A 54,666-nucleotide genomic window follows, 5' to 3' on the forward strand; every position below is an offset into this window, starting at 1 on the left:
CGTTGCCGCCCACGGTGACGGTGACCAGGGTCGCGTTGGACGGGATGGAGTTCGCCTGGCTGATCACGTCGCCGGTCTTGGCGCCGGAGCAGGCCAGGAAGGTGAGGGAGGTGCCGCTGTGGGCGTTGGTCCACAGCTGCGGGTACGCGTTCGAGCTGCGGTAACAGCTCCCGGAACTGCCGTAGCTGCCGGCTCCGACCCCCGAGGAGTAGGAGTCGCCGACCGCGGCGTACACGGTCCCGGCGGCTTGGGCGAGGCCCGTCACACCGAGAGAAGCAAGGACGACGGCCCCCAGGGCCGTGCTCAACCGTAGAAGGGATCGCCGTAATTTACGGGTGGGAACAGCCATGGGTCACTCCTTTGTGACAGGGCCAGCCCGAATAGGACAGCAGGTGGAAGCCCCACAAGGAACCCCTAGTTACCCGTAGGTAACCCACTCGGCCCACGTCGGAAGGATGGAACGGGTGTTAGCGGTCGCTAACTTCGGGCCTTAATATGGCCAGATGCCGGCCAACTCCACGCCGCTCGTGAACGGCGAGAAGGCGAACAGACGCGAACAGATCATGTCGGCGGCCGCCGAGCTGTTCGCCCACCACGGCTTCCACGGCGTCGGCATCGACGACATCGGAGCCGCGGTCGGCATCTCCGGCCCGGCGCTCTACCGGCACTTCCGCAGCAAGGACGCGATCCTCGGCGAGATGCTGAACTCGATCAGCCGCTACCTGCTCGACGGCGGCACGAGGTGGGCGGCCCGGCCCGGCACGCCGGACGACACGCTGGCCGGCCTCGTGGCGTTCCACGTCGGCTTCGCGCTCAACCACCCGGCGTTGATCACCGTTCAGGAGCGCAACCTCGCGAACCTCACCGACGCCGACCGCAAGCAGGTGCGCGCGCTGCAGCGCCAGTACGTCGAAGTGTGGGTCCGCGCGATCCGCGAAGCCGTGCCGGAACTGGGAGAACGGCAGGCGCGGTCGGCGGCACACGCCGTGTTCGGATTGATCAACTCGACCCCGTACAACCGCCATCTCGGTGACGGCGAACTCGCCGAACTGCTTTCCCGGCTCGCACTGGGTGCGCTCCGCGCGGTGGGATGACCGTCCCGGATCAAGGTATCCCCACAACCGGCGCGGCTGGTGTTTGATGGGGCACGTGGAAGCGGACTGGAACGAGCAGGAGCTCGTCGAAAAGGCTCAGCGCGCGCTGACGGCGTTGAGCCTCGGAGACGACGCCGAAGCCCTCGTCGAGGTCGCGCCGACGGGCGCCGAGCCGCAGGCCCGCGCGGACGAGACCAAGGCACTGATGCTGCTGCTGTTCGGCGAGTGCAGCGCGATGGTCGCCACCCTCGGCGACGGCGGCAGCGCGCCCGTCAAGGTCCAAGTCTTCGACGAGGACGGCGAAGAGGTCTCGATCGACCAGGCCGACCCGCCGGTGCGGACCGCGGTGCGGACGCTGCTCGCGGAGGTACACGGCAACACCGAGGCGGCGCAGGAGCAGGTGGAGATCGCGCTGGCCAACGCGGCCCCGGACGAGGTCGACAGCCTGGTGCTGCAGGCTCTGCGCTGGACGATCCGGCTGTCGGTGGAGTGCCTGGACCGCGACCTGCCGGTGGCCCCCTGGATCTCGGAAGCGGTCTCGGACTAAGCGCGCAGGCCGTCGACGATCACCGCCACGATCCGGGGTGCCCGCTCGTCCCACTCGGCTTCCGGGATCCGGGAAAGCGCGCCGAGGAGCAGGATGACGTCGGCGGCGTCGACCCCGGCGCGGATCTCCCCCGCGGCCTTTCCCCGGTCCAGCAGCGTTTCGAGCGCTTCGTCGAGCCGGTGGTGCTGGCCGGAGTAGAGGTCCTGCCACGCCGGTACCTCGATCGCCGCCATCACGCCGCGCTTGACGCGCACGTACTCGACCAGCCGCTCCAGCCAGCGGGCCAGCGCGTCGAGCGGGGAATGCTCCGCCAGCAGGGGCGCCACCGTTTCGACGAGCTGGGTCAGTTCGGCCCGGTAGACCTCCGCCAGCAGGTGCTCGCGCGTCGGGAAGTGCCGGTAGAGCGTGCCCTGCCCGACGCCCGCGGCCTTGGCGACCCGGTGCAGCTTCAGGTCGTCGGCCGCGCCGTTGGACTCGCTCAGTTCCGCCCGCGCGACCTCGACGATCCGGTCGCGGTTGGCGACGGCGTCCGAACGGCGCTCACGACCGGCCACGGCACTCTCCTCGCTTAAGTGGACAAGTGTCCGGTACAGTCGAAGATAACCGGACAGTTGTCAGCTTAGTGGAGGCAGCACGATGAACGGACTGGACAAGGTCGTCGCGATCACCGGCGCGAGCAGCGGGATCGGCGAAGCGACCGCGCGGGAACTCGCCGGCCGCGGGGCGGCGGTGGTGCTCGGCGCCCGGCGCACCGACCGGCTGGAAGCGCTCGCGCACAAGATCCGCGACGACGGCGGCCGCGCGGAAGTGCTGGACGTCGACGTGACGCGGCGCGTCGATCTCGAGCGGCTCGTGGCCCTCGCCGTCGACCGCTTCGGGCGTCTCGACGTCCTGGTCGGCAACGCCGGCGTCGCCCGGATCGCGCCGGTGGGCGACCTCGACGTCGACAGCTGGGACGCGATGATCGACGTCAACCTCCGCGGCGTCCTGCACGGCATCGCCGCCGCGCTCCCGGTGTTCCGCGCGCAGGGCCGCGGCCACTTCGTCACGACCGTCTCGACGTCGGGACTGAAGATCGTCCCGACCCAAGCCGTCTACGCGGGGACCAAGAACGCCGTCCGGACGCTCCTGGAGGCACTGCGCCAGGAGTCCACCGACGGCGTCCTGCGCACGACGTCGATCTCACCGGGGTACGTGCGCACCGAACTCGTCGACCACGTCGAGGATCCCGCGCAACGCGAGCAGGCCCAGCAGGCGATGGCGACGCTCGGCATCAGCCCGGACGCCGTCGCGCGGGCGATCGCGTTCGCCATCGAGCAGCCCGACGACGTCGAGATCGGCGACCTCACCATCCGGCCCACCCGGCAGGGCTGAGTCAGGGGCGCAGCGAGCGGACGATCGGGGCCAGGTACAGCTCCGCGAGCCGGCGGCGCTGCCCGTCGTCGTCGACCGGGAGCACCGTGTCCGGCGTCAGCACCAGCGACACGACGATGCGGATCAGCAGCTCGGCCATCCCGTCGATGTCCTCGGCAGGCAGGCTGAGCCGCCCGGCGGCGATCTCCGCGTGGAAGTGCGCCGCGATCCGGGCGCGCGCGGCCGCGAACAGCCCGCCGGCCTGGACCGTCAGGTGCGGCAGGATCAGCTCCGGCTCCGTGCGCAGCAGGCGGTTGAGCAGCCGGTGGCCGCGCAGGTACCCCAGGGAGAAGCTCAACCCCTCGATGAGCTTCTCCTCCGGGGTGGCCTGCGCCTCGACGACGGCGTCGACCTTCGTCAAGAACCGCTTCATCTCCCGCAGGATCAGCGCGCCCAGCAGCTGGTCCTTCTTCGGGAAGTACCGGTAGATCGTCACCCGCGACAGGCCGACGCGGCGCGCGACGTCGTCGACGGTGAACCGGCGCAGCCCGAAGTCCTCGGCCTGGGTGAGCGCCGCGCCCATGATCCGTTCCGCGGTCTCGTCACCGGGGAGGTCGGCTTCGAGGGCGTGCTTCAGGAGATCGCGCATGCGCCGACTTTACATCTTGACGGAGATTGTTTCATGCGTTCTAGTGTTACACGACACAGGGAGGCACGCATGGGTGAGCGCGAAGCCACCGCCGAACGGCTGCTCCGCTCGAGCGCCCGGCTCTCCTACGACCCGGACGTCGACGTCCACTGGGACGCACCGCTGAACGAGGACCAGTTCTTCATCCCCGAGAAGCTCGTTTCGCTGTACGGCACGCCGGTGTGGGACACGCTGAGCCGCGAGCAGCGGATCGAGCTGTCGCGCCAGGAACTGGTGAACACCGTCAGCGTCGGGATCTGGTTCGAGCTCATCCTCATGCAGATGCTGCTGCGCGCGTCCTACCACCAGGACCCGACGACCCGGCACGTGCACTACGCGCTGACCGAGGTCGCCGACGAATGCCGGCACTCCACGATGTTCGCCCGGCTGATCGAGCACGTCGACGGGCGGCCGTACCGCAACAACCGCTGGCTGCAGCGGTCCGCGCAGGCGCTCCCGGCGATCCTGCACGGGCCCGCGATGTGGGTGGCGACGCTGATCGGGGAAGAGATCTTCGACGCGCTGCAGCGCGAGCACCTCGACGACGAGTCGGTGCAGCCGGTGGTGCGCGCGGTGATGCGGATCCACGTGACGGAGGAGGCCCGGCACGTCCGGTACGCGCGCGACGACCTGGTCCGTTCGCTGGCCGAAGCCCCGTGGTGGCGCAAGGAGTTCGCCAGGGTGGTGGTCGCGGTGGGCGCACTGCTGATGTCCCGGCTGCTGTCGCGCCCGCGGCAGTACCTGCGCGCCGGGATCGACCCCGGCGCCGCGGTGGCCGCCGCGCGGACGAGCCCGCACCGGCGGGAGACGCTGGCCTTCGGGGCCCGGAAGCTCGTCCGGTTCCTGAAGGAGAACGACCTGATCGGCGGCCCGAGCGCGGTGCTGTGGCGCCGTGCCGGGATGCTCTAGACGAAGGGGAAAGGCATGGCGCTCAAGGATCTGCTCGCCGCCGGCACCGGCCGGCTCGCCGACCGCATCACCACCGCGGGCGACGAAGCGGGCGACCGCGCGGACGACGTCGCCTGGCGGGTGGCGAAGCTGTCGGACCGTGCCGCGGAACGGCTCGGCGACTACGCGGCCCAGACGTCGCGGCGGGTCGCGAACACGCTGGTGCGCTGGGGAGAGCGCGTGGCTAGCCCAGAAGCGCCTTCGCCAAGGACGCGATCTGGCCGGACTCGATGAGGAACGAGTCGTGGCCGTACGGTGAGGAAACCACCGACGGCTCCGCGGTTCCCGGGATCCCGGCGGCGATTTCCGCCGACTGGTAGAGCGGGTAGAGCCGGTCGCTGTCGACGCCGCCGATCACCGCGCGAGCCGTCACCCGGCCCAGCGCCGCCGCCACGCCGCCACGGTCGCGGCCGACGTCGTGGGTGTTCATCGACTCCGTCAGCACCAGGTAGCTGTTCGCGTCGAAGCGGCGCACCAGCTTGTCGGCGTGGTGGTCCAAATAGGACTCGACGGCGAACCGCCCGCCGCGCAACGGGTCCTCGTCGCCCTGGTACGACCGGCCGAAGCGCTGGGCCAGTTCCGGTTCGCTGCGGTAGGTGACGTGCGCGATCCGCCGGGCGATGCCGAGGCCGGCCGCGGGACCCGAAGGCGCCGAGTAGTAGTCGCCGCCGTGGAAGAACGGGTCGCTGCGGATCGCGTGCAGCTGCGGGGCCGCCCACGAGATCTGCTCGGCCGACGCCCGCGCGGTGGAGGCCAGCACCAGCACCGAAGCCACGCGCGCGGGCAGCGAAACCGCCCACTCCAGCGCGCGCATCCCGCCCATGGAGCCGCCGACGACGGCCGCCCAGCGGTCGATGCCGAGGTGGTCGGCCAGCACCGCCTCGGAAGCGACCTGGTCCCGCACGGTCACGACCGGGAACCGGCTGCCCCACGGCTGCCCGTCCGGCGCGGGTGACGACGGGCCGGTCGATCCCTGGCAGCCGCCCAGCACGTTCGGGACCACGACGAAGTATTCGTCGGTGTCCAAGGCCTTGCCGGGCCCGATGAGCGCGTCCCACCAGCCCGCGTTGGGGTGACCGGGTTCGAGGGGACCGGCCGCGTGGCTGTCGCCGGTCAGCGCGTGCTCGACGAGGATCGCGTTGGACCCGCTGGAGTTCAGCGTCCCCCACGTCTCGTATGCGAGCGTGAACGACGGCAGCACGCCACCGGCCTCGAGCGCGAGCGCGCCGGGACCGGTGACGAACTGACGGCGGCCCGGCGGATCACCGATCCGCCAGGCCCCGGTGACGGGACCACCCGTCACAGTTCCGCCTTGGCCGCCCGGAATCCGGCCTCCAGGTCGGCCTTGAGGTCTTCGAGCCCCTCCAGCCCGACGGCGAGCCGGACCAGGCCGGGCGTGACACCGCTGGAGAGCTGCTCCGCCGGGCTCAGCTGGCTGTGGGTGGTCGACGCCGGGTGCACGATCAGGCTGCGGACGTCGCCGATGTTCACCAGCTGGCTGTGCAGTTCGGTGCCGTCGACGAACTTGCGGCCCGCCTCGACGCCGCCGCGCAGGTCGAACGACAGGACCGCGCCCGCGCCGCGCGGCAGGTACTTCTGCGCCGCGGAGTAGAACGGGCTGGACGGCAGGCCGGCGTAGTACACCTTTTCGACCTCGTCGCGCTGCTCCAGCCATTCGGCCAGCGCCTGCGCGTTCGAGACGTGCCGCTCGAGGCGCAGCGACAGCGTCTCGATGCCCTGCAGGATCAGGAAGCTGTTCAACGGCGAGATCGCCGCGCCGGTGTCGCGCAGGATCTGGACGCGCGCCTTGGCCGCGTACGCCCCCGGGCCGAGCGCCTCCCAGTACTTGAGGCCGTGGTAGCTCGGGTCGGGCTCGGTGAAGCCCGGGAACTTCGCCGGGTCCTTGCCGAAGTCGAACGTGCCGCCGTCGACCAGGACGCCGGCCACCGTGGTGCCGTGCCCGCCGAGGTACTTCGTCGCGGAGTGCACGACGACGTCGGCGCCGTGCTCGATCGGGCGCACCAGGTACGGCGTCGGCACCGTGTTGTCGACGACGAGCGGGACCCCGGCCTCGTGCGCGACGTCGGCGACGCCCCGGATGTCGAGGACGTTGCTGCCCGGGTTGGCCAGCGTCTCGGCGAAGAACAGCTTCGTGTTCGGCCGGACGGCGGCGCGCCACTGCTCCAGGTCGTCCTGGTCGTCGATGAAGGTGACCTCGACGCCGAGCTTCGGCAGCGTGTAGTGGAAGAGGTTGTAGGTGCCGCCGTAGAGCGACGGGCTCGAAACGAAGTGGTCGCCCGCGCCCGCGAGGTTGAGGATCGCCGCCGTGGTCGCGGCCGAGCCGGACGCGAACGCCAGCGCCGCGACGCCGCCCTCGAGCGCCGCGAGCCGCTGCTCCAGGACGTCCTGGGTCGGGTTCATGATCCGCGTGTAGATGTTGCCGGGCTCGGCGAGGCTGAACAGGTCGGCGCCGTGCTGGCTGTCGCGGAAGACGTACGACGTCGTCTGGTAGATCGGGGTCGCCCGCGCACCCGTCGCCGGGTCCGGCGCGGCGCCCGCGTGGATCTGCTTGGTCTCGAAGGACCACGCCGAGGTGTCGTCCGCGCTCATCGGTTTCTCCTTGCGGCTCAAGGGCTTCATGGGGCTGCCAGGCCGAAGCTACTTGGGCCGAACGGAGCACCCAACCGTTCCCACGTCCTGGGAGTACCACGGACTTGGCAAACTAATCTCTCTCTAGCTAAGATACTTTTGCAGAGAGATTCACGGACATGGAGGTAGTCATGACGGAGCGGGTGCAGGTGCTGGTCGTGGGGGCCGGGCTCGGCGGGCTGTCGGCGTCGTTGTTCCTCGCGCAGGCCGGAGTGGACGTGCTGACCGTCGAACGGCACGCCGGGACGTCGGTCCACTCGCGGGCCGCCGGGCAGAACTGGCGCACGATGGAGCTGTTCCACTGGGCGGGCATCGACCGCGAAGTGCTGGCGGTGAGCCCGCGCGCGTCGCAGGGGCTGCGGATCACCGTCGCGACCAGCCTGGCCGGCCGCGTGCTGCACCGGCTCGCCGAGGACGGCAGCGAGTTCGACGTCTCGGCCTCGACCACGCTGCCCGCCGGCATGGCCGGGCAGGACGTCGTCGAGCCGATCCTGCTGGCGCACGCGGAGAAGGCGGGCGCGCGGGTCCGCTTCCGCACCGAACTCGTCGAGCCGGCGCCGGACGACGACGGCGTCACCGCCACGCTGCGGCACCGCGATTCGGGCGAGGAGACGACGGTGCGCGCGGACTACGTCGTCGCGGCCGACGGCGGCCGCAGCGGCGTCCGGGCCCGGCTCGGCATCGGCACCACCGGGATGGACGCGCTGAGCCACTGCCTCGGCGTGGTGTTCGACGCCGACCTCCGCGACCGCGTCCAAGCCGGCGTGACCGACCTGTTCTACCTGCAGCACCCCGAGTTCACCGCCGGGCTGGTCAACACCGACGTGCCGGACCGGTACGTCTTCGCGCCGGACTACTTCCCGGAGAAGGGCGAGAGCCCGGCGGACTTCACCCCCGAGCGGCTGGTCGCGATGATCCGCAGCGCCACCGACCTGCCGGACCTCGACCCGGAGATCGTCTGGACCGGGTCGTGGGAGGTCGCCGCGCGGCTGGCCGACCGGTTCCGCGAAGGGCGGGTCTTCCTGGTCGGCGACGCGGCGAAGGTGACGCCGCCGACCGGCGGGATGGGCGGCAACACGGCGGTGGGCGACGCCGCGGACATCGCGTGGAAGCTCGCCGCGGTGCTGCGCGGCGAAGCGGGTCCGGGGCTGCTCGACACCTACGAAGCCGAGCGCAGGCCGATCGCGCGGATGGTCGTCGACACCTCGCTGCACAACATGAAGCAGCGCATGCACCCCGGCCTCGACGTCTCCGGGATCACGCCGGCGGAGGACCCGCTGGGCATCGTGCTCGGCTTCCGCTACCGCTCGACGGCCGTCCTTTCCGAGGAGCCCGACGACGGCGCGCGGGTCGAGGCCGCGCTCGCCCCGACCGGGCGGCCCGGGTTCCGGGCGCCCGGCCTGGCGTCCACTTTGGACCTGCTGGGCCGGTCGTGGGTGCTGCTCTGCGCGGGTGACGGTTCGGCGTGGCGCCCGGCCGCGGCGGCCGCCGGCATCGATTGCCACGTCGTCGAGGACGACCTGTTCGCTGCGCGCTACGGCCTTTCGGCAGGCGGCGCTTCCCTCGTCCGCCCGGACGGCATCGTGGCGTGGCGCGCCCCGGACCCCGTCGACGACCCGGCGAGCGAGCTGCGGCGTGTGCTGACGGCGGTTCTCTCGCGTTAGTCGCGCTGCTGCAGCGCGAAGCGGTTCCCTTCGGAGTCGGTGAACATCGACCACCAGCCCCACGGCTGCTTCTCCGGCTTCGCGGGGAATTCCACGCCTTTCGCCGAAAGCTCCTCGTACGTCGCCTGGACGTCGTCGGCGTAGAAGAAGAAGTTCGACGTCGGGAGCTGGTCACCATCCTGGCGGCGATGGCTGTCGGGTTCCTCGCCGAGCACGAGGATCGTCCCGTCCGGGGCGGTCACCTCGACCCAGCGGCGGCCCTGGTCGTCGTAGGGCACGTCGGTCGTCACCGCGAAACCGGCCACTTCGGACCAGAACCGCTTCGCGCGCGCCTGGTCTTCGACCCCGACGACGACTTTGCCGACACCTCGAATGGGCATGACCTCACCTCTCTATATCCACCGTGGATATAACCACGGCGGAGTGTAAGCTCACCCCGTGGCCGACGGCAACCCGCTCACCCCCGCGGCTTTCCAGGTGCTCCTCGCCCTCGCGAACGGAGCGGGCGGGCGCGCGCACGGCTACGGGATCATGGGGTTCGTCGCCGAGGTCACCGGCGGCGCCGTCCAGCTCGGCCCCGGCACGCTCTACCGCACGCTGACCCGGCTGGCCGCCGACGGCCTCGCCGAAGAGCTCCCGGGCGAGGACTCCCGCCGCCGCTACTACCGGATCACCCCGGCCGGCCGCGCGGCCGCCGCCCGGGAGGCCGCGATGCTGGGCCGGCTGGTCGCCGCGGCCGGTGACGCGGGACTGCTGGGCCGCGAGGAGTCGGCGTGAGCCGCCCGCTCGGCTTGGTGCCGCACCTGTTCGTGCGCGACGTCGACAAAGCGCTTTCCTTCTACCGCAAGGCGTTCGGCGCGGTCGAACTGTTCCGCACGGTACTGCCGGACGGCACGGTGCTGTTCGTCGAGCTGGCCGTCGGCGACGCGCGGCTGCTGGTCAGCCAGGAGATCGCGGCGCTCGACGCCCTGGCGCCGTCGACGATCGGCGGCACCCCGATGCTGCTCACCCTGGAGACCGGCGACCCGGACGACCTCGCCCGCCGCGCGGTCTTCGCCGGCGCGACCGTCGAAGCACCGGTGACCGAAATGTTCTTCGGCGAGCGCTACGGCCGGGTCGTCGACCCCGACGGGCACCGGTGGGCCCTGACCACCAAACGCGAGCAGTACACACCCGAAGACATCGACGCCCGCAAGCCGCACGACGTCTGACGTCCCTCACCCCGCCGCCGGCCGGCGGGCGACGGCCGCGAAGTGCTCGTGCAGCTCCCGCACGTGCTGGGCCCAGAACAGCTGGCGCCCGCCACGGGTGCGCGGCACCGCCAGCCCCTTCCGGCTCGCGAGCCGGTAGAAGCCCGGGCCGGCGTCGTCGGCGCCGAGGTTGCGGACGAGCGCGCCGAGCAGCCGGCCGCCCGCCTCCGCGTACGCCGCCTCGGAGATGCGGTCGAGCAGGTAGGCCATGCTCGCGCGGCCGGCGCCGGTCGTGAAGTCGAATCCGGCGACGCCGGTGGCGCGCACGAGCGCGGCCGCGAATTCGCCGTACGAAGTGGTCCGGTCCGCCACCGCTCTGGCGATCAGGATCGCGCGCCCGGCCGCGATCATCTTTTTCCATTCTGCCACGTCACGTCCGTACAAGCCGATCACCTCGCGCTTTCAAAACCGGTCGCTGCGAACAAGCGCGAGAGAATGCCACAAGATCGACCAGCGCTGCCACCGGGGTATGTTCTTGCCCCGTAAGGAGATTCACTCCCGAGCGGACAGTTCTTTTCGGTCTCCCGGCGGCCGTGACAGGAATTTTCGACTATTGCGAAAATCGGGGGAACCCTCTGGGAACGCGACCACGGGTGCCATAGAGTCGGCCACTCCTCGAGCCCGAAGAAGATCCTTCGGGCCGCCATTTCCGGAAACAGCCAGGAGTGCGGTGAGCGAAACGCGATCCCGGCCTTCGTTCGACTTCCTCGCGTGGGCGTTGAGCGCTTGCCGGGCCGAGGGGACCACCGGCTCGCTCTACCTCGCGGGCCGCCCCGGCGGCGTGGTCCACCTGCGCGGCGGAGCCGTGGTGGCGGTCAGCAGCCCGGGCGCGCCGGGGACGGACGCGCTGCTGCTGCGCTCGGGCCGGATCCGCGAGGAGGACTGGTCCGCGGTGCTGAGCGCCGGCGGCGCCGTCCCGCTCGGCGACCTCCTCGCCGACGCCGGGATCGGTGCCGCCGAACTGCGGCTGATCGCCACCATGGCCGCCCAGGACGGCGCGTTCGCTGTCGTCGCGGGCACGATCGACGAGTACGCCGTCGACCCCCGGCCGCTCGACGTGCCCGTGCCGGTCAGCCCGGGCCTCGACCTCGACCGGCTGCTGACCGAAACCCGGCGGCGGATCGACGCGCTGGCGGCGCTGCCCACCCCGGTCTCCCCGTACCGGGAACGCCTGGTGCCGGTGCCCGCCGCGCCCGCGCCCAGCCGGGCCCGGCGCGACATCGTCGCCTGCGCCAACGGCCGCCGCTGCGCCAGGGACATCGCGTTCCTCTTGGGGCGCAACGTCTTCCCGGTGACGGTCGAGGTGTCCCGGCTGGTCGGCGACGGGCTGCTCGCCATCGCCGACGGCGTGCCGGCCGGCACCGGCGGTCCGCGGCGCGCGCTGCGCCCGCGGGAACCCGGCCCGGCGGTCGCCGCCCCGGAACCGGACCCCGAACCGGTGCTGCCGCGGCGCGATCCCGGGGCCAGCGGCGCCGGGGACGACCGGCGGCCGTCCGGCTGGCAGGTGCTGCCCCGGCTGCTCAACCGCATCCGCGCCGGGCCGCCGGGCACCGCGCCCGACCGGAACACCGACGAACCCGAGGACCGGAAAGGAACCGCACGTGGACCGTGACGCGCTGGTCACCGAGCTCAACGCGCTCCGACAGCGGGTGAGCGGAGTCACCGACACCCTCGTGGCCGGGGTGGACGGCCTGCTCATCGTGGCCGACACCGAAGACCGGATCGACCCCGAAAGCGTCTCCGCGCTCGCCGCCGCCCACCTCGGGCTGGCGCACACGACCGCCGCCGCGATCGGCCAAGGCGCGTTCCGCCAAGCCGTCGTCCGCAGCAGCGGCGGCTACCTGGCCGTCTACTCCGTCGACCGTCTCGCGCTGATGGTCGTCCTCGGCGACGAAGGCCTCGACATCGGCCGCCTGCACCACGCTTCGCTGCCCACGATCGAGCGCATCGGCTCGATCCTCACCGCCTGCTGAACCCGAAAACCGGAAGAAGGAGAACGGACATGCTGGGCAATGGCCAGACCATGTCGGACCAGATGACCGTCTTGGTCAAGCGGATGCGGCAGGAGGTGCCCGACTGCCTGGCTTCCGGCGTCGTCGACCTGGCCACCGGCATGCTGCTGTCGGTCGAGACCACCGACGCCCACCCGCCGGAGGTGCTGGACCTGCTGGCCGGGGCGACCCTCGACCTGTTCCAGGGCCGCACGGTCGTGATGATCGAAGACATCTTCAAGGAACGCCGCGGGATCGCCGGCAACGAGCACTACTTCCAGGAAATCCTGGTCAACAGCGCCAACCTGACGCACCTGTTCCTGCGGGACAACCGGAACGCCGACGTGGTCGCCGTCGTCGTCTGCCCGCGCTCGGCGAACATCGGGATGCTCATCGCCGGTGCGCGCCGCGTGGTCAAGAGCGTGGAGCTCTGACCCCCTGAACGCCTGCCGGGGCGGTGCGTCCGCCCGCCACCGCCCCGGTAGGCCCTGGCTCAGCGCCGGGCGAGCACCCAGTGGAAGCGGGCCGGCCCTTCGGGTTCCTGGATCGTCACCGGTTCGTCCAGTTCGAGCGTGAAACCCGCCGCTTCGAGCAGGCGCCGGTTCACCGCCGGCGCGTGACTGCTGAAGAACATCGGTGTGCCCAGCCAGTCGGCTTCGACGCCGTTCGCTTCGCTGCAGCCGAGTGCGGCCAGGAACCAGCCGCCGGGGCGCAGCCAGCCGGCGATCCGCGCGAAGAGCGCGCCCTGTTCCTCGCGGGGCACGTGCAGCACGGAGTAGAACGCCGTGACCGCGTCGAAGCTGCCGTCCGGAAAGGACACCGCGGCCATGTCGCCCTGCTCGAACCGGGCACCGGGGACGTTGCGCCGCGCCAGCTCCAGTTGCGTCGCGGAGAGGTCGACGCCGACGACGTCGTGGCGCTCGGCCAGCGCCGCCGTGCACGGGACACCGGCCCCGCACCCGAGGTCGAGGACGCGGGCGCCGCCGGGGAGCCGTCCGGTCAGCTCGGTCAGGAAGCGCGCTCGCGGGTCGTCCTGGATCCGGGCGCTCCACTCGAGGTACCGCTCCGCCGAGCTGTCGTAGCCGGATTCGACGATCCGCCGTGCTTCGCTCACCCCCTCGACCCTACCGAGCCGTCCACCGGTTTCTCGGCCAGAATGATCCCGTGGTCTCGGTGCGCAGCGTGGTCGACCGGGTGGGGCCGACGCTGCTCCACGCGCTCCAGGTGCCCGACGACTCCCCCGCGGTCGCCGACGTCGTCATCGCCGAGCCCGGCGGCGCGGTCACCCTGTCGGCCGGGGACCTCGTGCTCGGCGTCGCCACGACCGGTCCCGAAGACGCCGCCGAACTGGTGCGGCAGAGCGCCGGGCAGGGCGCCGCCGCGGTGCTGCTCAAGCAGCCGGTCGCCGGGAAGCCGTCGGTGAAACGGGCCGCGAAGGCGAGCGGGATCGCGCTGGTCCAGGTGCACGCGGCGACGTCGTGGGCGCAGCTCGTGTGGCTGCTGCGGACGGTCCTCGACGCCCTCGCCGACGAGTCCGAAGACCTCGACCCCGGCTCCGGCGACCTCTTCCGGCTCGCCGACGCCGTCGCGGCCGTCGTGGACGCCCCGGTGACCATCGAGGACACCAACTCGCGCGTGCTCGCCTACTCCGCACGCCAGGACCTGACCGACCCCGCGCGCGTCGCCACGATCATGGGCCGCCGCATCCCCGACGACGTCCTCGCGCGGTTCCGCTCGCGCGGGGTGTTCCGCGAGCTGTCCCGCGGCCGGCAGACGATCTTCGTCCCCGCCCAGAGGGACGGCACGCTGCCACGGCTGATCGTGCCGATCCGGATGGGCGGCGAGCTGCTCGGGTCGATGTGGGCGGTCGTGGCCGGGCCGGTGTCCGACGAGCGCGCGGCCGCGTTCGCCGACGCCGCCCCGGTCGTCGCGCTGCACCTGCTGCGGCGCCGCGCGCACACCGACGCGCAGCGCCGCGCGTCGGCCGAACTGCTGCGCGGAGTGCTCGAAGGCCGCGCGAACCCGCGCAAGGCGATGGCGGAGCTGGACCTGTCCGACGAGCCGCACCGCGTGGTCGTCATCGAGGTCACCGGCGGCGACGGGCGCGACGCCGAAGGCCTGCGGCTCGCGCTGCTCGAACGCATCTCCCAAGGCATCGGCAGCCGCCCGGTGGCGACCGAGCTGGGCGGGCTGCTCTACGCCGTGGTCCCGGACCGGCCGGGCCCCGGCGGGTGGGCGGAACTGCGCGAGGCTCTCGTCGCGACGGGACCGTCCCGTCGTGTCGGTGCTCCGCGCGCCGCTGCGGGCGCACCCGGCGAGATCGGCGACCTCTCGGCGTCGCGCCTGCAGGCCGACGAAGCCCTCGGCCTGCTGCGCGCGGAGCTGCTCGGCGAGCGCGTGATCACCTTCGACGAAGCCTGGACGGCGTTGACCCTGCACCGCGGCGCGACGGCGGCGGCCGGGGCGAAGGTCGCGGAGCTCGGCCCGCTGGGCACCCTGCGCGCGCACGACGAGACGGGCAAGGCCGGCTACGTCGAGACGCTCTACGAGTGGCTGCGCCACCCCGGCGACCCGCGGGCGGCCGCGCGGGAGCTGCGGATCCACCCGAACACCCTGCGGTACCGGATGCGGAAGCTCCTGGAACTCGTCCCGCTGGACCTCGACGACCCCGACGTCCGGCTGGCGCTGCTCACCCAGCTGGTCGCGCTGCGCTGGAGCTGATTGCGCCGTTCGGCCCAATACGGGATGCATGCGTTGCTCCGCATGGATCGCACCGATCGTCCGGATTGTGTTTTCCAGCCGAAAGGTGGTGGATTCCGGTGATCGGCTGACGCACCTTCTCTGCACCACCCGGGGTCGCCGGGTCGTCGCAGAGGAGTGTCCATGAGCAGTTCGGAGCGGTTGCGCAGGGCCGTCAAGCTGGGTGCGGTGTCCGCGCTCTCCCTCGTCGCCCTGGTCGTCCCGGGCACCACCACCGGCAGCGCGGTCGCGGCGCCGTCCGCCGACTGCTTCACGCCGGCCCACGCGGCGGACCGCAGCAAGGACGGCCACGCCGACAGCCTGTCGCCGGCCGAGGCCGCCCGCGTCGAGGCGGACATGCAGAGCAAGCTGGCGGGCAAGCGAACGGCGTTCAAGGCCGCGGCGGCCGTCTCGATCCCGGTGTACTTCCACGTGATCACGAGCGGCTCGACCGGCAACCTGCCGGCGTCGACGATCACCAAGCAGATCTCGGTGCTGAACAGCGCGTACGCCTCGAGCGGCTTCAGCTTCTCGCTGGTGAGCACCGACTACACGAACAACTCCACCTGGTACAACGGCATCACCGACGGCACGTCGGCCGAGCGCAACATGAAGAACGCGCTGCGCAAGGGCGGCAAGAACGCGCTGAACATCTACACCGCCAACCTCGGCGACGACCTCCTCGGCTGGGCGACGTTCCCCTGGAACTACACGTCTTCCCCGAAGCTCGACGGCGTCGTGATCCTCGACGAGTCCCTCCCGGGCCGCTCGGCGACGAACTACAACGAGGGCGACACGGCGACCCACGAGGTCGGCCACTGGATGGGCCTCTACCACACGTTCCAGGGCGGCTGCTCCGGTTCGGGCGACTACGTCTCCGACACCCCGGCGGAGAAGACGGCGACGTCCGGCTGCCCGGCCTCGAAGGACACGTGCACGTCGACGGGCGCGGACCCGGTGCACAACTTCATGGACTACAGCTACGACGGCTGCATGTACGAGTTCACCGCGGGCCAGGGCACGCGGATGAACAGCTCCTGGTCGGCCTACCGCGGCTGACGCTCCGCCGTGAAGGGCACCCTCCTGGCTCTTGGGTCCACGAGGGTGCCCTTCACGGTGTTCAGGCGACCAGCAGCGTCTTCCCCACCGTCGTCCGGGATTCGATCGCCGCGTGGGCGGCCGCGGCCTGCTCCAGCGGGAAGCGCTGGCCGATCACCGGCACCAGCCGGCCCGCCGCCGCTTCCGCCAGCGCCGACTCCGTGAAAGCCCGCAGCTCCGCCGGGCTCCCGATCGAGCGCACCAGCGAGACGCCCCGCGCGGCAGCGTCCTCTTCGGACACTTCCGCCCACGAACCGCTCGCCAGCCCGTAGACCGCCATCCGGCCACCGCGCCGCAGCAGCCCGAACGCGGCCGCGCCGATCGACCCGCCCACACCGTCGAAGACCACGTCGACCTCGCCCACCGCGGCCGCCCAATCCGGTGCCAGGTAGTCGACGACGGTGTCCGCTCCCGGCACCCGAGCCGCCTTCGCGGGGCCGCCCGCCGCGCCGATCACCGTGGCGCCCGCCGCCTTCGACAGCTGGACCAGCAGGCCTCCGACGCCGCCCGCCGCCGCCTCGACCAGGACTCGATCGCCCGGGCGCACCCTGGTGGCATGCACCAAGCCGGTCGCGGTGCGGCCGTCCGCGAGCACCGCCACCGCCGCGTCGAGCTCCAGGGCAGGCGGCACCGCGAACACTGCCGCCGCGTCCACCGCGACACGCTGGGCGTAGCCGCCGGAGCCGCCGGTCGACGTCACCACCCGCTGCCCGGCCAGTCCCGGGTCGACGCCTTCGCCGACCGCGCTGATCACCCCGCCGACGCCGTTGCCCGGGATCACCGGCGGCGTCACCCGGAACGGCCCGGGCGCGCCCGCCCGGAACTGCGTCTCGACGAACGTGGTGTTCACGAAGGCCACTTCGACCAGCACCTGACCGGGCCCGGCGACGGGATCCGGTGCGTCCCCGGGAACCAGCACCTCCGGGCCGCCGAACTCGCGCAACCAAACAGCTCTCATGCGCCCACGCTGCATCTTCAAGTGAAGTCGAAGTCAACGGTGTTGTCCGCGGGGCACCACGAATACCGCTCAGAAATGTCCGCGCAGCACGATGACACCGCCGTCCGGGTGGCTCACCGTGAGTGGCAACACCGCACCGATTTTCGACGCAGACCGACCCAGGAGGCCGACCGTGCGTATCGCCGTTCCCCGTGAGATCAAGAAGCACGAGTACCGGGTCGCACTGACCCCGGCCGGCGTGCACGAACTGGTCGGGCGCGGGCACGACGTCTTCGTCGAAACCGGTGCCGGGACCGGCTCGTCGATCGCCGACGAGGAGTACGTCGCCGCCGGCGCGAAGATCCTCGCCACCGCGGACGAGACCTGGGCCGAGGGCGAGCTCGTCCTCAAGGTCAAGGAGCCCATCGCCGAGGAGTACCCCCGGCTGCGCGCCGACCAGGTCCTCTTCACCTACCTGCACATCGCCGCCGACCGCCCGCTGACCGACGCGCTGCTGGCCGCGGGCACCACCGCGATCGCCTACGAGACGGTCCAGACCGCGAACGGCGCCCTCCCGCTGCTCGCCCCGATGTCCGAGGTCGCGGGCCGGCTGGCCCCGCAGGTCGGCGCGTTCTCGCTGATGAAGCCGAGCGGCGGGCGCGGTGTCCTGCCCGGCGGCATCCCCGGCGTGCACCCGGCGCGCGTCGTCGTCATCGGCGGCGGTGTCGCCGGCCTCAACGCCGCCCGCGTCGCGCTGGGCCTCGGCTCGGACGTCGAGATCCTCGACACCAACGTCGACCGCCTCCGCCAGATCGACAACGACTTCGGCGGCCGCATCCGCACGGTGACGTCGAACCGCCTGTCGGTCGAGGAGTCGGTGCTGCAGGCGGACATGGTCATCGGCGCGGTGCTGGTGCCGGGTGCGAAGGCGCCGAAGCTGGTGTCGAACGAGCTCGTGTCCCGCATGAAGGCCGGCAGCGTGCTCGTCGACATCGCGATCGACCAGGGCGGCTGCTTCGCCGACTCGCGCCCGACCACGCACGACGAGCCGACCTACACCGTGCACGAGTCGGTCTTCTACTGCGTCGCGAACATGCCGGGCGCGGTGCCCCGGACGTCGACCTACGGCCTCACCAACGTCACGCTGCCTTACGCCGTACAGCTGGCCGAGCACGGCTGGAAGGCCGCGCTGCAGGCCGACGCCGCGCTGGCGAAGGGCCTCAACACGCACGCCGGCGCCCTCACCAACGGCCCGGTCGCGGTGGCGCACGACCTGGTGCACACGCCGCTGGCCACCGTTCTCGCCTGACCTATCCCACCCGAGCGGGTCCCTGTCGTTCCGCGGCAGGGGCCCGCTCCCCTTTCGCCACCAGCCGGCGCCCGTAGGCGATCGCGGGCAGTTCGACCCACCTCCGGAGACCGCACGCGAAGAGCAGCGCGACGGCGGAGGTGGCGGCCGCCTTGCCCAGCCCGGTCGGGAACAGCAGCCCGGTCACGCCCGCCGCGCCCGTCTGGGCCAGGTAGAGCGCGTAGGAGCGGTCGCCGACGAACGTCAGCACGCGGCTCGAGAGCAGCCGCCGGACCGGGCCCGCCGAGACCACCGCGACCAGCAGCAGCGCGGCTCCCGCGGCGTAGACCGGGACGACGAACTGCCAGTTCCCGCCGAACGCCCGCCCCAGCGGCTTGACCGACAGCTGGAGCACGCCGAACCCGAGCGCCACCAGCACCGCCGCGGCCGGGCTGGTCAGCGGCCGCAGCACGGCGAACCCGCGCGGGTGGTGCAGCGCCAGCGCGAGCAGGCAGCCGACGACCAGCGAGCCGTAGTGCACCGTCAGGCTCGCCCACTGGTGCGCGGGCGCCAGCGGCAGGACGCCGAGCACGAACCCCACCGCGCCCGCGCCGATCAGCAGGCGCAGCGCGGTCTTGCCCGTCTTGGCGAACGACGTCAGCACGAGCAGCGCGGGCCAGACCAGGTAGAACTTCTCCTCCACGCCCAGCGACCACGACGTCGGGTACGGCGTGTTGAAGTCGACGACTTCGTTGAGGAAGGTCAGGTAGTAGGGCATCGCGTCGGCGAGCCGGCTGCTCCCGTACGTCCCGGCGAGCGTCACCGCCAGCGCCGTCAGGCCGAGCAGCAGGAAGTACACCGGCATGATCCGGAAGACGCGGCGGACGTAGAAGTCGCGCGCCGAGATCCGGCCGGTGCGGTCCTCCTCGCGCAACGCCAGCGTCGTGATCAGGAAGCCGGACAGTACGAAGAACAGCTGGACGGCGATCCAGCCCTGCAGCCGGTCGACCACCGGGCCGCCGTAGTGGAAGCACACGACGGCCAGCGCGGCGAGCGCGCGCAGGCCGGTCAGGCCGGGGAACCACGACGACGACCGGTATTCGGCGTGGTCGAGTGGCCGCCAAGAGATGATCATGCCCGCAGCGTCGGCCGCGGCCGCTGAACCGGACCTGAAGCGAGCTTAAGACGTCTTCAGCTCCGGAAGCGTGACGACGAACCGGCTGCCCGCTTCGGCCACGGCCGTGCCGCCGTGGGCGCGGGCGATGTCGGCCACGATGGCCAGGCCCAGCCCGGAACCGCCGTCGTCGCGGGCGCGGGCGTCGTCGAGGCGGACGAAGCGGTCGAAGACGCGCTCGCGGTCCGCTTCGGGGATGCCGGGCCCGTCGTCGGTGACCGTCAGCACGGCCCGTCCGTCCACAGCGGACACCTCGACGACGACCCGGGAAGCCGCGTGCCGCTCGGCGTTGTCGACGAGGTTGCGGACCAGCCGTTCCAGCCGCGCCCGGTGCCCGCGGACCACGGGTGCGCCGCTGACCACGAGCTCGGCTCGCCCGGCGGCGACGGCTTCGGCCGCTTCGGGCAGCAGCACGGGTTCGAGGCGGTCCGGGCCCGCGTGGTCGAGCTTGCCGAGCAGCACGAGGTCGGCGACGAGGTCCTGCAGCCGGGTGACGTCGAGCAGCGCGTTCTCGCAGGCGTGGCGCCAGTCGAGCCGGTCGGGGTGCGCGAGGAGAACCTCGAGCTGCGTCCGCAGCGACGCGAGCGGCGTCCGCAGCTCGTGCGACGCGTCGGAGGTGAACCGGCCCTGCCGGGTGACGGCCTCGTCGAGCCGGGCGAGCATCGCGTTCATCGTCCCGGCCAGCCGCGCGATCTCGTCGCCGCTGCGCGGGGCCGGCACGCGACGGCTCAGGTCGTGCGCGCCGATCTCGGCGACCTCGCCGCGGATGGCCTCGACCGGCCGCAGCGACCGCCGGACGGCGAGCCACGCGATGACGCCGATGAGCAGCGCGACCGCGGGGACGCCGAACGTGAGCACGGTGCGGACGGAGTCGACGGCCGCCTGGCCCGCGGGATCGATCGGCACCCCGGCGTAGACGTCGTACTTGCTGTCGCCGCTGACCTCGTGGATGACGTGCGCGGTGAGGGCCTCGTCGAACCCGCCCAGTTCGGGGGCGCAGCCGACGGACGCGGGGTCGGCGCGGTCGATCGCGTACGGCGGCAGCGTCACGTCGGCGTCGTACCCGCCCAGCGACGCCCCGCGAAGCGCCGGGCAGGACGCGACCCGGTGCCCCGACCGGTCGGTGACCTCGAAGATCGAGTCGCGCACGAGCAACGCCAGGTCCGCGGGCCGGGCCCCGGTGTCGAGCAGCTGGACGATCGCCTGGGCGCGGGCGTAGGCGATCTGCGTCGCGGCGTTTTCGAGGCGGTCCTGCGCCTGGAGCACGAACCAGACCGACATGGCCCCCAGCGCCACGGCCGACGCGGCGAAGGCCGTCACCGCAACGCGGAAGCGCGTCGAGTACCGGACCCTAAGCACCCGGCGCCACCAGGTAGCCGGCGCCGCGGACCGTCCGGATGCTGGCGGCGCCGAGCTTGCGCCGCAGCGCGCTGACGTGCACCTCGACGAGGTTGGCGGTCGCGGAGGCGGCGAAGTCCCAGAGGTTGTCGAGCAGCTCGGCCTTGGTGACCACCTGCCCCGGCCGCTGCATGAGGTAGGCGAGCAGGGCGAACTCCTTGCCGGTGAGCGCGATGTCGGCCCCGCCGCGCCGGCAGGTCCGGCCGGCCTGGTCGAGCTCGAGGTCCCCCAGCTTGAGCACCCCCGGCCGGGTGGCGCCGCCCCGCCGGATCAGCGCCCGCAGCCGTGAGAGCAGCACGCCGTAGGAGAAGGGCTTGGGCAGGAAGTCGTCGGCACCGGTGTCGAGCGCCTCGATCTCGTCGTCCTCCCCGTCCTTCGCGGTGAGCATGAGGATCGGCGTGCTGTCACCTTGCTCCCGCAGCCGCCGGCAGACGCGGTACCCGTTCAGCCCGGGCAGCATGATGTCCAGGACGATGGCGGAGTAGGGGTGTTCCCCGGCGTACCAGAGCGCGTCCCGCCCGTTGTGCGCGACGTCGACGGCGTACCCCTCGGCGCTCAGCCCGGCCCGGAGAGCCTCGGCGAGCCGCCGCTCATCCTCGACGAGCAAGATCCGCATCGCGCCACGATGCCACACCACCGAACCGGCACCCGCCAACGCCACCGGGCCACCACCGCACCCGCCAACACCACCGGACCACCACCGCACCCGCCAACACCACCGGACCACGACGGGACAACGCTGGGTCCGCCACGTACGGCACCGCGGGGGTCCGGGGGCTCGGCCCCCGGGCAATACGACGAAGTCGAGCGAAGGGCGAAGCCCAAAGGAGAGACGAAGGGGCGACCCGCTCAACCAGCCTGGGGGTCACTGGGAGCGGGCCGCCGATACCTAGCTTAGAGGTCTTCGGGCGACTTCGCTGCACCGGGTCGGCAAGTCGAGCGAATTCTTTACCAAGTTGATCTGTCCCGTCCGGTAAACCCTCAGGTCACGCGCATCCCCGATTGCGGAACGTGACGAAGGTCGCTCCCCGCGGGTTCGGCAGTTCCGTGCGCGCGACCGGCAGCGGTAGGGCAGGATGACGCCGCATCAGCGGGGAACGTTAGGGGACGGTATGCACGACGGCAGTGGCCGGATTGTGGTGCAGAACCTGAGCAAGCAGTTCGGCGCGGTGAACGCGGTGCAGAACCTCAGCTTCACGGTCGAACCCGGGTCGGTGACGGGCTTCCTCGGCCCGAACGGCGCCGGGAAGACGACCACGTTGCGCATGCTGCTCGGGTTGGTGACGCCCACTTCCGGGGCGGCGACGATCAACGGTCGCCCGCACTCGCAGCTGGGGAACCCGGCGCGGGTGGTCGGCTCGGTTTTGGAAAACGAGGGTTTCCACCCGGGCCGGACGGCCCGCAACCACCTCCGGGTCTACGCGGCGGCCATCGGCGTGCCGGACCGGCGCGCGGACGAGGTGCTCGGCCTGGTGGGCCTGGGCAGTGCCGCGGACCGGAAGGCGGGCGGGTTCTCGCTCGGCATGCGGCAGCGGCTGGCGCTGGCCACCGCGCTGCTCGGCGACCCGCAGGTGCTGGTGCTGGACGAGCCGACGAACGGCCTCGACCCCGAGGGCATCCTGTGGCTGCGGAACTTCCTGCGTTCCTACGCGCGCGAGCAGCGGCGGACCGTGCTGGTGTCGAGCCACCTGCTGAACGAGGTCGAGCAGCTGATCGACCAGGTCGTGATCATCAGCCAGGGCGTCACGCGCTACTACGGCCCGCTGGAGCAGCTGCGCAAGAGCCAGCAGTCGCGGGTGCTGGTGCAGCCGGCGGACCCGTCGGCGCTCGTGAAGGCGTTGCAGGAGAACGGCATCACCGGGGTTTCGCCGACGCCGGACGGCCGGGTCGCGGTCGCCGGGTCGAGCGTCCAGCAGATCGGTGACATCGCCGCGAAGGCCGGGATCGCGGTCTACGGGATGCAGGAGGACCACGCCGACCTGGAGCGGATGTTCTTCCAGCTGACGCAGGGCCAGTACGCCGGCGCGCCGGGTTACCCGCCGCAGCCGCAGTACCAGGGCCCGCCGCCCGGGTACCCGCCGCAGCAGTACCCGCCTTCGGGCCCGCAGCAGCAACAGCAGCAACAGCACTGGGGAGGACCGCAGCAGTGATGGGCAACCTGATCAAAGCGGAGTTCCGCAAGACGCTGTCGCTGAACACGTGGTGGGTGCTGCTGATCCCGCTGGCACTGGTGGCGTTCTGGCTGACCTTCGTCTGGGGCAAGATCACCAACGACTTCGCGGACTTCATCGGCTCGAGCGACGCGCGCGAGGTCGCGGGCGCGGTCGGCCTGGACGCGAGCAAGCTGCCGGTCGGGCTGCTGGCGTTCGCGCACGGCGTGAACATCGCGCAGCTCATCCCCGGCCTGTTCGGCGTCTTCGCGCTGGCGGGCGAGTACCGCAGCAAGACGATCACGACGACGTTCCTGACCGCGCCGAACCGGATCACGGCGCTGACCGCGAAGATGCTCACCTACGTGGCGTGGGGCGCGATCTACGGCCTGGTGAGCTTCGGCGTTTCGGCGGTCGCGGTGATGGCGTCGGTCGACTCCGGCCGGTGGCCCAGCGCGGGCCAGTGGCTGGCCGCGCTCGGCGGGACGATCCTGGCCTCGGTGCTGGTGACGCTGTTCGGCATCGGGTTCGGCGCGGTGCTGCGCAGTGTGCCGCTCGCCGTGGTGCTGTTCCTGGTGTGGTTCCTGATCGTGGAGAACGTGCTGGTCATCGCGCTCTGGGGCCCGGTCGACATCCTGGGCGGGATCCTGCCGAACGGCACCGCCAACGGGATCGTGGGCGGGATCGCGGCGGACGCCTTCGGGATCAACACGCTCAACCTGCCGGGCGGGGTCGACCACTGGTCGCAGCTGGGCCTGCAGCTCGCGGCGGGCGCACCGGGCGTGATCTCGTGGTGGGCTTCGGCGCTGATCTTCTTCGCCTGGACCATGCTCTTCTTCGGCCTCGGCTGGCTGGGCAACCAGAAGCGCGACATCACCTAGGTTTCACCCGTCCGTGAAGGCCACCTCGACGTCGTCGGGGTGGCCTTCACGGCGTTGGCGGAAATAAATTGTCGGTGGCGGCGCTTACTGTCCCTACGTGACCACCGCTCCGCCCCGCTCCCGTCAAGAGCTCCCACCAGCCGAGACCGCCGGCTGGGTCCGCCGGCTGTCCGCCGCGGCCTGGGAGCACCGCGCGCTCGTCGTGCTGTCGCTGGTCGCCGCCGTCTTCAGCGTCGGGGTGCAGGCCGCGAGCCCGCTGCTGGTGCGCACGGCGGTGGACGACGCGGTGGCTGGGCAGACCGGCGGGCTGCCCGGGGTCGCGGTCTTCCTGATCTCGTTGCAGCTGGTGGCGTTCGGCACCGCGTTCGTGCGCCGGTACGTCGGCGGGAAGCTCGCCCTCGGCGTCCAGCACGACCTGCGGCAGCGGGTCTTCAACGCGGTTTCGCGGCTGGACGGCGGCAAGCAGGACGCCATGCGCACCGGCCAGATCGTCTCGCGCGCGATCTCCGACCTGCAGCTGGTCACCGGGATCCTGATGCAGATCCCGGTGTCCTTCGGTTCGGTGCTCTTCGCGCTGCTCTCGTTCGCGGCGATGCTGTGGCTGTCCCCGGTGCTGACGCTGATCGCGCTGGTCGTCACGCCCGCGGTCGGCATCATCGTGGCGCGCGGGCGCAAGCGGCTCTTTCCGGCGACGTGGTCGGCGCAGCAGCGCGCGGGCGACGTCGCGCAGCAGGTCGAGGAGACCGTCACCGGCGTCCGCGTGGTCAAGGGTTTCGGTCAGGAGGCGCGGGAAGTCGGGCGGCTCGAAGCGACCGCGCGCAAGTTGTTCGCGGAGCGGCTTCGCGCGGCGAAGCTGTCCGCGGTACCGACGGCGACGACCGCGTCGCTGCCCGCCGCCGGTCAGGTCGCGGTGCTCGGCATCGGCGGCGTCCTCGCCATGAACGGCGCCATCACGCTCGGCACGTTCCTCGCCTTCGCGACCTACCTCGCGACGCTGGTCGGGCCGGCGCGGATGCTGTCCAGCCTGGTCGTGCAGGCCCAGCTGACCCGCGCCGGCGCCGAGCGCGTGTACGAGCTGATCGACGCGCAGCCGGAGGTCGTCGACGCACCGGACGCGCGGCCGCTGCCGGACGGCCCGCTGGGCGTGGAGCTCGACGCTGTCCGCTTCGGGTACACGCGCAGCGACCCGGTGCTGAACGGGCTTTCGGTCACCGCGCACCCGGGCGAGACCCTCGCGCTGGTCGGCACCGCGGGCTCCGGGAAGTCCACGATCTCGCTGCTGCTGCCGCGGTTCTACGACGTGCACGCGGGCGCGGTCCGGGTCGGCGGCCTCGACGTCCGGGACGTGCCGCTGCGGCAGCTGCGCCAGGCGATCGGCGTGGTGTTCGAAGAGGCGTTCCTGTTCTCCACGACGATCCGGGACAACATCGCGTACGGCCGGCCGGACGCGAGCGACGAAGAGATCTTCGCGGCCGCGCGCGCGGCGGAGGCGGACGAGTTCATCCGCGCGCTGCCGGAGGGCTACGAAACGCTGGTCGGCGAACGCGGGCTGACGCTCTCGGGCGGCCAGCGGCAGCGGCTCGGGCTGGCCAGGGCGCTGATCACCGACCCGCGGATCCTCATCCTCGACGACGCGACGTCGGCGATCGACACCGTCACCGAAGCCGCGATCTACGACACCCTGCGCTCGGTCACGGCGAGCCGCACGACGCTGCTGATCGCGCACCGGCGCTCGACGCTGGCGCTGGCCGACCGGATCGCGGTGCTGGACGACGGCCGCGTCGTCGACGTCGGCACCGAAGCCGAGCTGATGGCGCGCTGCCCGCTCTTCCGCGAGCTGATCGCGGGCCCGGGCGACGGCGTCGAGGAGAAGCACCGGTGCGAGGGGCTCGACCTCGGCCCGGCCGGGGTCACGCCGTCGCTGTGGCCGCACGAAGAACGTGACGAGGTCGACGAACTGGCCGACGCGGCGCGCCTGCGCAGCGGCGACCCGAACAGCAGCGGGTTCGTCGGCCGCGGCGGCGCCGGCCTCGACCTGCCGCCGACGCCGGAGCTGATCGAGGGTGTGCGGCAGCTCCCGCCGGCCGTCGACGAGCCGCGGCTGTCCGATGTGGACGTCACGGCGCCCGACCCCGGCTTCCGGCTGGCCCGGCTGCTGCGGCCGGTCCGCTGGCCGCTGGCCGTGGTCGTCGGCCTGGTGGCGGCGGACGCGCTGGCGTCGATCGCGCTGCCCGCGCTGTACCAGTTCGGCGTCGACCACGGCGTCCGCACGGGCGTCGAGTGGCTGGTCTGGCTGGCGGCCGGCATCGGCGCGGTGGTGATCGCGGCCGACTGGCTGGTCGTGTTCGCGCAGACCCGGCTGACTTCGCGGGTCGGCGAGACGGTGCTGTACTCGCTGCGCGTCCGCAGCTACGCGCACCTGCAGCGGCTCGGCCTCGACTACTACGAGCGGGAGCTGTCCGGGAAGATCATGACCCGGATGACGACGGACGTCGACGCGCTCTCGACGTTCCTGCAGACCGGGCTGGCCACGGCGGTGGTCAGCGCGCTGACGCTGGCCGGGATCGCGGCCGCGCTGCTGGTCACCGACGCCGGGCTGGCGTTGTACGCGCTGGCGATGGTGCCGGTGCTGGTGGTGGCCACGGTGATCTTCCGGCGGGCGGCGTCGAAGGCGTACAACGAGGCCCGCGAGCGGGTCAGCGTCGTCAACGCGGACATGCAGGAGAACGTCAGCGGGCTGCGCGTCACCCAGGCGTACTCGCGCGAAGACCGGTCCGCGGCGGCGTTCGCCTCGCTGAGCGACTCGTACCGGCGCTCCCGGCTGCGGGCCCAGCAGTACGTCGCCACGTACTTCCCGCTGGTGGCGCTGCTGTCCGACCTGGCGACCACGACGGTGCTGGTGGCGGGCGCGAACCGCGTCGCGGCGGGCACGCTGTCGGCCGGCGTGCTACTGGCGTTCCTGCTGTACCTGCAGCAGTTCTTCTCGCCGATCCAGCAGCTGTCGTCGGTGTTCGACGGCTACCAGCAGGCCCGCGTCGGCCTCGGCCGCATCGGCGACCTGCTGCGCACGCCGACGTCGGTCCCCGCGGCCGAGCGCTCGGTCGCGGTACCCGCTCGGCTGCGCGGCGAGGTGGCGTTCAAGGACGTCGACTTCTCCTACACCGGCGTCGAGGCGAAGGCGCTGGAGCAGTTCTCCCTGGACGTCGGCGCCGGCGAGACGATCGCGCTGGTCGGCGCGACGGGCGCCGGGAAGTCGACGGTCGTGAAGCTGGTCGCGCGCTACTACGACGTCACCGGCGGCGAGGTCCGCATCGACGGCACGGACGTCCGCGAGTACGACCTGCCCGGCCTGCGCCGCCGGATGGGCGTGGTCCCGCAGGAGGCCCACCTGTTCTCGGGCACGGTGGCCGACAACGTCCGCTACGGCCGCCCGTCGGCCTCCGACGCGGAGGTCGAGGCGGCGGTCCGGGCGGTGGGCGCGTTCGACGGCGTCGCGGCCTTGCCGGCGGGTTTCCTCCAGCCGGTGGGCGAACGCGGCCGCTCGCTGTCGGCGGGCCAGCGCCAGCTCGTGGCACTGGCCCGGGCGGAACTGGTGGACCCGGACGTCCTGCTGCTCGACGAGGCGACGGCGGCCCTGGACCCCTCGACGGAGGCGGCGGTCCTGCGCGCGACGGAGACGGTGGCCCGCCGCCGCACGACGTTCGTGGTGGCCCACCGCCTGGCGACCGCGGCCCGCGCGGACCGGATCGTGGTGCTGGACCACGGCCGGATCGTCGAGACGGGCACCCACGAAGAGCTGCTGGCGGCCGAGGGGCACTACGCGAGGCTGTGGGCCCTGGGCTGACTCGCGGCCGGCGGGTGAGCTGAACGCCGAAAGTGCGTGGCCGGACGCTCGGGGCACTGGGAGCATGGCGGGCATGTTCGAAGAGAAGCGGGTCCCCGACCGGCAGGTCCGAGCCGCGCGGACCGAGACGACCGTCCGCGTCTACCAGGCGTGCTCACCGGCCGTCGCCGACGCCGCGCTCGAAAACCAGACGTTCGCCGGACTCGAGGGCACGACCTGGCTGGACCTCTCGTTCCGCTGGGCGGCCTACGGCAGCGGCAACGGGAGCAAGCCCGGCCACGAGCGCATCCTGGCCGTCGACCTCACTCGCGACGGCTTCGAGTGGGCTCTCGCCCACCCGGGTCCGGTGCTCCTCCGGTGGGAAGCGGAGCGAGACCTCGACCACACGGCGCTGAACTTCGAAGCGCTCCGCCTCGGCCTCACCGGCGAAGCGGCCGGTCACTACACCGGTGACTGGATCACCGCCATCACCGACGTCACACCGGTGATCCGCGACATCGCCGGGCTGCTGGCGACGGACCAGCTCCACAAGGCGGTCCGGCTCGTCCCCCACGAGCCGCCGTACCCGCTGGGCGAAGACCTCGCCAAGGCCGTGGGGGCCACCGGCTAAGGCAGCGCCCGCCACTTCAGCGAGCCCATCCCGGCCGCCTCGACGTCGGGCCGGGAGGCCCACCGGACCGTCCCCGGCCGGACGTGGACCCCGGCGCCGACCAGCCAGTCCGGCTCGTCGGGCTCGACCCACTCCATCTCCTCGAAGTCGGCCAGCGTCGGCCAGACCGCGTGGCACGAATCGCACCGGAGCACGACCGTCCCGGACTCGGTGACCAGCGGCCGCACCAGGCCCTGGTCCCAGAACGAAGGACATTCGACCAGCCACATCCGTCCAGTGGAACCCGCCGCGGTGAACGTCCGGCGGCAGCCGGGCGAACCGGGAAAAAAGACGCCGCGAACCCTGTACCGGGTCCACTGCTTAAGGTTCCCTTAGCACATCTTGATCGAGTCAGTGACCGATCCCCTAGTGCGCCACGCCTCACACAGGCCGGTTCCATCACATCGCGGTCACCGAGGGGGTTAGCCTGGTAGGCGCATCAGCGGATTCAAGATCGAGATCGAGACGGATAGAGGCGAGCCCCAGCCGTGTCCAGCAGCAGCCCTGCGTCACAGTTCGGCCCCAACGAGTGGCTGGTCGAAGAGATGTACGACCAGTTCCTCGCCGACCCTTCCTCAGTCGATGCCGCATGGCACGACTTCTTCGCGGACTTCAAGCCGACGCAGAACGCGCAGGCCAAGGCGGACAACGCCCGGCAGCAGGCCGAAGCCAAGCCGGCCACCAACGGCCAGGCCGCGCAGCCGTCGGCCAAGGCCGTGCAGAACGCGGAGTCGGCGGCCAAGCAGGCCGCCCCCACGAAGGCCGCGCCCGCGAAGCCGGCGCCGAAGGCGGCTCCCAAGCCCGCCGCGGCCAAGGCCGAGCCGAAGGCCGACGCGAAGAAGGAAGAGCTGGAGTCGAAGCAGCTGCGCGGTGCCGCGGCCGCCATCGCGAAGAACATGGACGCCTCGCTGAGCGTCCCCACGGCGACCAGCGTGCGCGCGGTCCCGGCCAAGCTGATGGCGGACAACCGCATCGTCATCAACAACCACCTCAAGCGCACGCGTGGCGGCAAGATCTCCTTCACGCACCTCATCGGCTACGCCATGGTGCGCGCGCTGAAGGACTTCCCGAACCTCAACCGGCACTACCAGCAGATCGACGGCAAGCCGTTCGCGATCACGCCGGAGCACGTCAACTTCGGGCTCGCGATCGACATGAAGGGCAAGGACGGGTCCCGCAACCTCGTCGTCGCCTCGGTCAAGTCCGTCGAGGACATGTCGTTCCTGCAGTTCTGGCAGGCCTACGAGGACATCGTCAAGAAGGCCCGCAACAACAAGCTCACCGCGGACGACTTCGCCGGCACCACGATCTCGCTGACCAACCCCGGCGGCATCGGCACCAACCACTCGGTGCCGCGCCTGCAGGCCGGCCAGGGCGCCATCATCGGCGTCGGCGCCATGCAGTACCCGGCGGCGTTCGAAGGCACCAGCGAGAAGACGCTGGTCGACCTCGGCATCAGCAAGATCATGACGCTGACCTCGACCTACGACCACCGCATCATCCAGGGCGCGGAGTCCGGCGAGTTCCTCAAGCGCATCCACCAGCTGCTGCTCGGTGAAGACGGCTTCTACGACGACGTCTTCACCAGCCTGCGCCTGCCGTACGAGCCGATCCGCTGGGTCGCCGACATCCCCGAGGGCCCGGTCGACAAGACCGCCCGCGTGATCGAGCTCATCGACGCGTTCCGGATGCGCGGCCACCTGATGGCCGACACCGACCCGCTGAACTACCGCCAGCGCAGCCACGCCGACCTGGACGTCCTGTCCCACGGCCTGACGCTCTGGGACCTCGACCGCGAGTTCCCGGTCGGTGGCTTCGCCGGCCAGGAGCGGATGAAGCTGCGCGACATCCTGGGTGTGCTGCGCAACTCCTACTGCCGCACGGTCGGCATCGAGTACACGCACATCCTCGACCCCGAGGAGCGCCGCTGGATCCAGGAGCGCGTCGAGATCCCGCACGAGAAGCCGGACCCCGCGGTCCAGAAGTACGTGCTCTCGAAGCTGAACGCCGCCGAGGCGTTCGAGACGTTCCTGCAGACCAAGTACGTCGGCCAGAAGCGCTTCTCGCTGGAGGGCGGCGAGACGGCGATCCCGCTGCTCGACACGCTGCTGGACAAGGCCGCCGAGCACGAGCTCGACGAGGTCGTCATCGGCATGCCGCACCGCGGCCGCCTGAACGTGCTGGCCAACATCGTCGGCAAGCCGATCAGCCAGATCTTCCAGGAGTTCGAGGGCAACCTCGACCCGGGCCAGGCGCACGGTTCCGGTGACGTGAAGTACCACCTCGGCGCCGAGGGCAAGTACTTCCGCATGTTCGGCGACGGCGAGACGAAGGTGTCGCTGACGGCGAACCCGTCGCACCTGGAGACCGTGGACCCGGTGCTCGAGGGCATCGTCCGCGCGAAGCAGGACCTCCTGGACAAGGGCGGCGAGGGCTACACCGTGCTGCCGGTCCTGATGCACGGCGACGCGGCCTTCGCGGGCCAGGGCGTCGTCGCCGAGACGCTGAACCTGTCGCTGCTACGCGGGTACCGCACCGGTGGCACCGTGCACGTGATCGTCAACAACCAGGTCGGCTTCACGACCGCGCCGGAGCACTCGCGCTCGTCGCAGTACGCCACCGACGTCGCGAAGATGATCGGCTCGCCGATCTTCCACGTGAACGGCGACGACCCCGAAGCCGCGCACTGGGTGGCCAAGCTGGCCGTCGAGTACCGGCAGGCGTTCCACAAGGACGTCGTCATCGACCTGATCTGCTACCGCCGCCGCGGCCACAACGAGGGCGACGACCCCTCGATGACGCAGCCGGCGATGTACGACATCATCGACACGAAGCGTTCGGTGCGGAAGACCTACACCGAGTCGCTGATCGGCCGCGGCGACATCTCCGTCGAGGAGGCCGAAGCCGCGCTGCGCGACTTCTCGAGCCAGCTGGAGCACGTCTTCAACGAGGTCCGGGAGCTGGAGAAGCACCCGGCGAAGGCGAGCCCCTCGGTCGAGGAGGAGCAGCAGGTGCCGGCCAAGGTAGCTACGGCCATCACGACGAAGACGCTGGAGCACATCGGCGACGCGTTCGTGAACGTGCCGGAGGGCTTCACGCCGCACCCGCGCGTCAAGCCGGTCATGGAGCGCCGCCACAAGATGTCCCGCGAAGGCGACATCGACTGGGCGTTCGGCGAGCTGCTCGCGTTCGGGTCGCTGGCGATGGAGAGCCGCCTGGTGCGGCTGTCCGGTCAGGACTCCCGCCGCGGCACGTTCACGCAGCGGCACTCGGTGTTCATCGACCGCAAGACCGGCCAGGAGTACTCGCCGCTGCAGAACCTGGCCGAGGGCCAGGGCCGCGTGATGATCTACGACTCGGCGCTGTCGGAGTACGCGGCCGTCGGCTTCGAGTACGGCTACTCGGTCGCCAACCCCGAGTCGCTCGTGATGTGGGAAGCGCAGTTCGGTGACTTCGTCAACGGCGCGCAGACCGTCATCGACGAGTACATCTCCTCGGGCGAGGCCAAGTGGGGCCAGCGCTCGGACGTCGTGCTGCTGCTGCCGCACGGCCACGAGGGCCAGGGCCCGGACCACACCTCCGGCCGCATCGAGCGCTTCCTCTCGCTGTGCGCGGAGGGCTCGATGACGGTGGCGGTCCCGTCCACCCCGGCGAACTACTTCCACCTGCTGCGCCGGCACGCCCTCGACGGCATCCAGCGCCCGCTGGTCGTCTTCACGCCGAAGTCGATGCTGCGCAACAAGGCCGCGACGTCGCCGGTCGAGGACTTCACCGGCGAAAGCCGGTTCATGTCGGTCATCGACGACACGACGCCGGACCCGGCGAAGATCCGCAAGGTGCTGCTGACCTCCGGGAAGCTGTACTGGGAGCTGGTCGCGGAGCGGACGAAGCGCGAGGCGCACGACGTCGCGATCGTCCGCATCGAGCAGTACTACCCACTGCCGAAGAAGAAGCTGGTGGCGGCGCTGGAGCGGTACTCGAACGCGCAGCAGGTCGCGTGGGTCCAGGAGGAGCCGGAAAACCAGGGCGCGTGGCCGTTCTTCGGCCTGAACCTGCCCCGGAAGTTCCCGGAGCTGCTCTCGGGTCTGCAGGTCGTCTCGCGCCGTCCGATGGCGGCCCCGTCGGCGGGTTCGTCGAAGGTGCACGAGGTCGAGCAGAAGGCGCTGATCTCGAAGGCGTTCGACTGATCGCTTGAAGCACGACGAAGGCCCCCGCACTTCCGGTGCGGGGGCCTTCGTCGTTCAGCTGAGCGATTCGGAAGCGGCCTTCGCCAGGCTGTGGGCGTTGCGGCGGCAGCGCTCGATGTTCTTGTCCGAGGTGTCGGCGGCCGTGACGATCACGGTCGCGTCGACGTTGCCCTGGTAGAACCGCACGCCGCACTGCATGGTGCCGCTGCTGTCGTAGTCGACGTCGGCGGCCTTCGTCGCCTTCCCGATCTTCTCGGTGATCGGCTTCGCGCCGCGCTCCACCTCGATGTCGTAGCCGGCCTTCGCGTACCCGGGGCCGTTGCCCGAGCCCGGCTGGTTCGACTTCGCCAGCATCATCGACACCGTGCCGGACGACGACCCCGCCTTCGACCACGAGCAGCTCAGCTGGGACAGCTGGATCTTGTCGTCGGAGGTGGTGGCCGGCTCCGCCGGGGCGTCGCTCGACAGCGGCGGCAGGTTGTTCATCCGGCTGCCGACCTCGCTGCAGCGCGGGAGCGCCGCGTACTTGTCCGGCTCGCCCGCCGCGGACGTCGTGGGCGGCGCGGCCGTGGACCCCTTGTCGTCGGCGGTGAGGAGGAAGAACGCGCCAACGCCCGCCCCGGCCAGGACGAGCACGCCGACCACGACCAGCACGACCACCAGCACCGTCTTCCCGCCGGACTTCGGCGGCGGGTAGCCGGGGTACTGCTGCTGGGGGTAGGGCTGCTGCGGGTACGGGTACTGGGGTCCTTGCTGCACGAACCGGACACTAGGCCATTCGTGCGACCGGGGCGGGCGTTTCGACGCAAACCACTCAGACGGTCAGCGACCAGGTGTCGATGCGCCCGGTGTCGATCGCGGCGACGTCCTGGACCCGCAGCGTCCAGGTGCCGTTCGCGGCCTCACCCGAGACGTTCGCGCTGTAGGTCGTGTTGATGTCGTTGCTCGAGTCGTTGCTGGAGTTCTTCAGCCGGTAGGCCGACCCGTCCGGCGCGACCAGGTCGATCACCAGGTCGCCGACGTAGGTGTGGACGATGTGGACCTCCACGGCCGTCGTCGCGGACGCGTTGCGGTTGCAGCCCGACACGCTCACCGTGCTGGTCACGGCGGCGCCGTTGTCGGGGATGGCGACATCGGTGCCGTTGGTGACGGTGCCGCAGGTCGGCGGCGGCGGGGTCGTGCCGGTGCCGGTGTAGAGCAGGACGTTCGGCGAGCCGGTGCCGGCGTTGGTCACCTTGCCGGTGGTGCCGTTCGCGACGAGGGCGTCGCGGACCTGCTGCGGCGTCGCGCCGGTGTTGGCAGCCAGGTACAGCGCCGCCGCGCCGACGACGTGCGGGGTGGCCATCGACGTGCCGCTGATCGTGTTGGTGGCGGTGCTGCTGCCGATCCACGACGACGTGATGCCGCTGCCCGGCGCGAAGATGTCGAGGCAGGTGCCGATGTTGGAGTAGCTCGCGCGGGCGTCGGTCGACGTCGTCGCGCCGACGGTGATGCCCGCCGCGACGCGGCCCGGGGAGCCGTTGCACGCGTTGGCGCCGTTGTCGTTGCCCGCCGCGAGGCCGTAGGTGATGCCCGCGTTGATCGAGCGCTGCACCGCCGAGTCCAGCGTGCTCGAAGCGCCGCCACCGAGGCTCATGTTCGCGACGGCCGGCTTGACCGCGTTCGCCGTCACCCAGTCGACGCCGGAGATGACGCCGGCGGTCGTGCCGGAGCCGCTGCAGTTGAGCACGCGCACGGCGACCAGCTTGACCTCCTTGGCCAGGCCGTACTGCGAGCCGCCGATGGTGCCGGCGACGTGCGTGCCGTGGCCCTGGCAGTCGGTGGCGTCACTGTCGTTGTCGACGAAGTCGTAGCCCGACGTCGCGCGGCCGCCGAAGGTGCTGTGCGTGAGGTTGATGCCGGTGTCGATCACGTACGCGTGCACGTTCGACGCCGTCGTGCTGTAGCTGTACTTCTGGTCGAGCGGCAGGTTCCGCTGGTCGACCCGGTCCAGCCCCCACGACGGCGGGTTCAGCTGGTCGGCGCTCGCCCGCACGACCTTGTTCTGCTCCACAGTGGACACCGCGGGGTCGGCGGCGATGCGCTTCGCCTGCGTTTCGGACATCGTGCCGGTGAAGCCGCGCAGGGCCGCGGAGAACGTCCTCGCGACGGTGCCGCCGTGGCGGCTCGTGACTTCCTTCGCCTTGCTCTCCGCCGCCGTGCCGTCCTTGAACACGACGATGTAGCTGTCCTTGACGGCGTCGGCGCCGCCGGCCCCGACGATCGTCCCTTCGCTCGCCGTCGCGACGGCGTTGCCGCTCAACGCCGTCAACGCCGAAACGGCGGCGACGACCCCGATCTTGGTCACCAGGCGCATGGTTCGTCCCTTTCTGGGCAGGGTCGACCGGGCGGTGCACGGCCGCCGGGTCGCCAGGGGTGAGACGTGAAGCGCGTTCACGTGGAACGTGGACGGAACTGTAGGTCGCGGTCCGCCCAGATCGGTAGATCGTCCCGTTTGCGCAGTTCAAGACCACTCGAACGGTCCCCTACCAAAGTCTGCCCGCGAAAACGATTTCCGCTCGGCGCCGGTTCGCGGCAAGGTGACGGCCATGCTGATCCGCCGCGCGACCCCGGCCGACCAGGCCGCGATCCACCGAGTCCACAGCGAAGCGTTCCGGCGTGCGGAGGGCGTGACGCCGGTCGAGGCGCCGCTCGTGGACGACCTGCGCGCCGCGGGCGACCTGATCGACGCGCTGTCCCTGGTCGCGATGCGCGACGGCGAGGTCGTCGGGCACGTGTGCTGCAGCCCCGCCCGCCTCGGCGAGGACAGCGCGTCCGCGGTCGGGCTCGGCCCGCTCGGCGTGCTGCCCGCGCACCAGGCGCGCGGCGTCGGCTCGGCGCTCGTGCACGCGGTCCTCGGTGCGGCGGACGCGCTCGGCCACGGCCTCGTCGTCCTGCTCGGCGACCCGGCCTACTACGCGCGGTTCGGCTTCGTCACCGCGTCGACGCTTTCGATCACCGCACCCGACCCGGCCTGGGGCAAGCACTTCCAGGCCCGGACGCTGTCGGGGTACAAGTCCACCCAGGCGGGCGCGTTCGAGTACGCGCCGGCTTTCTCCCGGGTCTGAACAGGAGTCGCCGATGTACGCACCGAGCACGTCCGTGGGGGTCCGGATCAACCGCGAGCAGCCACCGGCCAAGCTGGTCGAGCTGGCGCGGCGGGCCGAAGCCGCCGGACTCGACGAAGTCTGGCTGGTCGAGGACTGCTTCTGGGCGGCAGGCATCGCCACGGTCGCGACGGCGCTGGCGGCGACGTCGACGATCAAGGTGGGCATCGGCGTGCTCCCGGCGGTCGCCCGCAACCCGGCGATCGCGGCGATGGAGCTCGCGGCGCTGGCCGAGCTCCACCCGGGCCGCCTGATCGGCGGGTTCGGCCACGGGGTCGCGTCGTGGATGCGCCAGATCGGTGCGTACCCGGTTTCGCAGCTGGCGGCCCTGGAGGAAACGCTGGTGGCGGTCCGGCGGTTGCTGGCGGGCGAGCGGGTCACGATGACCGGGCGGCACGTTTCGCTGGACGAGGTCGAGCTGGTGTTCCCCCCGTCGACGGTCCCACCGCTGCTGGCGGGCGTCCGCCGCCCGAAGTCCCTGGCGGTCGCGGGCGCGGCGGCCGACGGCACGATCCTGGCCGAACCGTCCCCACCGGAGTTCGTCCGGACGGCACTGGCGGACATCAAGGCGGACGGTCCCCACGCGCTGGTGACGTACAACTGGCTGGCACTGGGCGACCCCGACCGGGCCCGCCGCACGGTGGCGGAATCCCTGACACCGGGCGCCCGGGTCCAGGTGGAGGGCCTGCCGTTCGCGGCGGAGCTGCTGGCGCTGGTGGACTCGGCGTCCACAGTGGACGAACTGGCAGCGGACCTGCGCCCGGAGTGGCTGAGCAAGCTGGCGATCTGCGGCGAACTGGACGAGTGCGTGACATCGGTGCGCGCCCTGCACGAGGCCGGCAGCGGATCGGTGGTGCTGCTGCCCCTGCCGGAGGAACCGCCGGAGCAGGGCATCGAGGACGCGGGCCGGGTGGCGGCGGCCCTGCGCGGCTGAGCTTCCCGCGGCATTCATGCGCCCCAATGTGGCGTTCGGTGCGCTGGACGCACCGAACGCCACATTGGGTGCGCTGGACGCAACCAACGCCACATTGGGGCGCTCGGGGACCGGCTGCGGAAAAGGAGTTCGCCGCCCGTGTGGGGCGTGTCAGGATCGACCCCATGCCGGTCGATCCGCACCTCCTCCTGGCCTTCGTCGCCACCACGATCGTCGCCATGGTGACGCCCGGTCCGGACATGCTCTTCATCCTCGGCTGCGGCATGCGCGGCGGGCCGAAAGCCGGGCTGCTCGCCACCGCCGGGGTCGCCACCAGTGAGGCCGTCCACGTCGCCGTCGCCGCGGCCGGGCTGGCCGCGCTGTTCGCCGCCGTGCCCGTGGCGTTCGCCGTCGTGCGGATCGTCGGCGCCGTTTACCTCGTCTACCTCGGCGTTCAGGCCATCCGCCACCGCGGCAAGATGACCGAGACCACCGGGGGCAAAGTCGACCGCGCGTACCTGAGCGGGCTGCTCACCAACCTGCTCAACCCGAAGATGGTCACCTTCACCATCGCCTTCCTCCCGCAGTTCATCGACCCCGCCCGCGGGCACCTCTGGCTGCAGTTCGCGGTCCTCGGCGCGATCCTCATCGCGTTCGAGTTCCTCGTCGACGGCGCCGTCGGGGTCCTCGCCGGCCGCATCGGCGGGTGGCTGCGCCGGCGGCGGAAGGCCCAGCGGCGGATCGAGGTCGCCACCGGCGGGATCTTCATCGGGCTCGGCGTGCGGCTGGCCGTCGACCGCTAAATCGGTTGCCCCGGCCGGCGCGGCTCTGCTGCACTGGCCCGAACCGATCCCAGGAGCTGATCATGCGCGGAGCTTTCGTGTTCTTCCCGCCGGCCGAATTCGCCACCACCGGAGACCTGAAGCTCATTGCCCGCACTCAACTTGGGAATCCTCGCGCACGTCGATGCCGGTAAAACCAGCCTCACCGAACGGCTGCTGCTCGCCGCCGGGGTGATCGAGCGGCTGGGGCGCGTCGACGACGGCACCACGCGGACCGACACCCTCGCGCTCGAACGCGCCCGGGGCATCACCATCAAGTCCGCCGTCGTCTCCTTCGCCATCGGCGAAACCACCGTCAACCTCATCGACACCCCCGGCCACCCGGACTTCATCGCCGAGGTCGAGCGGGTGCTGGCCGTCCTCGACGGTGCCGTGCTCGTCGTTTCCGCCGTCGAAGGCGTCCAGGCGCAGACCCGGTTGCTGGCCAGGGCGCTGGACCGGCTCGGCATCCCGGCGCTGCACTTCGTCAACAAAACCGACCGCCGCGGCGCCGATCCCGGTCGCGTGCGGCGTGAAATCGCCGCGAAACTGCCACCCGCACCGGTCTTCGAGGGGTCGGCGCTCACCGGCGACGGCATCGACGAGCTCCGGCGCGCCATCGTCGAACTGCTGCCGAAGTCCGAAGAGGACAGCGGCGGCCCGTTGTCCGGCACCGTGTTCAAAGTGGACCGGCGCAACGTCGTCCACGTCCGGGTGTTCTCGGGCACGCTGCGCGTCCGGCAGCGGCTCCCGGCCGGCAAGGTCACCGCGATCCACGTCTTCGAGCGCGGCGAAGCCGTCCGGCGCGACCGGGTCACCGCCGGCCGGATCGCGAAGGTCACCGGCCTCGACGCCCGGATCGGCGACGCGATCGGCGAAGCCCGGATGGCTGCCGGGCGGCAGTTCGCGCCGCCGACGCTCGAAACCGTCGTTCGCACCCGCGGCGACCGGGGCGCGCTCCACGCCGCGCTGGCGCGGCTCGCCGACCAGGACCCGCTCATCGCCCTGCGCGTCGACGGGTCCGAGCTCTTCCTTTCCCTGTACGGCGAAGTCCAGAAGGAGGTCATCCAGGCGACCCTCGCCGACGAGTACGGCATCGAAGCCGAGTTCGGTGAGACGACCACGATCCACGTCCGGCGGCTGACCGGCACCGGCGGCGCCGCACGGCTGATCGGCGAAGCACCGAACCCGTTCCTCGCCACCATCGGCCTCCGCGTCGAACCGGCCGAGGACGGCGTGGCGTTCGGGCTCGAAGTGGAGCCGGGGTCGATGCCCGCCGCCTTCTTCCGCGCCGTCGAGGAGACCGTGCGGACGACGCTGGCCCGCTGGTCGATCCCGGCCTGCGCCGTCACCGTGACGCACTCCGGCTACTGCGCACGGCAAAGCCATTCCCACGGCACGTTCGACAAGAGCATGTCGAGCACCGCCGGCGACTTCCGCGACCTCACGCCGATCGTGCTCCGGGAGGCGCTGGAGCGGGCCGGGACCGTCGAGTGCGAACCCGTCCACCGGTTCCGGCTCGACGTCCCAGCCGCCGCGATCAGCGCCGTCACGCAGGCCGTGGCCCGTCTGCGCGGCACCCCGCTCCAGACCACTTCGGACAGTGGGGAAGCCCGGATCGAGGGCGATCTCCCGGCCGCCGCGGTGCACGAGCTGCACCGCAGGCTCCCCGGGCTCACCCGGGGCGAGGGCGTGCTGGAGACGGTGTTCGACCGCTACGAACCTAGGACTTGAGGTTGTTGCGGGCGAGGAAGTCTTCCGCGATGTCGAGCGGGTTGCGCTTCTCCTCGGTGAACTCGACGTTGAGCCGCGTGAGCTGTTCGGTGGTCAGCGCCGCCGACACGCGGTTCAGCGCGGCTACCTCGCCAGGCGACAGCGTTCCCTTCGCCACCAACGGAACGATGTTCTGCGCCGGGAACATGTTCTTGTCGTCGGCCAGCGGCACGAAGCCGTTCGCGGCGATCGTCGACGACGTGCTGAACAGGTCCGCCACCTGGACGTCGCCGGACTTCAGCGCCGCCACCGTCACCGGCCCGCCGGTGTCGGTCGTGCGGATCTCCTTGAACTCGCAGCCGTACAACGACTTGATCTTGTCCTTCCAGCGGCTGCTCCACTGGCCCGGCCCGCCGAAGACGAGGTCGCGGCAGCGCGGCCCCAGGTCCGAGAACGTCTTCACGCCGGTGGACGCCAGCTGCGGGCCGACGACGAGCAGGTCCTTGTCCTCGGCCGGTGCCTGGTCCAGCACCTCGAAACCCGCCGGGATCTTCTGGCGCAGCTGCGCGTAGACGTCCTGCGAGGTGGTCGCCTGCGTGTCCTTGTCGAAGTACCGCAACAGGTTCCCGCTGTAGTCCGGCACGACGGACAGCGATTTGTCCTGCAGCGCCTTGACGACGACCTCGCGGCTGCCGACCGGCGGCCGCACGGTGACGTTCGACGCGCCCGCGTTCTTCAGCGCGCCCGCGTAGATCTGGGCCAGCAGCAGGCTTTCGCCGACGTCCGACGCGCCGATGATGATGTCGCCGGTCGCGCCGCCTTCACCACCGCCGGCGAGCGGGTTGCCGCAGCCGGCCGCCAGTAGCAGGACGGCCATCGCCAGGAAGCGCTTCACGCCGTCACCTTCTTGCCGGTCGCCGCCGCCGTCGCGAGCCGGACACCCCGGGGCACCAGCGCCCGGTTCAGCAGCGCGAAGAGCAGGTCCAGGACGATGGCGAGCAACGTCGTCAGCAGCGCGCCCGCGATCACCTCGGAATAGTCCAAAATAGCCAGTCCGTCGAGCAGGAACCGGCCGAGGCCACCGAGTCCGACGTACGCGGCCACCGCGGCGGTCGCGACGAGCTGCAGCACGGCGTTGCGGATGCCGCCGAGCACGAGCGGCAGCGAGATCGGCACCTCCACCTTCCAGAGCCGCTGCCAGCCGGTCATCCCGACGCCCTCGGCCGCGTCGACCACGCCGTGGTCGGTCGCCTGCAGCCCGGCGTACGTCCCGGCCAGGATCGGCGGCACGGCCAGCACGACGAGCCCGATGATCGTCGAGGTGACGCTTTCGGTGAACAGCAAGAACAAGAACGTGACGAGCCCCAGCGTCGGCAGTGCGCGGATCGCGTTGCCCACGCTCACCAGCGCGACGCCGCCGCGGCCGGTGTGGCCGACGAACAGTCCCAAGGGGACGGCGATGACCAACGCGATCACGAGCGACAAAGCGGTGTAGCCCAGGTGTTCCAGCAGCCGCTGCGGCACGCCGTCCGGCCCGGACCAGTGCGCCGGGTCGCCGAACCAGTGGAAGAGATCGGTGATCACGCGGCAGTCACCCGTTCCCACGGTGTCAGGAGGTTCCGGATCCCCACCAGGACCAGGTCGACGACGAGCGCGAGCAGCAGCGTCAGCACGATGCCGACGACGATCGGCGAGAAGTATTCGCGCTGGAACCCGTCGGTGAACAGCACGCCGAGGCCGCCGGTGCCGATCAGCGCACCCACGCTGACCAGGCTGATGTTGCTCACCGACGCCACCCGCACGCCGGCCGCGAGCACCGGCACGGACAGCGGCAGCTCGACGGCGAAGAACTTGCGCAGCGGCTTGTACCCGACCGCCGTGGCCGCGGCGGTCACCGACGGCGGCACCGCGTCCAGCGCGTCGAGCACCGGGCGGACCAGCAGCGCCGTGGTGTAGATCGTCAGCGCGACGACGACGTTGACGCTGTCGAGGATCTTCGACCCGATCAGGCCGGGGATGACCACGAACAGCGCGAGCGACGGGATCGTGTAGAGCAGGTTCGCCAGCACCATGAGGACCTGGCGCGCGGGCTGCCAGCGGTGACCGAGCCAGCCCGCCGCGATCGCCAGCACGATGCCGAGCACCAGCGGGAGCAGCGCCAGGTAGACGTGGTCACCGAGGTCGCCGAGGACTTGGCCGCGGTTGTTCCCGCTGCTCAGGTACCGCCCGAGCTCGTCGAAGAAGCTCATGACGCCTGCGGCGTGGCCTCGATCACGTCCAGGACCTGCCGGGCGACGACGCCGCCGAGCACGCGGTGGTCTTCGTCGACGACCACGCCGAGGCTGGCCGGGGACGACAGGGCCGCGTCGAGCGCGCCGCGGATCGGGGTGCCGTGGATCCACAGCGAACCGCCGGCGACGAGGTCTTCTTCGGACAGTGCGCCGTCCACTGTGGAGTTCGGAGCGAGCCAGCCGCGGGGTTGCTTGTCGGTGTTGACGGCGAGCCGCCAGCCGTCGCTCGCGGCCACCGGGGAACCGATCTCGACGAGTTCGATCTCCTTGACCTCGACGCCATCGGCGGAGAGGAAGGACAGCCCGCGGTAGCCGCGGTCGCGGCCGACGAAGGACGCCACGAAGTCGTCCACCGGGTGCCGCAGCACGTCGGCGGGGGTGCCGTACTGGGCGAGCTTGCCGCCGACCCGCATCACCGCCACCTTGTCGCCGAGCCGGACGGCCTCGTCGATGTCGTGCGTGACGAACACGATGGTCTTGCCCAGCTGCGACTGCAGCCGCAGCAGCTCGTTCTGCAGGTCCTCGCGCACGATCGGGTCGACGGCGGAGAACGGCTCGTCCATCAGCAGCACCGGCGAGTCCGCGGCGAGCGCGCGGGCGACGCCGACGCGCTGCTGCTGGCCGCCCGAGAGCTGCGCCGGGTACCGCTTGCCGAGTTCCGACGGCAGGCCGATGATCTCCAGCAGTTCGGCGGCCCGTTGACGCGCCTTCGCCTTGTCCCAGCCCGAAAGCAGCGGCACGGTCGCGATGTTGTCCAGCACCGTCCGATGTGGAAAGAGCCCGGCGTGCTGGATGACGTACCCGATGCCGCGGCGCAGCAGCGCCGGGTCGCCCTCGGCGACGTCCTTGCCGTCGAGCAGCACCTGCCCGCCGGTCGGCTCGACCATCCGGTTGATCATCCGCAGCGACGTCGTCTTGCCGCAGCCGGACGGGCCGACGAACACGGTGATCGTGCCGTCCTCGACCGTCAGGTTCAGCTTGTCGACGGCGACCGTCCCATCCGGATACTGCTTGGTCACGTCGCGGAATTCGATGGTCACTGCCACTCCCCATGTCCCGGTCCGTCCGACCGTAGCCGAGTCCGCGGTGGTTGGCACGCTGTTCCGCAGGGTGGCCACTAGGCTCGTGGCCCGTGAGCGCACTCGACGACGTCCTCGCCGCGCACGGCGTCGGCGTCCGCCCGCTGTACCGCGTCATCGACCTCCTGCGCACCGGCGACCACGACCTCGGTGAGCTGGTGCGGCTGTCCACGGCGCCGCGGCGCAGCGTGGAGGACGTCCTGACCGCGCTCGGCGACGACCTCGACCGCAGCGGCGACCGGCTGCGGATCGCCCCCGGCGTCGCCGCGTCGTACCTGCGGTACAGCGTTCCCCGCTACGGCGACCCGCTCGACGAAGCCGTCGCGGGGCACGAGCTGCTGCCGAAGATCGCCGAGTGGGTGGCGGAGGTGCCGTCGCCGCTGGCCGCGCTCGACCACGTGCAGGCCACGCCGGAAACCGTGCTGCGCCGCGCGCTGTGGCTGGACGCGCAGTACGACCTCGCCTCGGCGCGGGTGCTGTTCCTCGGCGACCACGACCTGACGTCGCTGGCGGTGCGGGCGGTCAGCCCGGCGGCGTCGCTCACGGTCGTCGACCTCGACGAGCGCGTGCTCGCCTACCTGGACGACCGCGGCGAGCGCGCGATCGCGACGGCCCACGCGGACCTGCGCGTCGGCCTGCCCCCGGCGTTCGCCGGCCGGTTCGACCTGGTGTTCAGCGACCCGCCGTACACGCCCGAAGGCATGGGGCTGTTCGCCACGCGCGGGGTGCAGGCGCTGCGGGAGCCGAGCGAGGGGCGGCTGCTGCTGGCCTACGGCTACAGCCCGCGCCACCCGGCGCTGGGCGCGCAGGTGCAGCGCTCGCTGGCCACCCTCGGGCTGACGTTCCAGGCGATCCTGCCGGGCTTCAACCGCTACTTCGGCGCGCAGGCGATCGGCAGCTCGGCGGACCTGTACGTCTGCCAGCCGACCGCGAAGGCCAAGAAGGTGCGCGGCGCCAAGGCGATCTACACGCACGGCCCGCAGTCGGTCGAGGCGGCGGGCACGAAGCCGGCGCTGCTGGAGAAGCTGAAGGAGATCGCGGCCGCCGGCGGGCTCGCACTGGAGTCGCGGCCGGTGGACTGGTCGATCTCCGGGCCCGAGGGCGACGCCGTCGCGATGGACCTCTCGGGCGACCCGGGTCCGTGGCTGCTGCGCACGCTGCTGGGCACGAACGCCCGCCGCCTGGCGCTGCTGGTGCCGAACGCGCACCCGGACCTCGCGGACCAGGCGTCCCAGGAGGCGCTCGCGTCACTCGTCCGGGGGAAGTACGCGCTGCGGTACCTGCGCAGCACCCCGGACAACCGGCACGCGGTGGTGGTCGCGGACGCCGTCGAGCACCAGGACGAGGTGCTGACCCGCGCCCACGCCCGGCTGGCGAACGTCTCCCTCGACGTCCCCGAGGACCTGACGGACCTGCGCCTGGTCGACGTCCCCCGCCACCGCCTCCCCCAGCTCTTGGGTTGAGACCCGCACTTTCACGTGAAAGTGCGGGTTTGCGGCACAAAGCGGCACTTTCCCTATGAAAGTGCCGCTTTGGCGCTGGGTGGGGCGGGTCAGTCGGTGACGCCGTCGGCCTCCGCGGCCTTCGCCACCGCCGCCGCGACCTCCGGGGCCACCCGCGGGTCGAGCGGGCTGGGGACGATGCGGTCCGGGCCCAGGTCGTCGGTCGCCACCGACACGATCGCCTCGGCGGCCGCCAGCTTCATGTTCTCCGTGATCGCCCGCGCGCCGGAGTCCAGCGCGCCGCGGAAGACGCCCGGGAACGCCAGCACGTTGTTGATCTGGTTCGGGAAGTCGCTGCGGCCGGTGGCCACGATCGACGCGTAGCGCGCCGCGACGTCCGGGTGGACCTCCGGGTCCGGGTTCGACAGCGCGAACACGATGCCGCCGCCCGCCATGCGGCCCAGCAGCGACTCGTCGATCGTCGCGCCGGAGAGCCCCAGGAACACGTCGGCGCCTTCGAGCGCCTCGGCCAGGCCACCGCGCAGGCCGGCCTTGTTCGTCGTCTCCGCCAGCCGCTGCTTGACCGGGTTCAGGCCGTCGCGGCCGTCGTGGATGATGCCGCGCGAGTCGAGGACGGTGACGTCGCCGATGCCGGCTTCGCGCAGGATCTTGGCGCAGGCGACGCCCGCCGCGCCGGCCCCGGAGACGACGACGCGCTGGTCGGCGATCGCGCGGTCGAGCACCAGGTTGGCGCCGCGCAGCGCGGCCAGCGTGACGATCGCCGTGCCGTGCTGGTCGTCGTGCATGACCGGGCAGTCCAGCGCTTCCTTGAGCTTGTCCTCCAGCTCGAAGCACCGCGGCGCGGAGACGTCTTCCAGGTTGACGGCCCCGAAGGACGGCCGCAGCCGCACCAGCGTCTCGACGATCTCGTCGACGTCGGTGGTGTCCAGGACCAGCGGGATCGAGTCGAGCCCGCCGAACGTCTTGAAGAGGACCGACTTGCCCTCCATGACCGGCAGCGACGCGCTCGCGCCGATGTCGCCGAGGCCGAGCACCGCCGTCCCGTCGCTGACCACGACGACCAGCCGGTCCGCCCACGTGTACCGCTTGGCCTTGGCCGCGTCTTCGGCGATCGCGCGGCTCACCTTCGCCACACCCGGGGTGTACGCGATCGAAAGGTCACGCGGGCTGGAGATGGGGCGGGTGGCCGCCACCGAGAGCTTGCCGCCCTCGTGCCCGGTGAAGATCTCTTCGTCGGTGACCGGCGCGACGGCGCCGGTGGGGTCGCTCATGGGGTTTCCTGTCGTCGTTTCCGTCATTCGTCCAGTGGGAATGACGGAACTCGCGGATCGAACGTGTGTCACTGGAATTTCTCCTGGGCCTGCGAGCGGGGGACCACGGCTGCAGGGGACACCGTGGTGATTCCCGGCACGGCAGCCCAGCGCGGTAGCGCCGGCCTGTCGGCGAGGCGTCACGTCGGCCATCGGTGCCGTGGGTCTGGCGATGGCCGCGGACGCGGCGGTCCGGTCATTGTGACAGGTCCGGTCGCGCGGTGGACCCCTTGGTGCGGTTGATGTCACACCGAAGCCCAATTCCGGCAATTCCCAAGACGTCTGTCCGGTTTTCTAAGCACCCGATATGATGAAGCCATGCAATTCCGCCGGCTGAACGTCCCGGACGCCTTCGAGTTCTTCCCCCGGGCGTTCCCCGACGATCGGGGCCTGTTCGTGGCCCCGTTCCAGGAGGAGGCCTTCCGCTCCGCCGTCGGCCACCCGCTGCGCCTCGGCCAGTCCAACCACAGCGTGTCGCGGCGCGGCACGATCCGCGGCATCCACTTCGCCGACACGCCCCCCGGCCAGGGCAAGTACATCTACTGCCCGCGCGGGTCGCTGCTCGACGTCGTCGTCGACCTCCGCGTCGGCTCGCCGACCTTCGGCGAGTGGGACTCGGTCCGGCTCGACTCGAGCGAGTACCGCGCCGTCTACGTCGCCGAGGGCCTCGGCCACGGGTTCGTCGCGCTCGAGGACGACACGGTGATGGCCTACCTCTGCTCCGAGCCGTACACGCCGACGGGCGAGCACGGGATCAGCCCGCTCGACCCGGCGCTGGACCTGCCGTGGCCGGCGGAGCTCGAGCCCGTCCTGTCCCCGAAGGACCTCGCCGCGCCCACGCTGGCCGAAGCCCGCGAGAGCGGCCTGCTCCCGGTGTACGAGGACTGCGTCGCCTACTACGACAAGCTGCGCTCGATGAACTGAGCCGCCCGCCGGGCCGGCCGAGAAGCCGCTTGCCAAGTTAGTAAGCGCGCATATAGTCTGCCCGCATGGCACTTTACGAGTACGAGCACAGCGAGACGTCCACCGCACCCGCCGCCGCGATCTGGCCGCTCTGGGCCGACACCGCCCGCTGGCCGGAGTGGGACGCCGGCGTCCGGTCGGTGGTCGTCGACGGCCCCTTCGCCGTCGGGACCAGCGGCACGATGACCATGGACGGGATGCCGCCGATCCCGTTCACCCTCACCGAGGTCACCGAGGGCCGGAGCTTCACCGACGAGACCCGCCTCCCCGACGCGTTCCTGCGGTTCGAGCACGTCCTGACCGACGTCGAAGGCGGCACGGAGATCACCTACCGCGTCACGATCGACGGCCCGGACGGCTTCGGCCCCCAGGTCACCGAAGACACTCCAGACGCGATGCAAGCGCTTGCGCGCCTGGCTGAGGCATCCTCGCGGGTATGACCGCCCCGGAGTCCCGCCTGCCCGGCCCCGAGCGCAGCCCCGGCTTCCTGCTGTGGCGCGTGACACTGGCCTGGCAACGGGCGATGCGGGCCGCGCTGGCCCCGCACGACCTCACGCACGTCCAGTTCGTGCTGCTGACGACGACGTGGTGGCTCACCCGCTCGGGCGAGCCACCGTCCCAGCGGCAGCTCGCCGAGCAGGCGGGCACCGACACGATGATGACCAGCCAGGTCGTCCGCAAGCTCGCCGAGCGCGGCCTGCTCGCCCGCGCCGACGACCCGGCCGACGCCCGCGCGAAGCGCCTGGAAGTCACGCCGGCCGGCCTGGAGCTGGTCGCGAAGGCGCTGAAGGACGTCGAGGCCGCCGACGCCGCGTTCTTCGACGGCGTCGGCGACGACTTCACCGCGTCGCTGGCCCGGCTCAGCCCCTGACGTCTTCGGCGAGGACGCGCTCGATGTTGCGTTCGGCGAGCGCCGTGATCGTCACGAACGGGTTGACGCCGGTGCTGCCGGGGATCAGCGAGCCGTCCGTGACGTACAGGTTCCGGTAGCCCTTCACCCGGCCGTAGCCGTCGGTCGCCTCGCCGAGCACCAGCCCGCCCAGCGGGTGGTAGGTGAAGCGGTTCTCGAACGTGCGCGTGTCCCCGAACAGGTCGTAGCGGTAGATCGTCTTGTTCGCCCGGTTGACCTGGTCGAACAGCGCCTTCGCGGCGTCGATCGACGGCTGCCCCTGCGACGCCGTCCAGCGCAGCTTCGCCGAGTCGCTCGCCGCGTCGTAGGTGAAGTGGCCGCGTTCGGGGTTCTTGGTGATGGCCAGGTACAGGCTGACCCACGTCTCAAGGCCGGCGGGCACCGGCGCGATCTCGGCGAAGGCCGGGTGCACCGGGTCGGCCCAGTTGTCGATGCCGAGCGCGGGCATGCCGGACTGCAGGCTGCCGGTGGTGTCCCAGACGTGGTTGGCGCGGCCGAGCATGACGTTGCCGTTGGTGCCCCAGCCGCGGCCGACGGCGTCGGGCAGCTCCGGCAGCCGGCCGGTCTCGCGGGCGCGGAGCAGCAGCTCGGTCGAGCCGAGGCTGCCGGCGCCGAGGAACAGGTGCTTCGTCGTGACGTGCTTGGTGGCGAGGACCGTGCCACGGTCGTCGATCTCGCGCACCGCCAGCGTGTACGACCCGTCCGGCTGGTGGCTGATCTCGCGGACCTCGTGCAGCGCCTGGATGGTCACGTTGCCGGTGCCGAGCGCGGCGGCGAGGTAGGACTTGTCGAGCGAGCGCTTGCCGTGGTTGTTGCCGTAGATGACCTCGGAGGCGTCGGCCGAGCGCGGGACCGTGCCCGCCTCCTCGCGCCGCAGGTAGTCCATGTCGTAGACGCTGGGCACGAACACGGTGTCGAACCCGGCCTTGCGGGCGGCCTTCCGCGAGACGCGGGCGTACTTGTAGGAGCGGCAGGTCTCGAACCACGCCGGGTCGACGACGTTGACGCCGAGCTGGGCGCGGGCCCGCGGGAAGTACTTGCCGTACATCTCCTCGGCGTCGACCCCGGGGAGGATCTCCTCGAAGTAGGAGCGCTTCGGCGTCACCGCCATCGCGCCGTTGACCAGCGAACCGCCGCCGACGCCGCGGCCGAGGTACACCGCCATGTCGCCGAAGTTCACCCGGTCGAGCACGCCGGCGTAGCGCCCGATGGCACGGTTGGCGAGGTCGAGCCAGAGGAAGGACGCGAGCGGCGCCTCGGTGCGGTCCTTGAACCACATCGACCGCTCGTCCGGGGTGAGCATCGGGCAGAACACCTTGCCGTCGGCGCCCGGCGTGCTCCACAGCCGGCCCATCTCGAGCATCAGCGTCGGGATCCCGGCCTCACCGAGCCGCAACGCCGTGACGGCGGCGCCGTAGCCGGTGCCGATCACCACCGCCGGGACGTGCTCGGGCAGCGTCGCGGCGGTCGCGGGCCGCGTCGACACCGTGGTCAGCCCGAGCGCGGCGGCGGAGTTCAGTGCGGCGAGGCCGAGGAAGCGGCGGCGGGAGAAGGCAGACATGCACCCGATCATGACCCAGTTCAGTGAACAGTGTTAACTATTTGAAACACGTTTCACCCAGTCGAGGGAAATCCTCGGGTCTCCCCTGGGGGCGATCCCGGATGTCGCGGCCGCGCGGTGCGAGCAGGCTCACCGGCATGAAACTTCTCGCACTGGGGGCGGCCGCGGCCGCCGTCGCCGCACTGGGAGTCGTGCCCGGGACGGCGTCCGCCGACGAGCTGCCGACGTTCGACTTCTCGGACTGCCCGGCACCGCCCGCGAACGCCGACCCGGGCACGTGGCGCTGCGAAGCCTTTGTCTCGCAGGGCAAACTGACGATCGACGGCCAGAAGATCCCGCTCGGCGAGATGCGCCTGACGTTCAGCGAAGGCCGCGTGAACGGCGAGTACGCGCAGGCGTTCGGCGCGCTCCGGCACGAGCCGGTCCGCGTCCCCGGCCTGGCCGGCACGACGCTCCAGCTGCGCTACGGCGGCTATTCGGACTTCCAGGGCGACGACGCGCGGCGCGGCGAGCTGGACGTCTACGCCGTGCTGCGGCATCCGTTGCTGCGCAAGGACTGCCGGATCGGAGTCATGCACACCGTCGTCCACGACGACCCGGCCGTGCCGTCGACGGTGATCTCGAAAACCCCGCCGACCATGCACTTCGGCGTCGTGGACCCGGATCTGGCCGTGCCCGCGACCACCGGCTGCGGAGCACTGGGCAAGGTCGTCGACCGGCGGCTGGGCCTGCCGTCGCCGTCGGGCGAGAACACGTTCCACCAGACCACCTACGTGCAGTACAAGCCGCTCTAACGCTTCTTCGGCGTCACCCAGATGGTGATCGTCCCGGTGACCACGGCCTTGCCGTTCGTGTCCGAAATGGTCACCGGGACGTCCAGCTCGACGCCCTCGTCGCCGAAGTCCGGCAGCCCGGGCAGCGACGCCACCGCGCGCAGGCCGGTTTCGGCCTTGGCGACGTACTGGACGTTCATGCCCTTCGGCAGCCAGCGGTGGGTCGGCGGGACGGTCGCCTCGGCCAGCATGCCCATCGCGATCTCGGCGAGGTTGCAGGCGGCGATCGCGTGGAACGTGCGGATGTGGTTGTAAACACCCCACCACTTCGGCGCAGTCACCTCGCAGTGGCCGGGGCGCAGCTCGCGCACCGAGGGCAGCACCGTGCGGAAGTACGGCACGCGCACACACATCGCGGCGCTGAACAGCTGTTTCCCACCCGGCTTCGAGGCCAGCTTGTGCCACAGCGCGAACGTCGGCGTCTCGGACATGGGTTCTCCTCGAACTAAGCTACTGCTCAGTAGCTAAGCAGACGACCTGCTGCCGCGCAAACGGCCGGGTATGTTCGGCCGCGTGGCGAACCGTCTCTTCCTCCTCCGGCACGGCCAGACCGAATGGTCGGTGAACGGACGGCACACCGGCCGCACCGACATCCCGCTGACCCCGGCCGGCGAAGGCCAGGCACTGGCCGCGGGCGGCACGCTGCGGAGCCTGGTCGGCGGCCCCTCGCTGGTGCTGTCGAGCCCGCGCACCCGCGCGCTGCGGACCGCCGCGCTGGCCGGGCTGCGCGTCGACGAAGTCACCGAAGACCTGGCCGAGTGGGACTACGGCGACTACGAAGGCATCACCACCCCGGAGATCCGCGAGACGGTGCCGGGCTGGACGGTCTGGACCCACCCGATCCCCGGCGGCGAAAGCGCCGGCGAGGTGTCCGCGCGTGCGGACCGCGTCCTGGCGCGCGCTCGCCGCGACACGGAATCCGGCGACGTGATCCTGGTCGGGCACGGGCACTTCAGCCGCGTGCTGGTGGCCCGCTGGCTCGGCCTGCCCGCGACCGCCGGCGTCCACTTCGGACTCGACGCGGCCGGCATCGCGGTGCTCGGCGACGAGCGCGGCGAGCCGCAGATCGAACACCTCAACCTGCTGCCCGCCCTGGAGGACTGACGTGCCCGACGACCGCATCCGCCGGATCAGACCCGACGACGTCGAGGCCGCCGTCGCCCTCGCCTACGCGCTGGCCGACTACGAGCGCGCGCCCGACGAGTGCCACCTGACGGCTTCGCAGCTGCATTCCGCGTTGTTCGGCGAAGCGCCGAAGCTGTTCGGGCACGTGGCCGAAGTGGACGGCGAGATCGTCGGCTTCACGGTGTGGTTCCTCAACTTCTCCACCTGGCGCGGGGTGCACGGGATCTACCTGGAGGACCTGTTCGTGCTGCCCGCGCACCGCGGGTCCGGCCTGGGCAAGGCCCTGCTGGCGGCGCTGGCGGCCGAGTGCGTCGCGAACGGCTACGCGCGGCTCGAGTGGTCGGTGCTGGACTGGAACCCGGCCACGGAGTTCTACAAGGCGCTCGGCGCGGTCCCGATGGACGAGTGGACCGTCAACCGGCTCACCGACGAACCCCTGCAGGCCCTGGCCGCCCAAGCCTGACGTCGGCGGGCTCAGTCCTCTTCGCGGCCTTCGCGCTCGGCGCGGCGGCCGGCGAGCCCGCCGCGTTCGGCGGCTTCCGTCTCCGTCTCGCCCTCACGCAGCCCCAGCGCCCACTCGCGGGCCGGCCGGCGGAACAGCAGCGCCAGCGCCGCGATGCCGAACAACGCGACCGGCACCCCCCACGCCGGCTCGCCGGACGGGCCGAGCAGGTACCAGCCGAGCCCGATCACGATCAGCGCGATCACCACGCCGGGCGAGCGCGCCCACGTCTGGCCGAGGACCAGCCCGGCCGACGCGGCCAGGAAGGCCAGCGCCACCACGATGAACGTGCCCGACTCGACGAAGACGTTGTTCCCCGGCCGGGTCGGCGACCCCAGGCCGGTCACCAGCACGACCACCCCGAACACCAGCAGGGCGAGCGACGGCACCGCGGTGACCGCGCCGGCCAGCCGGACCTCGCGGGGAGCGGGCGAGAGCTTCACAGGGGGCCTTCCGGAAGGTCTTTTTCGCGGGAGCACAGTGGACTCGACCAGGGCGGGTCACCGTGCGTGAGCTGATTCGATCGTATGCCACCCGGTCGGCCGTTTTCCCGGGACCGCCCGGGCGCTGAGAATTCAAGGGTCGTCGATGAGCGGGCGGTCGGCCCGGGTGCACTTGTCACGACGAGCGGACGCCGCACGTGAAGGAGGGCCGCCCGCCACAGGGACGAGAAGGTGCTGTTCGCCGGGGTTGCGCCGGTCACCATGCGGGTCCGGAAGGTTCTCGGGCCGCCGGAAGTCACCTACCCTGCGGTAGTGCGCGCAATCCTCCTCGTGAACCCCCAGGCCACCTCGACCACCGCCGGTGGCCGGGACGTGCTGGCGCACGCGCTCGCCAGCCAGGTCAAGCTCGACGTGGTCGAGACGGACTACCGCGGCCACGCGATGGCCGTCGCTCGCTCGGCCGCGCGGGACGGCATCGACCTGGTCGTGGCGCACGGCGGCGACGGCACGGTCAACGAGGTCGTCAACGGCCTGCTGGCCGACGCGGACGGGGATCCCACGCAAATCGGGCGGGTGCCGGCCCTGGGCGTCGTGCCCGGCGGCTCGGCCAACGTGTTCGCGCGTGCCCTGGGCATCTCCTCGGACCCGGTCGAAGCCACCCACCAGCTGCTGCACGCGCTGGAGAACGACCGCTCGCGCCGGGTCGGCCTCGGCCTGGCCGACGGGCACTGGTTCACCTTCAACGCCGGGCTCGGCTGGGACGCCGACGTCGTCGGCCGCGTGGCGAAGCGCCGCGGCAAGCAGACGACGTCCGGCCTCTACCTGAGGGCCGCCGTCCGCTCCTACTTCCGGCCGCCGCTGGGCCGGCCGGCCCTCACGATCCGCATCCCGGGTCACGAACCCGCCGAAGCGCTGACCGCTTTCGTGTCCAACACCGATCCGTGGAGTTACCTGGGCGAGCGTCCGGTCCACCTCAACCCAGGTTGCTCGTTCGAGACGGGATTGGGCCTGTTCGCGTTGAACGGTCTGGGGTTGCCCACGGTGTTCAAGCATGTACGCCGTGCTTTGGCTACGAAGAGCAACCAAAAGGGACGGCGTCTCGTGCGTCACGATGACCTGCCGATGATCCGCATCGATGCAGCTGAACCGGTAAACTTCCAGGTGGACGGCGACCTCGTCGGCCAGCGGACCCGAGTGGAGTTTTTCAGCGTCCCGGATGCACTCACCGTAATCGTGTGACGACGGGACCGCTGATCGCCTGCGGCAAAGTGCAATCTGCCGTTCGTCGACCCAGAAGCTCCACTCAGCGCATCAGCCTTCCGTCAGGCGGGCTGTTTCGGAGAGAAACCGCAGGTCAGAAGCGTCGCTCGGCCGGGTGAGCTGACTCACCGATCTTCCGGAAACCCTTGTCGAAAGCGGTGCTTCGTGAAAGCATTCACAAGCACCCAAGAACACGACCGCCATTGACGACTGTGGCGCGGCCCTCCCGCGCCATGTGTAAGGAGCTCACGAACATGGACTGGCGCCACGACGCGGCCTGCCGAGACGAGGACCCTGAGCTGTTCTTCCCGGTGGGAACCAGCGGTCCGGCTCTGTCGCAGGTAGCTCAGGCGAAGGCCGTGTGCCACCGCTGCCCCTCCGCTTCCGACTGCTTGGCCTGGGCTTTGGCCAGTGGTCAGGACGCCGGCGTGTGGGGCGGCATGAGCGAGGACGAGCGACGCGCGCTCAAGCGCCGCCGTACGCACATCGGCACGCGTACCAACGCCTGAAGTTCTGCATAGATCCACCGATCCACCCGAGCCGAGTAGGAATTTCACCCGGCGGGCATTTCCTGTGCCCACGCCGTCTGGGGTGATACCTACCCAGCTCAAGCTTAACAACCGAGGCGAAACCACCTGTAGACGGGTGTGCTGAAACCTCACCGGGACTTCAAGTCCTCCCGCGAAAACGTTGAACGGCCCGGCACCTGCTCACCTTGGTGCCGGGCCTTCAGCGTGTTTCCCTCCCGCGATCCGCACCCGATCACGTCGCTGCAGCGGGTATTCCCGGCAACGCTCGAGTCCAAACAGGATTGTTCTAGAGACGCCGCGAAAGCGGGATGCGCAGTGCCGCTTCGGTTCCCGTCACCCGGGTCGAGGACGCTTCCACACGCACCTTCCGCAGCGAGAGCGAGCCGCGTAGCTCGGATTCCACCAGCGTCCGCACGATCTGCAGCCCGAGGCCGTCCGACCGCTCGAGCGAGAACCCCGCCGGCAGGCCACGGCCGTTGTCGCGGATCACGACGTCCAGCCAGCGGGCCGAACGCTCCACGATCAGCTCGACCTTGCCCGAGCGGCCCGCCGGGAAGGCGTGCTCGATCGCGTTCTGCACCAGCTCAGCCAGCACCATCACCAGCGGCGTGGCGATCTCCGCGACCACCACCCCGAACGAGCCCGTGCGCTTCAGCCCGACCTGGGACTCCGCCGTGGCAACCTCGCCGACCATCGGCAGCACGTTGTCGAGCAGCTTGTCGAGGTCGACGCGCTCGTCCACCGAGATCGACAGCGCCTCGTGCACCAGCGCGATCGACGTCACCCGGCGCACCGACTCGGCCAGCGCGAGCCGCGCCTCCTCCGACGACGTCCGGCGGGACTGCAGGCGCAGCAGCGCGGCCACCGTCTGCAGGTTGTTCTTCACCCGGTGGTGGATCTCGCGGATCGTCGCGTCCTTCGACAGCAGCGCGCGGTCGCGCCGCTTCACCTCGGTGACGTCGCGGACCAGCACCAGCGCGCCCGCCGCCTGCCCGGCCGGGCGCAGCGGCAGCGCGCGGAACAGCACCACGGCACCGCGCCGCGAATCGGCTTCCGTGCGGCTCGACGGCTTCCCGTCGAGGGCCTCGATGATCCGGTGGGACACCTCGGTCGCGTCGAACGGGTCGCGGATCAGCGAGCGCGTCAGCGGCGCCAGCCGGGTGCCGACCAGGTCGGATTCGTGGCCCATCCGGTGGTAGGCGGACAGGCCGTTCGGGCTGGCGAAGACGACGGTGCCGCTCGAGTCGAGCCGGATCAGCCCGTCCCCGACCCGC

56 protein-coding genes (2 of these 56 cut by a window edge) are annotated in these 54,666 nt (G+C 71.3%); 32 read left to right on the forward strand and 24 right to left on the reverse strand.

Translation table 11 applies throughout. The features are described from left to right. A protein-coding gene (locus tag AB5J73_RS04395; RefSeq protein WP_370968392.1) for an SGNH/GDSL hydrolase family protein crosses the window boundary here: on the reverse strand, window positions 1-307 show its 5' end (the start). 464 nt of this gene lie to the left of the window's left edge; the window shows 307 of its 771 coding nt (coding positions 1-307); the start codon lies at window positions 305-307; its stop codon lies beyond the left edge, outside the window. A 196-nt stretch (window positions 308-503) separates the two neighbouring features. On the opposite strand from AB5J73_RS04395, the gene AB5J73_RS04400 reads away from it, so the two are divergent. Next, complete coding sequence (locus AB5J73_RS04400; RefSeq protein WP_370968394.1) at window positions 504-1,094, forward strand: TetR/AcrR family transcriptional regulator; 591 nt, start codon at window positions 504-506, stop codon at window positions 1,092-1,094. 46 nt (window positions 1,095-1,140) lie between these two features. Then, complete coding sequence (locus AB5J73_RS04405; RefSeq protein WP_370968396.1) at window positions 1,141-1,641, forward strand: hypothetical protein; 501 nt, start codon at window positions 1,141-1,143, stop codon at window positions 1,639-1,641. Here the strand turns inward: AB5J73_RS04405 and AB5J73_RS04410 are convergent. After that, on the reverse strand, window positions 1,638-2,195 hold the full coding sequence (locus tag AB5J73_RS04410) for a TetR/AcrR family transcriptional regulator (protein WP_370968398.1): 558 nt from the start codon (window positions 2,193-2,195) through the stop codon (window positions 1,638-1,640). The two genes, AB5J73_RS04405 and AB5J73_RS04410, sit on opposite strands and share 4 nt — an antisense overlap. Before the next feature lie 82 nt (window positions 2,196-2,277). Between AB5J73_RS04410 and AB5J73_RS04415 the strand changes: the two genes are divergently transcribed. Beyond that, window positions 2,278-3,015 carry an SDR family oxidoreductase gene (locus AB5J73_RS04415; RefSeq protein ID WP_370968400.1) on the forward strand — a complete coding sequence of 246 codons (738 nt, stop codon included), beginning with the start codon at window positions 2,278-2,280 and terminating at the stop codon, window positions 3,013-3,015. Window position 3,016: 1 nt separating this feature from the next. Here the strand turns inward: AB5J73_RS04415 and AB5J73_RS04420 are convergent, their stop codons facing one another. Further along, window positions 3,017-3,643 (reverse strand): TetR/AcrR family transcriptional regulator, encoded by a 627-nt coding sequence (locus AB5J73_RS04420; RefSeq protein ID WP_370968402.1) that lies wholly within the window; start codon window positions 3,641-3,643, stop codon window positions 3,017-3,019. A 69-nt stretch (window positions 3,644-3,712) separates the two neighbouring features. On the opposite strand from AB5J73_RS04420, the gene AB5J73_RS04425 reads away from it, so the two are divergent. Both AB5J73_RS04425 and AB5J73_RS04430 read left to right on the forward strand, forming a co-directional pair. Beyond that, window positions 3,713-4,591 carry a diiron oxygenase gene (locus tag AB5J73_RS04425; RefSeq protein ID WP_370968404.1) on the forward strand — a complete coding sequence of 293 codons (879 nt, stop codon included), beginning with the start codon at window positions 3,713-3,715 and terminating at the stop codon, window positions 4,589-4,591. A gap of 15 nt (window positions 4,592-4,606) precedes the next feature. Continuing rightward, complete coding sequence (locus AB5J73_RS04430; protein WP_370968406.1) at window positions 4,607-4,864, forward strand: hypothetical protein; 258 nt, start codon at window positions 4,607-4,609, stop codon at window positions 4,862-4,864. Here AB5J73_RS04430 and AB5J73_RS04435 read toward each other — a convergent pair. Together AB5J73_RS04435 and AB5J73_RS04440 are read right to left on the reverse strand one after the other, a co-directional pair. Continuing rightward, on the reverse strand, window positions 4,815-5,933 hold the full coding sequence (locus tag AB5J73_RS04435) for a homoserine O-acetyltransferase (protein WP_370968408.1): 1,119 nt from the start codon (window positions 5,931-5,933) through the stop codon (window positions 4,815-4,817). The two genes, AB5J73_RS04430 and AB5J73_RS04435, sit on opposite strands and share 50 nt — an antisense overlap. Next, the gene (locus AB5J73_RS04440) at window positions 5,930-7,240 is read right to left on the reverse strand and encodes a bifunctional o-acetylhomoserine/o-acetylserine sulfhydrylase (RefSeq protein ID WP_370968410.1); all 1,311 of its coding nucleotides are present in this window, start codon (window positions 7,238-7,240) and stop codon (window positions 5,930-5,932) included. Before AB5J73_RS04440 ends, AB5J73_RS04435 begins: the two co-directional genes overlap by 4 nt. 170 nt (window positions 7,241-7,410) lie before the next feature. Here AB5J73_RS04440 and rdmE point away from each other — a divergent pair, with 170 nt between their 5' ends. Further along, the gene (rdmE, locus tag AB5J73_RS04445) at window positions 7,411-8,943 is read left to right on the forward strand and encodes an aklavinone 12-hydroxylase RdmE (protein ID WP_370968412.1); all 1,533 of its coding nucleotides are present in this window, start codon (window positions 7,411-7,413) and stop codon (window positions 8,941-8,943) included. Here the strand turns inward: rdmE and AB5J73_RS04450 are convergent. Next, the gene (locus AB5J73_RS04450; protein ID WP_370968414.1) at window positions 8,940-9,323 is read right to left on the reverse strand and encodes a VOC family protein; all 384 of its coding nucleotides are present in this window, start codon (window positions 9,321-9,323) and stop codon (window positions 8,940-8,942) included. The two genes, rdmE and AB5J73_RS04450, sit on opposite strands and share 4 nt — an antisense overlap. Before the next feature lie 58 nt (window positions 9,324-9,381). On the opposite strand from AB5J73_RS04450, the gene AB5J73_RS04455 reads away from it, so the two are divergent. Beyond that, the gene (locus AB5J73_RS04455; protein ID WP_370968416.1) at window positions 9,382-9,720 is read left to right on the forward strand and encodes a PadR family transcriptional regulator; all 339 of its coding nucleotides are present in this window, start codon (window positions 9,382-9,384) and stop codon (window positions 9,718-9,720) included. Next, window positions 9,717-10,154, forward strand: a complete 438-nt coding sequence (locus AB5J73_RS04460; RefSeq protein WP_370968418.1) for a VOC family protein — start codon at window positions 9,717-9,719, stop codon at window positions 10,152-10,154. Before AB5J73_RS04455 ends, AB5J73_RS04460 begins: the two co-directional genes overlap by 4 nt. Before the next feature lie 6 nt (window positions 10,155-10,160). Here the strand turns inward: AB5J73_RS04460 and AB5J73_RS04465 are convergent, their stop codons facing one another. After that, window positions 10,161-10,562: a hypothetical protein gene (locus tag AB5J73_RS04465; protein ID WP_370968420.1), complete on the reverse strand. Its 402-nt coding sequence runs from the start codon at window positions 10,560-10,562 to the stop codon at window positions 10,161-10,163. Window positions 10,563-10,863: 301 nt separating this feature from the next. On the opposite strand from AB5J73_RS04465, the gene AB5J73_RS04470 reads away from it, so the two are divergent. Genes AB5J73_RS04470 through AB5J73_RS04480 form a run of 3 tightly spaced genes read left to right on the forward strand, consistent with a single transcriptional unit; the run spans window position 10,864 to window position 12,618 of the window. Beyond that, window positions 10,864-11,805 (forward strand): hypothetical protein, encoded by a 942-nt coding sequence (locus AB5J73_RS04470; RefSeq protein ID WP_370968422.1) that lies wholly within the window; start codon window positions 10,864-10,866, stop codon window positions 11,803-11,805. Then, complete coding sequence (locus tag AB5J73_RS04475; RefSeq protein ID WP_370968424.1) at window positions 11,795-12,166, forward strand: roadblock/LC7 domain-containing protein; 372 nt, start codon at window positions 11,795-11,797, stop codon at window positions 12,164-12,166. The genes AB5J73_RS04470 and AB5J73_RS04475 overlap by 11 nt, the downstream gene beginning before the upstream one ends. A gap of 29 nt (window positions 12,167-12,195) precedes the next feature. After that, complete coding sequence (locus tag AB5J73_RS04480) at window positions 12,196-12,618, forward strand: hypothetical protein (RefSeq protein ID WP_370968426.1); 423 nt, start codon at window positions 12,196-12,198, stop codon at window positions 12,616-12,618. A 59-nt stretch (window positions 12,619-12,677) separates the two neighbouring features. Here the strand turns inward: AB5J73_RS04480 and AB5J73_RS04485 are convergent, their stop codons facing one another. Next, complete coding sequence (locus AB5J73_RS04485) at window positions 12,678-13,298, reverse strand: class I SAM-dependent methyltransferase (RefSeq protein WP_370968428.1); 621 nt, start codon at window positions 13,296-13,298, stop codon at window positions 12,678-12,680. A 50-nt stretch (window positions 13,299-13,348) separates the two neighbouring features. Between AB5J73_RS04485 and AB5J73_RS04490 the strand changes: the two genes are divergently transcribed. Together AB5J73_RS04490 and AB5J73_RS04495 are read left to right on the forward strand one after the other, a co-directional pair. After that, window positions 13,349-14,905: a PucR family transcriptional regulator gene (locus tag AB5J73_RS04490; protein ID WP_370968430.1), complete on the forward strand. Its 1,557-nt coding sequence runs from the start codon at window positions 13,349-13,351 to the stop codon at window positions 14,903-14,905. A 162-nt stretch (window positions 14,906-15,067) separates the two neighbouring features. Next, complete coding sequence (locus AB5J73_RS04495; protein ID WP_370968432.1) at window positions 15,068-15,982, forward strand: zinc metalloprotease; 915 nt, start codon at window positions 15,068-15,070, stop codon at window positions 15,980-15,982. A 61-nt stretch (window positions 15,983-16,043) separates the two neighbouring features. Here AB5J73_RS04495 and AB5J73_RS04500 read toward each other — a convergent pair whose 3' ends face one another. Beyond that, window positions 16,044-16,979, reverse strand: a complete 936-nt coding sequence (locus tag AB5J73_RS04500) for a zinc-binding dehydrogenase (protein ID WP_370968434.1) — start codon at window positions 16,977-16,979, stop codon at window positions 16,044-16,046. Between the two features lie 172 nt (window positions 16,980-17,151). Here AB5J73_RS04500 and ald point away from each other — a divergent pair, with 172 nt between their 5' ends. Continuing rightward, a complete protein-coding gene (gene ald / locus AB5J73_RS04505) occupies window positions 17,152-18,267 on the forward strand; it encodes an alanine dehydrogenase (RefSeq protein WP_370968436.1) in 1,116 nt (371 codons plus the stop codon). A gap of 1 nt (window position 18,268) precedes the next feature. Here the strand turns inward: ald and AB5J73_RS04510 are convergent, their stop codons facing one another. From AB5J73_RS04510 to AB5J73_RS04520, 3 genes are read right to left on the reverse strand one after another with little or no spacing between them, the layout of a single operon-like run. Continuing rightward, a complete protein-coding gene (locus AB5J73_RS04510; protein WP_370968438.1) occupies window positions 18,269-19,381 on the reverse strand; it encodes an acyltransferase family protein in 1,113 nt (370 codons plus the stop codon). A 45-nt stretch (window positions 19,382-19,426) separates the two neighbouring features. Next, complete coding sequence (locus tag AB5J73_RS04515; protein ID WP_370968440.1) at window positions 19,427-20,779, reverse strand: ATP-binding protein; 1,353 nt, start codon at window positions 20,777-20,779, stop codon at window positions 19,427-19,429. Next, the gene (locus AB5J73_RS04520) at window positions 20,772-21,434 is read right to left on the reverse strand and encodes a response regulator transcription factor (RefSeq protein ID WP_370968442.1); all 663 of its coding nucleotides are present in this window, start codon (window positions 21,432-21,434) and stop codon (window positions 20,772-20,774) included. The genes AB5J73_RS04515 and AB5J73_RS04520 overlap by 8 nt, the downstream gene beginning before the upstream one ends. A gap of 496 nt (window positions 21,435-21,930) precedes the next feature. On the opposite strand from AB5J73_RS04520, the gene AB5J73_RS04525 reads away from it, so the two are divergent. The 4 genes from AB5J73_RS04525 (at window position 21,931) to AB5J73_RS04540 (ending at window position 28,303) form a co-directional block, all read left to right on the forward strand. After that, on the forward strand, window positions 21,931-22,968 hold the full coding sequence (locus AB5J73_RS04525; RefSeq protein ID WP_370968444.1) for an ABC transporter ATP-binding protein: 1,038 nt from the start codon (window positions 21,931-21,933) through the stop codon (window positions 22,966-22,968). After that, window positions 22,968-23,849: an ABC transporter permease gene (locus tag AB5J73_RS04530; RefSeq protein ID WP_247018898.1), complete on the forward strand. Its 882-nt coding sequence runs from the start codon at window positions 22,968-22,970 to the stop codon at window positions 23,847-23,849. Before AB5J73_RS04525 ends, AB5J73_RS04530 begins: the two co-directional genes overlap by 1 nt. Window positions 23,850-23,946: 97 nt before the next feature. Next, window positions 23,947-27,693: an ABC transporter transmembrane domain-containing protein gene (locus AB5J73_RS04535; RefSeq protein ID WP_370968446.1), complete on the forward strand. Its 3,747-nt coding sequence runs from the start codon at window positions 23,947-23,949 to the stop codon at window positions 27,691-27,693. A 73-nt stretch (window positions 27,694-27,766) separates the two neighbouring features. Beyond that, the gene (locus tag AB5J73_RS04540) at window positions 27,767-28,303 is read left to right on the forward strand and encodes a DUF4291 family protein (RefSeq protein ID WP_370968448.1); all 537 of its coding nucleotides are present in this window, start codon (window positions 27,767-27,769) and stop codon (window positions 28,301-28,303) included. On the opposite strand, the gene AB5J73_RS04545 is transcribed toward AB5J73_RS04540, so the two are convergent. Beyond that, window positions 28,300-28,572 (reverse strand): hypothetical protein, encoded by a 273-nt coding sequence (locus tag AB5J73_RS04545; protein WP_370968450.1) that lies wholly within the window; start codon window positions 28,570-28,572, stop codon window positions 28,300-28,302. The two genes, AB5J73_RS04540 and AB5J73_RS04545, sit on opposite strands and share 4 nt — an antisense overlap. A gap of 258 nt (window positions 28,573-28,830) precedes the next feature. On the opposite strand from AB5J73_RS04545, the gene AB5J73_RS04550 reads away from it, so the two are divergent. After that, complete coding sequence (locus AB5J73_RS04550) at window positions 28,831-32,529, forward strand: multifunctional oxoglutarate decarboxylase/oxoglutarate dehydrogenase thiamine pyrophosphate-binding subunit/dihydrolipoyllysine-residue succinyltransferase subunit (RefSeq protein WP_370968452.1); 3,699 nt, start codon at window positions 28,831-28,833, stop codon at window positions 32,527-32,529. Window positions 32,530-32,583: 54 nt separating this feature from the next. Here the strand turns inward: AB5J73_RS04550 and AB5J73_RS04555 are convergent, their stop codons facing one another. Both AB5J73_RS04555 and AB5J73_RS04560 read right to left on the reverse strand, forming a co-directional pair. After that, complete coding sequence (locus AB5J73_RS04555) at window positions 32,584-33,288, reverse strand: hypothetical protein (protein ID WP_370968454.1); 705 nt, start codon at window positions 33,286-33,288, stop codon at window positions 32,584-32,586. 55 nt (window positions 33,289-33,343) lie between these two features. Next, window positions 33,344-34,885: a S8 family serine peptidase gene (locus AB5J73_RS04560; RefSeq protein WP_370968456.1), complete on the reverse strand. Its 1,542-nt coding sequence runs from the start codon at window positions 34,883-34,885 to the stop codon at window positions 33,344-33,346. Window positions 34,886-35,117: 232 nt separating this feature from the next. Here AB5J73_RS04560 and AB5J73_RS04565 point away from each other — a divergent pair, with 232 nt between their 5' ends. From AB5J73_RS04565 to AB5J73_RS04580, 4 genes are all read left to right on the forward strand, one after another. After that, window positions 35,118-35,636 (forward strand): GNAT family N-acetyltransferase, encoded by a 519-nt coding sequence (locus AB5J73_RS04565; protein ID WP_370968458.1) that lies wholly within the window; start codon window positions 35,118-35,120, stop codon window positions 35,634-35,636. 13 nt (window positions 35,637-35,649) lie between these two features. After that, window positions 35,650-36,609 carry an LLM class flavin-dependent oxidoreductase gene (locus tag AB5J73_RS04570; RefSeq protein WP_370968460.1) on the forward strand — a complete coding sequence of 320 codons (960 nt, stop codon included), beginning with the start codon at window positions 35,650-35,652 and terminating at the stop codon, window positions 36,607-36,609. Between the two features lie 164 nt (window positions 36,610-36,773). After that, window positions 36,774-37,391, forward strand: coding sequence for a LysE family translocator (locus tag AB5J73_RS04575; RefSeq protein ID WP_370968462.1), 618 nt, complete (start codon window positions 36,774-36,776; stop codon window positions 37,389-37,391). Window positions 37,392-37,517: 126 nt separating this feature from the next. Beyond that, a complete protein-coding gene (locus tag AB5J73_RS04580; protein WP_370968464.1) occupies window positions 37,518-39,143 on the forward strand; it encodes a GTP-binding protein in 1,626 nt (541 codons plus the stop codon). On the opposite strand, the gene AB5J73_RS04585 is transcribed toward AB5J73_RS04580, so the two are convergent. The 4 genes from AB5J73_RS04585 to AB5J73_RS04600 are packed head-to-tail and all read right to left on the reverse strand — an operon-like array spanning window position 39,133 to window position 42,453. Beyond that, entirely contained in the window at window positions 39,133-39,999 is an 867-nt protein-coding gene (locus AB5J73_RS04585) for an ABC transporter substrate-binding protein (RefSeq protein ID WP_370972926.1), read from the reverse strand. The genes AB5J73_RS04580 and AB5J73_RS04585 overlap by 11 nt on opposite strands. Window positions 40,000-40,013: 14 nt before the next feature. Beyond that, window positions 40,014-40,706, reverse strand: coding sequence for an ABC transporter permease (locus tag AB5J73_RS04590; protein WP_370968465.1), 693 nt, complete (start codon window positions 40,704-40,706; stop codon window positions 40,014-40,016). Then, window positions 40,703-41,371 (reverse strand): ABC transporter permease, encoded by a 669-nt coding sequence (locus AB5J73_RS04595; protein WP_370968466.1) that lies wholly within the window; start codon window positions 41,369-41,371, stop codon window positions 40,703-40,705. Before AB5J73_RS04595 ends, AB5J73_RS04590 begins: the two co-directional genes overlap by 4 nt. Further along, complete coding sequence (locus AB5J73_RS04600) at window positions 41,368-42,453, reverse strand: ABC transporter ATP-binding protein (RefSeq protein ID WP_370968467.1); 1,086 nt, start codon at window positions 42,451-42,453, stop codon at window positions 41,368-41,370. The genes AB5J73_RS04595 and AB5J73_RS04600 overlap by 4 nt, the downstream gene beginning before the upstream one ends. 92 nt (window positions 42,454-42,545) lie before the next feature. Here AB5J73_RS04600 and AB5J73_RS04605 point away from each other — a divergent pair, with 92 nt between their 5' ends. Next, window positions 42,546-43,955: a bis-aminopropyl spermidine synthase family protein gene (locus tag AB5J73_RS04605; protein WP_370968468.1), complete on the forward strand. Its 1,410-nt coding sequence runs from the start codon at window positions 42,546-42,548 to the stop codon at window positions 43,953-43,955. An 89-nt stretch (window positions 43,956-44,044) separates the two neighbouring features. Here the strand turns inward: AB5J73_RS04605 and AB5J73_RS04610 are convergent, their stop codons facing one another. Continuing rightward, on the reverse strand, window positions 44,045-45,226 hold the full coding sequence (locus tag AB5J73_RS04610) for an NADP-dependent malic enzyme (RefSeq protein ID WP_370968469.1): 1,182 nt from the start codon (window positions 45,224-45,226) through the stop codon (window positions 44,045-44,047). A gap of 357 nt (window positions 45,227-45,583) precedes the next feature. Between AB5J73_RS04610 and AB5J73_RS04615 the strand changes: the two genes are divergently transcribed. The 3 genes from AB5J73_RS04615 (at window position 45,584) to AB5J73_RS04625 (ending at window position 47,099) form a co-directional block, all read left to right on the forward strand. Beyond that, window positions 45,584-46,189: a dTDP-4-dehydrorhamnose 3,5-epimerase family protein gene (locus AB5J73_RS04615; protein ID WP_370968470.1), complete on the forward strand. Its 606-nt coding sequence runs from the start codon at window positions 45,584-45,586 to the stop codon at window positions 46,187-46,189. 65 nt (window positions 46,190-46,254) lie between these two features. Beyond that, window positions 46,255-46,668, forward strand: a complete 414-nt coding sequence (locus tag AB5J73_RS04620) for an SRPBCC family protein (RefSeq protein ID WP_370968471.1) — start codon at window positions 46,255-46,257, stop codon at window positions 46,666-46,668. After that, window positions 46,665-47,099, forward strand: a complete 435-nt coding sequence (locus AB5J73_RS04625; protein ID WP_370968472.1) for a MarR family winged helix-turn-helix transcriptional regulator — start codon at window positions 46,665-46,667, stop codon at window positions 47,097-47,099. Before AB5J73_RS04620 ends, AB5J73_RS04625 begins: the two co-directional genes overlap by 4 nt. Here AB5J73_RS04625 and AB5J73_RS04630 read toward each other — a convergent pair. Further along, complete coding sequence (locus AB5J73_RS04630; RefSeq protein WP_370968473.1) at window positions 47,089-48,699, reverse strand: GMC oxidoreductase; 1,611 nt, start codon at window positions 48,697-48,699, stop codon at window positions 47,089-47,091. The two genes, AB5J73_RS04625 and AB5J73_RS04630, sit on opposite strands and share 11 nt — an antisense overlap. Window positions 48,700-48,836: 137 nt before the next feature. On the opposite strand from AB5J73_RS04630, the gene AB5J73_RS04635 reads away from it, so the two are divergent. After that, window positions 48,837-49,493 carry a hypothetical protein gene (locus AB5J73_RS04635; RefSeq protein WP_370968474.1) on the forward strand — a complete coding sequence of 219 codons (657 nt, stop codon included), beginning with the start codon at window positions 48,837-48,839 and terminating at the stop codon, window positions 49,491-49,493. Here the strand turns inward: AB5J73_RS04635 and AB5J73_RS04640 are convergent. Then, entirely contained in the window at window positions 49,490-49,963 is a 474-nt protein-coding gene (locus AB5J73_RS04640; RefSeq protein ID WP_370968475.1) for a hotdog fold domain-containing protein, read from the reverse strand. The genes AB5J73_RS04635 and AB5J73_RS04640 overlap by 4 nt on opposite strands. A gap of 82 nt (window positions 49,964-50,045) precedes the next feature. Here AB5J73_RS04640 and AB5J73_RS04645 point away from each other — a divergent pair, with 82 nt between their 5' ends. Further along, on the forward strand, window positions 50,046-50,636 hold the full coding sequence (locus tag AB5J73_RS04645; RefSeq protein WP_370968476.1) for an acid phosphatase: 591 nt from the start codon (window positions 50,046-50,048) through the stop codon (window positions 50,634-50,636). Between the two features lies 1 nt (window position 50,637). Further along, entirely contained in the window at window positions 50,638-51,120 is a 483-nt protein-coding gene (locus tag AB5J73_RS04650; protein ID WP_370968477.1) for an N-acetyltransferase family protein, read from the forward strand. 11 nt (window positions 51,121-51,131) lie between these two features. Here AB5J73_RS04650 and AB5J73_RS04655 read toward each other — a convergent pair whose 3' ends face one another. Next, a complete protein-coding gene (locus AB5J73_RS04655) occupies window positions 51,132-51,602 on the reverse strand; it encodes a hypothetical protein (RefSeq protein WP_370968478.1) in 471 nt (156 codons plus the stop codon). Window positions 51,603-51,914: 312 nt separating this feature from the next. Here AB5J73_RS04655 and AB5J73_RS04660 point away from each other — a divergent pair, with 312 nt between their 5' ends. Then, window positions 51,915-52,841 carry a diacylglycerol kinase family protein gene (locus AB5J73_RS04660; protein ID WP_370972929.1) on the forward strand — a complete coding sequence of 309 codons (927 nt, stop codon included), beginning with the start codon at window positions 51,915-51,917 and terminating at the stop codon, window positions 52,839-52,841. A 275-nt stretch (window positions 52,842-53,116) separates the two neighbouring features. Beyond that, the gene (locus tag AB5J73_RS04665; RefSeq protein ID WP_043777259.1) at window positions 53,117-53,371 is read left to right on the forward strand and encodes a WhiB family transcriptional regulator; all 255 of its coding nucleotides are present in this window, start codon (window positions 53,117-53,119) and stop codon (window positions 53,369-53,371) included. A gap of 307 nt (window positions 53,372-53,678) precedes the next feature. On the opposite strand, the gene AB5J73_RS04670 is transcribed toward AB5J73_RS04665, so the two are convergent. After that, a protein-coding gene (locus AB5J73_RS04670) for a sensor histidine kinase (protein ID WP_370968479.1) crosses the window boundary here: on the reverse strand, window positions 53,679-54,666 show its 3' portion. It continues 533 nt past the right edge of the window; 988 of the gene's 1,521 nt are visible here — the last part of the coding sequence; its start codon lies beyond the right edge, outside the window — the gene reads right to left on this strand; the stop codon is at window positions 53,679-53,681.

This window comes from Amycolatopsis sp. cg9 (genome assembly GCF_041346945.1).
Classification (GTDB): domain Bacteria; phylum Actinomycetota; class Actinomycetes; order Mycobacteriales; family Pseudonocardiaceae; genus Amycolatopsis.

What these genes read in the sequence shown, in the direction of transcription:
- AB5J73_RS04400 (WP_370968394.1), top strand. Translation starts at nt 504, where the DNA reads ATGCCGGCCAACTCCACGCCGCTCGTGAACGGCGAGAAGGCGAACAGA.
- AB5J73_RS04405 (WP_370968396.1), top strand. Translation starts at nt 1,141, where the DNA reads ATGGGGCACGTGGAAGCGGACTGGAACGAGCAGGAGCTCGTCGAAAAG.
- AB5J73_RS04415 (WP_370968400.1), top strand. Translation starts at nt 2,278, where the DNA reads ATGAACGGACTGGACAAGGTCGTCGCGATCACCGGCGCGAGCAGCGGG.
- AB5J73_RS04420 (WP_370968402.1), bottom strand. Translation starts at nt 3,643, where the DNA reads ATGCGCGATCTCCTGAAGCACGCCCTCGAAGCCGACCTCCCCGGTGAC.
- AB5J73_RS04425 (WP_370968404.1), top strand. Translation starts at nt 3,713, where the DNA reads ATGGGTGAGCGCGAAGCCACCGCCGAACGGCTGCTCCGCTCGAGCGCC.
- AB5J73_RS04430 (WP_370968406.1), top strand. Translation starts at nt 4,607, where the DNA reads ATGGCGCTCAAGGATCTGCTCGCCGCCGGCACCGGCCGGCTCGCCGAC.
- AB5J73_RS04440 (WP_370968410.1), bottom strand. Translation starts at nt 7,240, where the DNA reads ATGAGCGCGGACGACACCTCGGCGTGGTCCTTCGAGACCAAGCAGATC.
- rdmE (WP_370968412.1), top strand. Translation starts at nt 7,411, where the DNA reads ATGACGGAGCGGGTGCAGGTGCTGGTCGTGGGGGCCGGGCTCGGCGGG.
- AB5J73_RS04450 (WP_370968414.1), bottom strand. Translation starts at nt 9,323, where the DNA reads ATGCCCATTCGAGGTGTCGGCAAAGTCGTCGTCGGGGTCGAAGACCAG.
- AB5J73_RS04480 (WP_370968426.1), top strand. Translation starts at nt 12,196, where the DNA reads ATGCTGGGCAATGGCCAGACCATGTCGGACCAGATGACCGTCTTGGTC.
- AB5J73_RS04495 (WP_370968432.1), top strand. Translation starts at nt 15,068, where the DNA reads ATGAGCAGTTCGGAGCGGTTGCGCAGGGCCGTCAAGCTGGGTGCGGTG.
- AB5J73_RS04500 (WP_370968434.1), bottom strand. Translation starts at nt 16,979, where the DNA reads ATGAGAGCTGTTTGGTTGCGCGAGTTCGGCGGCCCGGAGGTGCTGGTT.
- AB5J73_RS04510 (WP_370968438.1), bottom strand. Translation starts at nt 19,381, where the DNA reads ATGATCATCTCTTGGCGGCCACTCGACCACGCCGAATACCGGTCGTCG.
- AB5J73_RS04520 (WP_370968442.1), bottom strand. Translation starts at nt 21,434, where the DNA reads ATGCGGATCTTGCTCGTCGAGGATGAGCGGCGGCTCGCCGAGGCTCTC.
- AB5J73_RS04525 (WP_370968444.1), top strand. Translation starts at nt 21,931, where the DNA reads ATGCACGACGGCAGTGGCCGGATTGTGGTGCAGAACCTGAGCAAGCAG.
- AB5J73_RS04530 (WP_247018898.1), top strand. Translation starts at nt 22,968, where the DNA reads ATGGGCAACCTGATCAAAGCGGAGTTCCGCAAGACGCTGTCGCTGAAC.
- AB5J73_RS04540 (WP_370968448.1), top strand. Translation starts at nt 27,767, where the DNA reads ATGTTCGAAGAGAAGCGGGTCCCCGACCGGCAGGTCCGAGCCGCGCGG.
- AB5J73_RS04545 (WP_370968450.1), bottom strand. Translation starts at nt 28,572, where the DNA reads ATGTGGCTGGTCGAATGTCCTTCGTTCTGGGACCAGGGCCTGGTGCGG.
- AB5J73_RS04560 (WP_370968456.1), bottom strand. Translation starts at nt 34,885, where the DNA reads ATGCGCCTGGTGACCAAGATCGGGGTCGTCGCCGCCGTTTCGGCGTTG.
- AB5J73_RS04565 (WP_370968458.1), top strand. Translation starts at nt 35,118, where the DNA reads ATGCTGATCCGCCGCGCGACCCCGGCCGACCAGGCCGCGATCCACCGA.
- AB5J73_RS04570 (WP_370968460.1), top strand. Translation starts at nt 35,650, where the DNA reads ATGTACGCACCGAGCACGTCCGTGGGGGTCCGGATCAACCGCGAGCAG.
- AB5J73_RS04575 (WP_370968462.1), top strand. Translation starts at nt 36,774, where the DNA reads ATGCCGGTCGATCCGCACCTCCTCCTGGCCTTCGTCGCCACCACGATC.
- AB5J73_RS04585 (WP_370972926.1), bottom strand. Translation starts at nt 39,999, where the DNA reads ATGGCCGTCCTGCTACTGGCGGCCGGCTGCGGCAACCCGCTCGCCGGC.
- AB5J73_RS04595 (WP_370968466.1), bottom strand. Translation starts at nt 41,371, where the DNA reads ATGAGCTTCTTCGACGAGCTCGGGCGGTACCTGAGCAGCGGGAACAAC.
- AB5J73_RS04610 (WP_370968469.1), bottom strand. Translation starts at nt 45,226, where the DNA reads ATGAGCGACCCCACCGGCGCCGTCGCGCCGGTCACCGACGAAGAGATC.
- AB5J73_RS04615 (WP_370968470.1), top strand. Translation starts at nt 45,584, where the DNA reads ATGCAATTCCGCCGGCTGAACGTCCCGGACGCCTTCGAGTTCTTCCCC.
- AB5J73_RS04620 (WP_370968471.1), top strand. Translation starts at nt 46,255, where the DNA reads ATGGCACTTTACGAGTACGAGCACAGCGAGACGTCCACCGCACCCGCC.
- AB5J73_RS04625 (WP_370968472.1), top strand. Translation starts at nt 46,665, where the DNA reads ATGACCGCCCCGGAGTCCCGCCTGCCCGGCCCCGAGCGCAGCCCCGGC.
- AB5J73_RS04630 (WP_370968473.1), bottom strand. Translation starts at nt 48,699, where the DNA reads ATGTCTGCCTTCTCCCGCCGCCGCTTCCTCGGCCTCGCCGCACTGAAC.
- AB5J73_RS04635 (WP_370968474.1), top strand. Translation starts at nt 48,837, where the DNA reads ATGAAACTTCTCGCACTGGGGGCGGCCGCGGCCGCCGTCGCCGCACTG.
- AB5J73_RS04640 (WP_370968475.1), bottom strand. Translation starts at nt 49,963, where the DNA reads ATGTCCGAGACGCCGACGTTCGCGCTGTGGCACAAGCTGGCCTCGAAG.
- AB5J73_RS04665 (WP_043777259.1), top strand. Translation starts at nt 53,117, where the DNA reads ATGGACTGGCGCCACGACGCGGCCTGCCGAGACGAGGACCCTGAGCTG.